This is a genomic window from Kitasatospora viridis (genome assembly GCF_007829815.1).
Lineage (GTDB): Bacteria > Actinomycetota > Actinomycetes > Streptomycetales > Streptomycetaceae > Kitasatospora > Kitasatospora viridis.
The window spans coordinates 673500-731170 of the sequence record NZ_VIWT01000001.1 but is presented as its reverse complement, the minus strand read 5'-3'; the positions used below and the strand labels follow the sequence as shown (position 1 = coordinate 731170).

General features: G+C 73.8%; 44 protein-coding genes, 1 tRNA gene and 1 pseudogene (2 of these 46 cut by a window edge). 20 read left to right on the top strand and 26 right to left on the bottom strand.

The genetic code is table 11. The annotated features are described in order from the left end of the window. Together FHX73_RS03350 and FHX73_RS03345 are read left to right on the top strand one after the other, a co-directional pair. A protein-coding gene (locus FHX73_RS03350; protein ID WP_145903193.1) for a hypothetical protein crosses the window boundary here: on the top strand, positions 1–710 show its 3' portion. The gene continues 223 nt to the left of window position 1, outside the view; the window shows 710 of its 933 coding nt (coding positions 224–933); its start codon lies beyond the left edge, outside the window; the stop codon is at positions 708–710. 90 nt (positions 711–800) lie between these two features. Beyond that, the gene (locus tag FHX73_RS03345; protein WP_145903192.1) at positions 801–1304 is read left to right on the top strand and encodes a GNAT family N-acetyltransferase; all 504 of its coding nucleotides are present in this window, start codon (positions 801–803) and stop codon (positions 1302–1304) included. Between the two features lie 29 nt (positions 1305–1333). On the opposite strand, the gene FHX73_RS03340 is transcribed toward FHX73_RS03345, so the two are convergent. Genes FHX73_RS03340 through FHX73_RS03305 form a run of 8 tightly spaced genes read right to left on the bottom strand, consistent with a single transcriptional unit; the run spans position 1334 to position 16527 of the window. Then, complete coding sequence (locus FHX73_RS03340; protein ID WP_145903191.1) at positions 1334–2200, bottom strand: TIGR03621 family F420-dependent LLM class oxidoreductase; 867 nt, start codon at positions 2198–2200, stop codon at positions 1334–1336. Continuing rightward, complete coding sequence (locus FHX73_RS03335; protein ID WP_170304821.1) at positions 2200–5115, bottom strand: condensation domain-containing protein; 2916 nt, start codon at positions 5113–5115, stop codon at positions 2200–2202. The genes FHX73_RS03340 and FHX73_RS03335 overlap by 1 nt, the downstream gene beginning before the upstream one ends. 25 nt (positions 5116–5140) lie before the next feature. Further along, positions 5141–6934, bottom strand: coding sequence for an amino acid adenylation domain-containing protein (locus tag FHX73_RS03330; protein ID WP_145903189.1), 1794 nt, complete (start codon positions 6932–6934; stop codon positions 5141–5143). A gap of 36 nt (positions 6935–6970) precedes the next feature. Next, positions 6971–7762 (bottom strand): thioesterase II family protein, encoded by a 792-nt coding sequence (locus tag FHX73_RS03325; RefSeq protein WP_246213328.1) that lies wholly within the window; start codon positions 7760–7762, stop codon positions 6971–6973. Further along, positions 7759–10869 carry a non-ribosomal peptide synthetase gene (locus tag FHX73_RS03320; protein ID WP_145903188.1) on the bottom strand — a complete coding sequence of 1037 codons (3111 nt, stop codon included), beginning with the start codon at positions 10867–10869 and terminating at the stop codon, positions 7759–7761. Before FHX73_RS03320 ends, FHX73_RS03325 begins: the two co-directional genes overlap by 4 nt. Next, positions 10866–13010 (bottom strand): beta-ketoacyl synthase N-terminal-like domain-containing protein, encoded by a 2145-nt coding sequence (locus tag FHX73_RS03315; RefSeq protein ID WP_145903187.1) that lies wholly within the window; start codon positions 13008–13010, stop codon positions 10866–10868. Before FHX73_RS03315 ends, FHX73_RS03320 begins: the two co-directional genes overlap by 4 nt. Positions 13011–13013: 3 nt before the next feature. Further along, positions 13014–16253, bottom strand: coding sequence for a non-ribosomal peptide synthetase (locus tag FHX73_RS03310; protein WP_145903186.1), 3240 nt, complete (start codon positions 16251–16253; stop codon positions 13014–13016). Next, positions 16243–16527 carry a phosphopantetheine-binding protein gene (locus FHX73_RS03305; protein ID WP_246213327.1) on the bottom strand — a complete coding sequence of 95 codons (285 nt, stop codon included), beginning with the start codon at positions 16525–16527 and terminating at the stop codon, positions 16243–16245. Before FHX73_RS03305 ends, FHX73_RS03310 begins: the two co-directional genes overlap by 11 nt. Before the next feature lie 535 nt (positions 16528–17062). Between FHX73_RS03305 and FHX73_RS03300 the strand changes: the two genes are divergently transcribed. Together FHX73_RS03300 and FHX73_RS03295 are read left to right on the top strand one after the other, a co-directional pair. Continuing rightward, complete coding sequence (locus FHX73_RS03300; RefSeq protein ID WP_246213326.1) at positions 17063–17707, top strand: helix-turn-helix transcriptional regulator; 645 nt, start codon at positions 17063–17065, stop codon at positions 17705–17707. A 190-nt stretch (positions 17708–17897) separates the two neighbouring features. Next, positions 17898–19529: a hypothetical protein gene (locus FHX73_RS03295; protein WP_145903184.1), complete on the top strand. Its 1632-nt coding sequence runs from the start codon at positions 17898–17900 to the stop codon at positions 19527–19529. A gap of 60 nt (positions 19530–19589) precedes the next feature. Here the strand turns inward: FHX73_RS03295 and FHX73_RS03290 are convergent, their stop codons facing one another. From FHX73_RS03290 to FHX73_RS03255, 8 genes are all read right to left on the bottom strand, one after another. Continuing rightward, on the bottom strand, positions 19590–20603 hold the full coding sequence (locus tag FHX73_RS03290) for an SDR family oxidoreductase (RefSeq protein ID WP_145903183.1): 1014 nt from the start codon (positions 20601–20603) through the stop codon (positions 19590–19592). Continuing rightward, on the bottom strand, positions 20600–20872 hold the full coding sequence (locus FHX73_RS03285) for a hypothetical protein (RefSeq protein ID WP_145903182.1): 273 nt from the start codon (positions 20870–20872) through the stop codon (positions 20600–20602). Before FHX73_RS03285 ends, FHX73_RS03290 begins: the two co-directional genes overlap by 4 nt. After that, entirely contained in the window at positions 20856–22559 is a 1704-nt protein-coding gene (locus FHX73_RS03280; protein WP_145903181.1) for a polyketide synthase, read from the bottom strand. The genes FHX73_RS03285 and FHX73_RS03280 overlap by 17 nt, the downstream gene beginning before the upstream one ends. Beyond that, a complete protein-coding gene (locus FHX73_RS03275) occupies positions 22556–23377 on the bottom strand; it encodes an acyl-ACP desaturase (RefSeq protein WP_145903180.1) in 822 nt (273 codons plus the stop codon). The genes FHX73_RS03280 and FHX73_RS03275 overlap by 4 nt, the downstream gene beginning before the upstream one ends. Further along, the gene (locus FHX73_RS03270; protein ID WP_170304820.1) at positions 23374–23628 is read right to left on the bottom strand and encodes an acyl carrier protein; all 255 of its coding nucleotides are present in this window, start codon (positions 23626–23628) and stop codon (positions 23374–23376) included. Before FHX73_RS03270 ends, FHX73_RS03275 begins: the two co-directional genes overlap by 4 nt. 46 nt (positions 23629–23674) lie before the next feature. Then, positions 23675–24529, bottom strand: a complete 855-nt coding sequence (locus FHX73_RS03265; protein WP_145903178.1) for an SAM-dependent methyltransferase — start codon at positions 24527–24529, stop codon at positions 23675–23677. Further along, entirely contained in the window at positions 24519–26165 is a 1647-nt protein-coding gene (locus tag FHX73_RS03260) for an AMP-binding protein (protein WP_145903177.1), read from the bottom strand. The genes FHX73_RS03265 and FHX73_RS03260 overlap by 11 nt, the downstream gene beginning before the upstream one ends. Positions 26166–26509: 344 nt before the next feature. Further along, entirely contained in the window at positions 26510–27136 is a 627-nt protein-coding gene (locus FHX73_RS03255; RefSeq protein ID WP_145903176.1) for a TetR/AcrR family transcriptional regulator, read from the bottom strand. Between the two features lie 126 nt (positions 27137–27262). Here FHX73_RS03255 and FHX73_RS03250 point away from each other — a divergent pair, with 126 nt between their 5' ends. The 4 genes from FHX73_RS03250 to FHX73_RS03235 all read left to right on the top strand — a co-directional run bounded on the left by FHX73_RS03250 (position 27263) and on the right by FHX73_RS03235 (position 31276). Next, the gene (locus FHX73_RS03250; protein WP_145903175.1) at positions 27263–28237 is read left to right on the top strand and encodes a quinone oxidoreductase family protein; all 975 of its coding nucleotides are present in this window, start codon (positions 27263–27265) and stop codon (positions 28235–28237) included. Positions 28238–28585: 348 nt separating this feature from the next. Beyond that, on the top strand, positions 28586–28891 hold the full coding sequence (locus FHX73_RS46005; protein WP_246213325.1) for a hypothetical protein: 306 nt from the start codon (positions 28586–28588) through the stop codon (positions 28889–28891). Between the two features lie 30 nt (positions 28892–28921). Then, on the top strand, positions 28922–29596 hold the full coding sequence (locus FHX73_RS03240) for a cupin domain-containing protein (RefSeq protein WP_145903174.1): 675 nt from the start codon (positions 28922–28924) through the stop codon (positions 29594–29596). Between the two features lie 192 nt (positions 29597–29788). Then, positions 29789–31276 carry an MFS transporter gene (locus tag FHX73_RS03235; RefSeq protein ID WP_145903173.1) on the top strand — a complete coding sequence of 496 codons (1488 nt, stop codon included), beginning with the start codon at positions 29789–29791 and terminating at the stop codon, positions 31274–31276. A 46-nt stretch (positions 31277–31322) separates the two neighbouring features. On the opposite strand, the gene FHX73_RS03230 is transcribed toward FHX73_RS03235, so the two are convergent. Further along, entirely contained in the window at positions 31323–32429 is a 1107-nt protein-coding gene (locus tag FHX73_RS03230; RefSeq protein WP_145903172.1) for a family 2 encapsulin nanocompartment cargo protein terpene cyclase, read from the bottom strand. 397 nt (positions 32430–32826) lie between these two features. On the opposite strand from FHX73_RS03230, the gene FHX73_RS03225 reads away from it, so the two are divergent. From FHX73_RS03225 to FHX73_RS03205, 5 genes and pseudogenes are all read left to right on the top strand, one after another. After that, entirely contained in the window at positions 32827–33897 is a 1071-nt protein-coding gene (locus tag FHX73_RS03225) for an RNA ligase (ATP) (RefSeq protein WP_145903171.1), read from the top strand. Positions 33898–34255: 358 nt separating this feature from the next. Beyond that, complete coding sequence (locus FHX73_RS03220; RefSeq protein WP_145903170.1) at positions 34256–34969, top strand: hypothetical protein; 714 nt, start codon at positions 34256–34258, stop codon at positions 34967–34969. Between the two features lie 92 nt (positions 34970–35061). Continuing rightward, entirely contained in the window at positions 35062–35553 is a 492-nt protein-coding gene (locus FHX73_RS03215) for a hypothetical protein (RefSeq protein ID WP_145903169.1), read from the top strand. Next, on the top strand, positions 35544–36863 hold the full coding sequence (locus tag FHX73_RS03210; RefSeq protein WP_145903168.1) for a copper resistance CopC/CopD family protein: 1320 nt from the start codon (positions 35544–35546) through the stop codon (positions 36861–36863). Before FHX73_RS03215 ends, FHX73_RS03210 begins: the two co-directional genes overlap by 10 nt. Before the next feature lie 16 nt (positions 36864–36879). Then, positions 36880–37776, top strand: a pseudogene (locus tag FHX73_RS03205) (ADP-ribosylglycohydrolase family protein); the annotation flags it as partial. Positions 37777–38183: 407 nt separating this feature from the next. Here FHX73_RS03205 and FHX73_RS03200 read toward each other — a convergent pair. Next, positions 38184–38723, bottom strand: a complete 540-nt coding sequence (locus tag FHX73_RS03200; RefSeq protein WP_145903166.1) for an EVE domain-containing protein — start codon at positions 38721–38723, stop codon at positions 38184–38186. 606 nt (positions 38724–39329) lie between these two features. On the opposite strand from FHX73_RS03200, the gene FHX73_RS03195 reads away from it, so the two are divergent. Next, a complete protein-coding gene (locus FHX73_RS03195; RefSeq protein WP_145903165.1) occupies positions 39330–44192 on the top strand; it encodes a DUF3320 domain-containing protein in 4863 nt (1620 codons plus the stop codon). Positions 44193–44261: 69 nt separating this feature from the next. Here FHX73_RS03195 and FHX73_RS03190 read toward each other — a convergent pair whose 3' ends face one another. Beyond that, positions 44262–44870: a phosphoribosylanthranilate isomerase gene (locus tag FHX73_RS03190; protein ID WP_145903164.1), complete on the bottom strand. Its 609-nt coding sequence runs from the start codon at positions 44868–44870 to the stop codon at positions 44262–44264. Between the two features lie 314 nt (positions 44871–45184). Then, positions 45185–45394, bottom strand: a complete 210-nt coding sequence (locus tag FHX73_RS03185; RefSeq protein ID WP_145903163.1) for an MbtH family protein — start codon at positions 45392–45394, stop codon at positions 45185–45187. Between the two features lie 223 nt (positions 45395–45617). Here FHX73_RS03185 and FHX73_RS03180 point away from each other — a divergent pair, with 223 nt between their 5' ends. Next, positions 45618–46736: a glycosyltransferase family 4 protein gene (locus FHX73_RS03180; RefSeq protein WP_145903162.1), complete on the top strand. Its 1119-nt coding sequence runs from the start codon at positions 45618–45620 to the stop codon at positions 46734–46736. On the opposite strand, the gene FHX73_RS03175 is transcribed toward FHX73_RS03180, so the two are convergent. Together FHX73_RS03175 and FHX73_RS03170 are read right to left on the bottom strand one after the other, a co-directional pair. Then, positions 46714–47547, bottom strand: coding sequence for a metallophosphoesterase family protein (locus tag FHX73_RS03175; RefSeq protein ID WP_145903161.1), 834 nt, complete (start codon positions 47545–47547; stop codon positions 46714–46716). The genes FHX73_RS03180 and FHX73_RS03175 overlap by 23 nt on opposite strands. A 24-nt stretch (positions 47548–47571) precedes the next feature. Beyond that, positions 47572–47644 (bottom strand) — tRNA-Leu (locus FHX73_RS03170). 169 nt (positions 47645–47813) lie between these two features. On the opposite strand from FHX73_RS03170, the gene FHX73_RS03165 reads away from it, so the two are divergent. Further along, positions 47814–48560 carry a thioesterase II family protein gene (locus tag FHX73_RS03165; RefSeq protein WP_145903160.1) on the top strand — a complete coding sequence of 249 codons (747 nt, stop codon included), beginning with the start codon at positions 47814–47816 and terminating at the stop codon, positions 48558–48560. Positions 48561–48640: 80 nt separating this feature from the next. Here FHX73_RS03165 and FHX73_RS03160 read toward each other — a convergent pair whose 3' ends face one another. From FHX73_RS03160 to FHX73_RS45485, 3 genes are all read right to left on the bottom strand, one after another. Then, complete coding sequence (locus FHX73_RS03160) at positions 48641–49480, bottom strand: bifunctional 5,10-methylenetetrahydrofolate dehydrogenase/5,10-methenyltetrahydrofolate cyclohydrolase (RefSeq protein ID WP_145903159.1); 840 nt, start codon at positions 49478–49480, stop codon at positions 48641–48643. Then, on the bottom strand, positions 49477–50097 hold the full coding sequence (locus FHX73_RS03155; RefSeq protein WP_145903158.1) for a cyclodeaminase/cyclohydrolase family protein: 621 nt from the start codon (positions 50095–50097) through the stop codon (positions 49477–49479). The genes FHX73_RS03160 and FHX73_RS03155 overlap by 4 nt, the downstream gene beginning before the upstream one ends. A gap of 175 nt (positions 50098–50272) precedes the next feature. Continuing rightward, positions 50273–50899, bottom strand: coding sequence for a TetR/AcrR family transcriptional regulator (locus FHX73_RS45485; RefSeq protein WP_211786124.1), 627 nt, complete (start codon positions 50897–50899; stop codon positions 50273–50275). A gap of 139 nt (positions 50900–51038) precedes the next feature. Here FHX73_RS45485 and FHX73_RS03145 point away from each other — a divergent pair, with 139 nt between their 5' ends. The 4 genes from FHX73_RS03145 to FHX73_RS03130 all read left to right on the top strand — a co-directional run bounded on the left by FHX73_RS03145 (position 51039) and on the right by FHX73_RS03130 (position 57617). Continuing rightward, the gene (locus FHX73_RS03145) at positions 51039–53264 is read left to right on the top strand and encodes an MMPL family transporter (protein ID WP_145903156.1); all 2226 of its coding nucleotides are present in this window, start codon (positions 51039–51041) and stop codon (positions 53262–53264) included. A gap of 47 nt (positions 53265–53311) precedes the next feature. After that, positions 53312–54055, top strand: coding sequence for a PIG-L deacetylase family protein (locus FHX73_RS03140; protein ID WP_246213324.1), 744 nt, complete (start codon positions 53312–53314; stop codon positions 54053–54055). Positions 54056–54121: 66 nt separating this feature from the next. Continuing rightward, positions 54122–54811, top strand: a complete 690-nt coding sequence (locus FHX73_RS03135) for an NADPH-dependent F420 reductase (protein WP_281292710.1) — start codon at positions 54122–54124, stop codon at positions 54809–54811. Between the two features lie 91 nt (positions 54812–54902). After that, the gene (locus FHX73_RS03130) at positions 54903–57617 is read left to right on the top strand and encodes a SpoIIE family protein phosphatase (RefSeq protein ID WP_145903154.1); all 2715 of its coding nucleotides are present in this window, start codon (positions 54903–54905) and stop codon (positions 57615–57617) included. Positions 57618–57624: 7 nt separating this feature from the next. On the opposite strand, the gene FHX73_RS03125 is transcribed toward FHX73_RS03130, so the two are convergent. Further along, on the bottom strand, positions 57625–57671 hold the final stretch of the coding sequence (locus tag FHX73_RS03125) for a M1 family metallopeptidase (protein ID WP_145908025.1). 1393 nt of this gene lie beyond the right edge of the window; 47 of the gene's 1440 nt are visible here — the last part of the coding sequence; its start codon lies beyond the right edge, outside the window; its stop codon occupies positions 57625–57627.

Here is a 57671-nt window from a genome sequence, read left to right as displayed (position 1 = left end):
GCTGCATGGCGCGCTTCGGCTTCGACTACCACCCCAAGCCGGTGGATCCCAACAGCCCGGTCACCCAGCTGGCGCGCCGCTACGGCAGCACCGACGCCTCCGTGGTGGCCTCCCTCGGCTACCACTCCCCGCAGACCTTCAACGTGACCAAGTCGGCGGGGCCCACGCTGACCGACCAGGAGCGCCACGTGCTCCTCGGCGCCCCTCCCACGCCCGGACCCGGGCCCAGCGCCGCGCCCGCGCCCGCTCCGGCGCAGAGCGTGAACGGGCAGCCGGTTCCCCAGGGCGGATGCAACGGCGAGGCCACCGCCAAGGTGAACCCGGCACCGGACCGCGCGGCGGCGGAACTGGCCGACCAGATCAACCTGGGCGACTTCCAGCGCTCCCTGACCGACCCTCAGGTGACGGCCGTGTTCGCCGCCTGGTCGGCCTGCATGAAGAGCAAGGGCTACACCTACGCGACGCCGGTGAACGCGATCAACGACCCTGCCTGGGCGACCGACGCACCCACCAAGACGGAGATCGACACGGCGACCGCCGACCTCGACTGCAAGACCCGCAACAACGTGGTCGGTGTCTGGTACGCGGTGGAGTCCGCCATGGAGAACCACGACATCGCGGCCAAGACCGGCACGCTGCAGAAGCTCAAGGACGGCTACCAGGCCGCACTGAAGCGCGCGGCCCAGATCTCCACCGGTGGGGGAGCGTGACCCCGGCAGGCACCGCACCGTGACCCCGGCAGGCACCGCGCGGGGAAACCCAGGGGACCGGGCGCCCGCACGGTGCTACGGTCGGGCGCCATGAGCTGGCTACCCGACGACTTCGTCCACCCCGTCCTGGTACCGCTGCCGGGCGGGCGCCACCACCTGCGGCCGATCCGGGAGGCGGACACCCCGCTCGACTACCCGGCGGTGATGGGCTCGCGCGAGCGGCTGTGGAGCATCTTCGGCCCGGCCTGGGGCTGGCCCGCCGCCACCATGAGCTACCAGGCCGACCAGGCCGACCTGTTGCGGCACGAGCGGGAGATCGCCGCGCACCAGTCCTTCAACTACGCGCTGTTCGACGCGGCCGAGACGGCCCTGCTCGGCTGCGTCTACATCGACCCGCCGGAGAAGGCCGGCGCGGACGGCGAGGTCTCCTGGTGGGTGGTGGACGAGCTGGTCGGCGGCGAGGTCGAGCAGGCCCTGGACGCCCTGGTGCCGCAGTGGATCGCCGCCGACTGGCCGTTCGAGCGGCCGCGCCTCATCGGCCGGGAGATCTCCTGGGCGAGCTGGCTCGCCCTCCCGGACCACCCCGGCGCATGAGCCCGCCCTGAGCCCGCTCTGACGGCGCCTCAGCCGCGCGCCGACCCCAGCAGCCCGATCACCGGGGCGAACGCCGCCAGGTACCGCTCCTGCACGCACACGTACGAGAAGCCGAACCGCTCGCGCCGCTCCAGCAGCGTCTCGGCCATCTGCGCCGGCGTGCCGATCAGGAGCGTGGGCAGCTGAAGGATCTGTTCGGCCGTCAGGTAGGGCATGCGGCTGCGCATGGCCTTCGCGGTCGCCGCGCGGTCGTCGGTGGCGATGACGGACTGGACGAGGGTGTTGCGCTCGACCTGGCTGTCGCGTTCGCCGGCTCGCTCGGCGAAGAAGGCGACCCGCTCGTCCATCGCCTCCGCCGTGATCATGCGCAGCGTGCCGCGGGCGGAGCCGGGGGTCAGGGTGGCGCCGCTGAAGGAGACGGTGTCCGCGTGCTCGGCGGCGAGTCCGAGCACCCGGTCGCCGTTGCCGCCGACCATCAGCGGGGTGGGGACGGCGAGGGTGCGCAGCGCGGCGAGGGTGTCGGCGAGGCGGGTGACCCGGGTGCCGGCGGTGCCCCAGTCGAGGCCGGCGGTCTCGAACTCGGCGCGCACGTAGCCGGTGCCGAGGCCGGCCTCGACCCGGCCGCCGGTGAGCTCGTGGGCGGTGAGCAGGTCGCGGGCGAGCAGGACGGGGTTCCAGAAGGCGGAGTTGAGCACGAAGGTGGTCAGCTGGACGCGTTCGGTGACGGCGGCCGCGGCCATCATCGCGATGAACGGCGAGTGCACGCCCAGGTGGTCGGGCACGGCGATCACGTCGTAGCCCGACTGCTCGGCGGTGCGGCAGGTTTCGCGCCAGGACGAAACTCCGGGCGTCGGAACCAGGTTGACGCCGAAGCGGAACGGACGGAGCGTCGTCATCAGCTCTCCTCGGGCGCACGGTGGCCGAACACCGGCTCGTCGCCCAGGTCGTGGAAGTGGTTGAGCAGGCGGGCCAGGTCCTCGGCCAAGGCGGCGGCGCCGGGCTCCAGGTAGCCGCCCCGGTAGGCGAGGGTGCCGAGCAGGCGCTCGCCGTGGCTCCCGAAGGTCACGGTCAGGCCGAACTTGTTGGCGCCCTCGTCCCGCAGCTCGTGGTCGAGCGAGACGAGGTCCGCGTCGCCGAGCGCGGTCGACCAGCCCGTGGTGCCGACGCTGTTGAGCAGGCAGTCCAGGTAGGGCGTGCGGCCCGCGGTGCGGGCCGGGCGCAACCGGCGCACCAACTCGTCGAAGGGCGCGCTGCGGTGGTCGAAGGCGTCGAGCACCCGCTCCCGGGTCTCCCGCAGCAGCTCGCCGACGGTCGTGCCGGGGGCGCACTGCGAGCGGAGCACCACGGTGTTGAGGCAGGGCCCGAGCACCTCGGCGAAGTCGCCGCCCGCCCGGTCGGCGAGCGGGACGCCGAAGGTCAAGTCGCTCTGCCCTGACCAGCGGTGCAGGGTGGCGGCCAGCGCGGTCGCCAGGATGGTGAACTGCGAGACCTGGGCGTCGCGCAGGCGCTCGGCGAGGTCGGCGGCGAGCGGCAGCGCGACCGTGCCGGACGGCGCGCCAGGGGTGAGGCGCTCGGGCCCCACCGTGCTCGGCGCACCGGCCAGCGCGGCGGCCCGGTGCTCCACGTCGGCGGCGGCCAACTCCCGTCCGGCGCCAGACTGCTGGGACTGCACCAGCTCGCGGTACTGCGGGGCCGGCGGCAGCTGCTCGGCCCGGTAGCAGCGGTCCAGCTCGCGCAGCAGCAGCGGCACCGACTCGCCGTCGAGCACCAGGTGGTGGACGCAGAGCGCGAGGACCTGCTCGCCGTCCGCCCCGGTGCCGAGCGCCGCCGCGATCAGTCGGCCGTCGGCCGGGCGGAAGTCGGCCGCGGCCTGCTCGAACCACTGCGCGGGCCCGCCGTTGAACGTGGCCGGCTCCGGCTGCCAGGGCGCCCCGATCTCCTGGACCAGCCGGCCGTCCCGGTCGACGAACCGGGTGCGCAGGATCTCGTGCCGCTCGGTGAGGCGGGCCAGCGCGGCCCGCAGCCGGGCCGGGTCGACGGCGCCGCGCACCCGCCAGGAGAGCGGGATGTGGTAGCGCGCGTGCGCCGGGTCGAGGCGCTCGGCGAGCCAGATGGCCTCCTGGAACCGGCTGGCCGGGAAGGTGTCGCCCGCCGTGACTCCCGCGCCGTCGCCCTGCTCGGACCGCGGAACCGGGCTCGCCTGTGCCGCGCGGCGCCGCGCGTCGTCCACCATCGACGCCACCTCGCCGAGGCTCGGGCGCTCGAACAGGTTGCGCACCGTCAGCTTCACCCCCAGCCGCTCCTTGAGCCGGGCGAGCAGCGGGGGCGCGAGCAGCGAGTGCCCGCCGATCCCGAAGAACGTGTCCTCGGGCGCCAGGTCCGGCACGCGCAGCACCTCGGTCCAGACCGCGGCGACCGCCGCCAGCGTCTCCGGCGAGGCGGCGGGCAGGCCGGGGAGCGCGACCCTGGCCGCCGCCTTCTGCCGGACGGCCACCTTCGGCAGCAGTGCCACCGCTTCCGCGAGCGTGCGCTCGGGCGCGGCGACCATGTCGGCCAGCACGCTCAGGTAGTCCCGGGCCAGCGCGGCCGTCCGCGCCTCGCCGACCGTGCCGTCCGCGTCCTTCCAGAGCATCCGGTTGCCGTCACTGCGCTCGTTGAGCATCACGGTGAGGCGGTAGTCCGGCACGTCCATCGCGTCGTGCATCCGCATCGAGCAGGTGCCGTGCTCGCCGGTCATCTTGAAGTCGAAGACGTCCAGTCCGCCGTCGACCCGGGAGTCCCAGTACTCGAAGACGACCTGGTGGGTCTGCTGCCGCCCGTCCGGCCCGAGCAGGCCGGCGCTGCGCAGGATCGAGGGCAGCGGCAGCGCGCCCTGCCGCAGGCCGTCCCGCACCGTGGTCCGCAGCTCGCGCAGCAGGTCGGTGTAGCGGTCCGTCGGCCGGATCCGCTGACGGAACGGCAGCACGTTCACGAAGAAGCCGACCCGGTGCTTCAACTCGGGGGCGTCCCGGCCGTGGTAGGGCGCCGAGACGACCAGGTCGGCGCTGCCGGTGTGGTGGTGCAGCGCGACGAAGAGCGCGCCGAGCGTCACGATGAAGTAGGTGGCCCGGTTCGCCCGGGCCAGCTCGCGCAACCGGCCGGTCAGCTCGGCGTCCACGGCCAGGCCCAGCGGTGCGTCGGCCCGGTCGGTACCGGTCGGCAGCGGCCGGGCCGCCGGCAGCGCGCCCAATGCCTCCCGCCAGTAGGCCCGCAGCGGCTCGCCCGACGCGCCGTCGGCGGCGGCCCGGGAGCGGCGGGCGTGCTCGGCGAGCGGCACCAGCGTTTCGGCGGGCGGCAGTTGCTCGCCCGCGTAGGCCCGGCGCAGGTCGTCCAGCAGCACCGGCGTCGAGGCGCCGTCGATGGTGATGTGGTGCACGGTGATCAGCAGCAGCGTCCAGTCCGGGCCGCTGAGCACCTCGAACCGCGCGAGCGGGCCGGCCGCCAGGTCGAACGGCACCCGGGCGGCGGCCAGCGCCTCCTCCCGGGAGCAGCGCAGCGTGCGCTCGATGACCGGGACGGACTGCGGCGACGTGCCGGACCAGTCCAGGTACACGTCCTCGTCCCGCCGGACCACCCGGCCCAGCAGGGCCGGGTGGCGCTCCAACAGCTGCGCCACGGCGGCCCGCAGGCGCGGCAGTTCGAGCTCGCCCTCGACCTCCAGGGCGATCGGGACCACGTGCTCCCACTTGGCGGGGTCGAACTGCCAGGTCACCCACATCGCCTCCTGGGTGACCGAGAGGGGTAGTGCGGTGTTCAGGGCGATGGTGTCCATCAGAGATCGTTCTCCTGGCATCGGATCAGCGCTTGGCGGACAGCAGGTCGGTCAACGCCCGCTTGTCGGTCTTCCCGGACGGGCTCAGCGGCAGCTCCGGCACCTCGACGAACCGGCCGGGCACCATGAAGCCGGGCAGCGCCGCTCGGGCGTGCGCGGCCAACTGCTGGGCGGCGCCCGGCTCCTGGGCGGTGAAGAAGGCCGCGAGCATCTTCTCGCCGACCTGGCTGGTGACCGGTACCACCACGAGGTCGCCGACCCCGGGCGCGGCCCGCAGCACCGTCTCGACCTCGCCGATCTCGATCCGGTAGCCGTTGATCTTCACCTGGTCGTCGGCGCGGCCCGCGTACTCCAGCACGCCGTCGGGGCGCACCAGCGCCAGGTCGCCGCTGCGGTAGTAGCGGCGCGGCGGGCGGCCGGGCAGGGTGAGCACGGGGTAGCGCTCGGCGGTGAGTTCGGGCCGGCCCAGGTAGCCGATCGCCAACTGCGGCCCGGCCAGGTGGATCTCGCCCAGCTCGCCGACGGCGGCCGGGCTGCCGTCGGCGGTCAGCACCGCGAGCTCGAAGCCGTCCAGCGCGGAGCCGATGTCGAGCCCCGGATCGGCGGCGCCCTCGGGCAGCGCGGTGCCCGGCGGCACGTCGATCTCGGCGGGCAGCAGGCGGCGGCCGGTGGCGAAGACGGTGGTCTCGGTGATGCCGTACATGTTGATGAACTCGGTTCCGGTGCCCAGCGCCTGGCGCCACTCGCGGACGGCGTCGACGTCCACCGCCTCGCCGCCGAAGATCACGTACCGCAGGTCGGGCAGCGGCGCGGTGCCGGGCAGGGTGGCGGTGCGGGAGAGGTGGCGGAAGACCGAGGGCACCTGGTTGAGCACGGTGACCCGCTCGGTGCGCAGCAGCGCGAGCAGCGCCTCCGGCGAGCGTGCCGCCTCGGCGGAGACCACCAGCAGGGTGCCGCCGTGGGCGAGGGCGCCCCAGATCTCCCAGACCGAGAAGTCGAAGCAGTAGGAGTGGAACAGCGTCCAGACGTCCTGCGGACCGGCCTGCACCAGCGGCTCGCAGGCCCGCAGCAGCGCCGTGACGTTGCGGTGCGAGACCTCGACGCCCTTGGGGGTGCCGCTGGAGCCGGAGGTGTAGATCACGTAGGCGGGGGCGTCCGGGTCGGTGGCGACCTCGGTGATCGCCGGGGCGTCGGCGGCCCACAGCTCGGGGTCGAGCACCAGGGTGCGCCGGCCCTCGGGCGCGGCCGCGGCGCTGTCTGCGTCGGTCAGCACCAGGTCCACGGCGGCGTCCTCGGCCATGTACCGCACCCGCTCGGCCGGGTAGGCCGGGTCCAGCGGCACGTAGGCGAGCCCGGCCTTCAGCACGGCCAGCACGGCCACCAGCACGGCGTTCCCGCGCCGCAGGTGCAGACCCACCCGGGAACCGACCCGGTCACCGACGCGGTCACCGACGCTGTCACCGCCCTGGGAGTCGGCCCCGCCGACTTCCCGGAGCAGCGCGGAGGCCAGCCGGTCGGAGCGCTCGTCGAGCTGGCGGTATGTCAGCTCCTCCTTGTCGTCCCGCACCGCCACCGCGTCCGGCCGCAGCGCGGCCTGCTCGCCGAAGAGCTGGTGCAGGCAGCGCGGGGCGCGGCGCAGCGAGAGCGGGCGCAGGTCGGTCCACACCTCCTTGACCTGGGCCAGGCAGGCGGCCTTGTCGCCGGTCACCCCGACGCCCTGCCAGCCCGCCGGGAGCTCGCGGCCCACCGGCCAGACGGAGTACTGCTCCTCGTGGTTGCGGACCACGAGGTACTGGCGGTCGTCGCCGTCCTCGAACATGTGCTGTCCTTCTGCTTCGTTGGGGGGCAGGGCCGGTCAGCCCAGCCGGGCGAGCTCCGCGCCGAGTTCGGCGAGGAGTTCGGCCCCGGCGGGCTCGGCGGGGAAGAAGTGGCCGCCGGGCAGCATCCGCAGCCGGAAGCCGGCGCCGGTGTGCTGGTGCCAGGCGGCGAGGCCGGCCTCGTCCACGGTGGGGTCGTCGAGGCCGCCGTAGACGGTGACGGGGATCGCCAGCGCCGGGCGCCGGCGGTGCCGGTAGCCGTAGTCGAGCGCGAAGTCGGCCCGGAGCGCGGGCAGTGCGAGGCGCAGCAGCTCGGGCTTGGCGAGCACGGCCTCGGGGGTGCCGCCGAGCGCCACCAGTACCTGGGCCAACTCCTCGTCCGGTAGCTGGTGGTAGGGCAGTCCGGCGCTGCCCCGCCAGGGCGCCTGGTGGCCGGCGGCGACCAGCGCGAGGGGCGCGTGCGGACCGGAGTCCCGCAGCCGGTCGGCCAGTTCGTAGCCGATCACCGAGCCGAGGCTGTGCCCGAAGAGCACGGTCGGCAGCGCCGGCTCGGCCAGCACCGCCGCGGCCAGCGCGTCGACCAGCGGCTCGAACTCGGTGTACGGCTGCTCGCGCAACCGGGCGCCGCGGCCGGGCAGTTGGACGGCGCAGACCTCGACCCGGGCGGGCAGCCGGGTGCCCCAGTCCCGGTACATCGCGGCCGCCGCCCCGGCGCCGGGCAGGCAGAGCAGCCGGACCCGGGCCGCGGGGCGCGGCTGGAAGCGCAGCAGCCAGCGGCCGTTCACCCGGTTCGCGCCCACCGGCCGGTCGGCCGTGCGGGCCTCGCTCACGCCGCCGTCTCCCGCCGCAGCCGCTCGGCCAGTTCGGCGATCGTGGGGTGGTGGAAGAGCAGGCTGACGGAGACGGTCAGCCCGGCCTCCCGGGCCCGGTGCACCACCTGGGTGCTCTTCAGCGAGTCGCCGCCGATCCCGAAGAAGTCGTCGTCCCGCCCGATCCCGGTCACGCCCAGCACCTCGCCCCAGATCCGGGCCAGGGTGCGCTCCAGCTCGTCCGCCGGCTCGGCGGCCTGCTCGACGGTGGCGTCGACCAGGGCGGCCGCGGTGGGCAGCGGCAGCGCGGCCCGGTCCACCTTGCCGCTCGCGGTGACCGGGAAGGCGGGCAGCACCATCAGGTGGGTCGGCACCATGTGCCGGGGCAACTGGTCGCGCAGCCGCTCGCGCAGCACCGCCGGGTCGGTGCCGGGCTCGCCGAGCAGCAGGTAGCCGGTGAGCGCGTCGCCGGTCAGCGCGACCACGGCGTCCCGCACCTCGGGCTGGGCCCGCAGCGCGTTCTCGATCTCGCCGGGCTCGATCCGGAAGCCGCGCAGCTTCAGCTGGTGGTCGTTGCGGCCGAGGAAGTCGATGGTGCCGTCGGCCTGCCAGCGGACCAGGTCGCCGGTGCGGTAGAGCCGGTCGCCCGGGCCGCCGAAGGGGTGCGGCACGAACCGGTCGGCGGTCAGGTCCGGGCGGCCCAGGTAGCCCCGGGCCAGCACCACGCCGCCGAGGTAGAGCTCCCCGGCCACGCCGACCGGCACCGGCCGCAGCTCGGCGTCCAGCACGTAGGTCTGCGCGCCGGGGATCGGGCGGCCGATCGGCGCCATCGCCTGCCGGCCGGGGCCCGGGCGGCAGTCCCACTCGGTGACCTCGATCGAGGCCTCGGTGGGCCCGTAGAAGTTGGTCAGCCGCACCGGCAGCCGGCTCAGGCAGCGCTCCACCAGCGGGGTGGGCAGCGCCTGCCCGCTGCACAGCACCCGCCGCAGCGTGCCGCACCGCTCCAGGTCGGGCTCGCCGAGGAAGGCCTCCAGCATCGGCGGCACGAAGTGCACGGTGGTGACCGCCTCGCGCTCGATCAGCTCGACCAGGTAGGCCGGGTCCCGGTGCCCGCCGGGGGCCGCCACCACCAGGGTGGCGCCCAGGGTGAGCGGCCAGAGCAGCTCCTGCACCGAGACGTCGAAGGTGTAGGGGGTCTTCTGCAGCACCCGGTCCTCGGGCGTCAGCTGCTGCGAGTCCTGCAGCGTGCGGACCCGGTTGGCCAGGCCGCGGTGCGGCACGCCGACCGCCTTGGGCTCACCGGTGGAGCCCGAGGTGTGGATCACGTAGGCCAGGTCGTCCGGGCTCACGGGGACCGGCTCGCCCGGGGTGAACGGGCCGGTCAGGGTGTCCACGGCGAGCACCGGCAGGCCCTGCGGGGCAACCGCACCGGCCAGTTCGGCGGTGGTGAGCAGCCCGGCGGCGCCGGAGCGCCCGAGCAGTCGGGCCAGCCGCTCCGGCGGGTCCTCCGGGGAGAGCGGCAGGTAGGCGCAGCCCGAGCGGAGCACGGCCAGGATCGCCGGCACCAGGTCGAGCCCGCGCGGCAGGCAGAGCGCCACCAGCGAGCCCGGCCGCACGCCCTGCTCGGCGAGCCGGGCGGCGATCCGCCCGGTCCGCTCGGCCAGTTCGAGGTAGCTCAGCCCGGTGCCCTCGAAGGCCACCGCGGTCCGCCCGGGCGTCAGCGCGATCTGACGGTCGATCAGCTCGTGCACCGGAACGTCCCACCGGTGCTCCGGCGCGCTGCGGCCCCACTCGCGCAGCACCTGTTCGGTCTGCCGGTCGTCCAGCAGCGGCAGGTCGGCCACCCGCTGCTGCGGGTCGGTCAGCGCGGCGTCCAGCAGGGTGCGGTACTGCTCGGCGAGCCGGGCCACCGTGGGCGCGTCGAAGAGCTCGGTGCGGTAGCGGAAGACGGCCAGCGCGCCGTCCCCGTGCGGGCGGATGTCCAGCCACAGGTCGGTGAAGACGGTCGGCGGCCGGACCGGCAGGAAGCCCACCGTGATGCCGGGCAACTCCGGTGCGGTCGCGTGCTGCTGGAGCGCGAACATCACCTGGAAGAGCGGGTCGTGACTGGGGGTGCGGTCCAGCTGGAGCTCCGTCACCACCTGCTCCAGCGGCACGCCCTGGTCGGCGAAGGCGGCCAGCGCGGTGCGGCGGGTGCGCAGCAGCAGCTCGGCGAAGGTGGGCTCGCCGGTCAGGTCCAGCCGCAGCGGCAGGGTGTTGACGAACATGCCGATCAGCGGCTCCACCGCCGAGGAGGTGCGGCCGGCCGCCGGGCTGCCGATCACCAGGTCCCGGGCGCCGGAGAGCCGGGAGAGCTGCACGGCGAACGCGGTGAGCAGGGTCATGAACGGGGTGGCCCGGTTGGCCCGCGCCGTGCTCAGTACCCGCTGCCACAACTCGGCGTCCAGCCGCAGCTCGTGGACGGCGCCGGCGAAGCCCTGCACGGCCGGGCGCGGGTGGGTGGTCGGCAGCTCCAGCACGGCGGGCGCGCCGGTCAGCCGCTCGCGCACCCGGGCCAGGGCCGCGCGTCCCTGCGGCCCCTCCAGTGCGGCCCGCTCGCGCTCGGCGTACTCGGCGAACTGCATCGGCAGCGGGTCGAGCCGGGTGCCGGCGTCCGGGTAGAGCGCGGACAGCTCCAGGTGGAAGCGGCCCATCGACCAGCCGTCGTTGATTGCGTGGTGGCAGACCACCGAGAACACGTGCTCCTGCTCGCCGAGGCGGTAGAGCGCGGTGCGCAGCAGCGGGCCGGTGGCCAGGTCGAACTCGTCCATGGTGTCCGCCTCGACCAGGGCGGCGGCCCGGGCGGCGCGCTGCTCGGCGGGCAGGCCGCGCAGGTCGGTCAGCGGCAGCTCGACCCGCAGCTCGGCGGCGATCCGCTGGCGGGGTTCGCCGTCCACCGCCGTGAAGGTGGTGCGCAGGACGTCGTGCCGGTCCACCACGGCCTGCAGCGCGCGGTGCAGGGCTGGCACGTCCAGCGGGCCGGTCAGGCGCAGCGCGGAGACCAGGTTGTAGGCGGTGTTGCCGCCGGTGAACTGGTCCAGGAACCAGAGCCGGCGCTGCGCGAAGGAGGCGGGTGCGGTGTCGCTCACTTGGTGGCCGCCGGATCGTCGCCGGTGTGCAGCAGGTCGAGCAACTCGTTGATCACGCCGGAGAGTTCACCGACCGTCGGAAAGTCGAAGACGGCCTCCAGCTCCGGGGCCACGCCGAACTCGTCCTCGATCAGCGAGATCAGCTGAACGGCCGTCAGCGAGTCGCCGCCCAGCTCGAAGAAGTCGCGCTCGGTCAGGCCCTCGGCCTCGCCGAGCACCTTGCCGAAGAGCAGGGCGAGCCGCTCCTCGACGCCGCCGATCGGCTCGTCGCCCTCGGACGCGACCGCCTGGACCTCGGGCGCGGCGGCCGCGAACGGCTCGGGCCGGACCAGCAGGTCGCGGCGCTCGAACGGGTAGGTCGGCAGCGGCACCCGGCGCCGGGGCGCGTCGCCGAGCAGCCGGTCCCAGTCGACCTCGGCGCCGCGCACCCAGTGCCGTCCCAACTCGTCCAGCAGCGCCGCGTGTTCGACGCCAGTGGTGGTCTCCAGGCGGGCGAGGACGTCGGCGAGCCCGGACGTCGGCTCGGCCGACTCCTGGGGCGCGTCCAGCGCATCGAGCGCGTCCAGCGCGTCCAGCGCCGCGACCGCCTCGGCCGTGGAGGTGCAGACCAGGTGACGGCGGTGCGCGAAGGCGTGCCGGCCGGTCTGCAGCGTCCAGGCCACCTCCGCGAGCGGCAGCCCGGGCTCGCGGCGCAGGTGCTCGGCCAGCCGGCGCGCGGCGGCGGCCAGCGCGGCCGGGGTGCGGGCCGAGAGCACCAGCAGCCGGCTGGCGTCGTCCGTGGCGGACTCCGGTGCGGCCGGCGCCTCTTCGAGCACCACGTGGGCGTTGGTGCCGCCGATGCCGAAGGAGCTGACCCCGGCCCGGCGCGGGCCCGCGGCCGCCGTCCACTCCCGGGCCTCGGTGTTCACCGTGAACGGGGTGGCGGCGAAGTCGATCGCCGGGTTGGGCGCGGTGAAGTTCAGCGTCGGCGGCACGGTGCGGTGCTCCAGCGCCAGCACGGCCTTGATCAGCCCGGCCACGCCGGCGGCGGTGTCGGTGTGGCCGATGTTGGTCTTCACCGAGCCGAGCAGCACCGAGCCGGCCGGCAGCGGCTCGCCGGAGCCGTCGTCGCCGCGGAAGGCCTGGGCCAGCGCGCCGACCTCGATCGGGTCGCCGACCGGGGTGCCGGTGCCGTGCGCCTCGACGTAGGAGATCGAGGCCGGCTCGGCCTCGGCCGCCAGGTGGGCCAGCCGGATCACCTCGGTCTGGCCGCCGACGCCCGGCGCGGTGAAGCCCGCGCGCTCGTGCCCGTCGTTGTTCACGGCCGAGCCGCGGATCACGGCGTGCACGTGGTCGCCGTCCTCCAGCGCGTCGGCCAGCCGCTTGAGCACCACCACGCCCGCGCCGTCGCCGCCCACGATGCCCTTGGCGTCCGCGGAGAAGGTGCGGCAGCGGCCGTCCGGGGACATCGTGCCGCCGGCCAGGTGCCGGTAGCCCGAGCGGGGCAGCCGCAGCGTCACGCCGCCGGCCAGCGCCACGTCGCAGTCGCCCGCCAGCAGCGCCCGGCCGGCCTCGTGCACGGCCACCAGCGAGGAGGAGCAGGCGGTCATCACGGCGATGCTGGGGCCGGTCAGGCCGAGCTTGTAGGAGACCCGGGTGGGCAGGTGCTCGGGGTCGTTGGAGATGGCCAGCGCCAGGTCGTCCAGCCCGGGGAAGCGGTCGGCCTGCTCGCGCACCAGCATCGGGTAGCCGTTGCGGCCGGCCCCCGCGTAGACGCCCACCGCTCCGGGCACGGCGCGCGGGTCGTAGCCGGCCCGTTCCAGCGCCTCCCAGGCGCACTCCAGGAAGATCCGGTGCTGCGGGTTGAGCAGGGTGGCGTCGCGGGTGGTGAACTGGAAGAACTCGGCGTCGAACTCGCCGACGCCGTCCAGCACCCCGTGCATCGGCACGTAGCGCGGGTCGTCGAGCGCGGCCGGGTCGTGGCCCCACTCGCGCAACTCCTCGGCGGTGAACGGGCGGATGCCGTCCCGGCCGGCCAGCAGGTTCGCCCAGTACTCCTCCGGCGTCGTCGCGCCGGGGAACCGGCAGGCGAGTCCGACGACGGCGAGGTGGGTGTCCGACGCGTCGCCGGCGTACTCGGTGGTGGCAGTGGTGCTGGTCAACTCTCAGTCCTTCCGGGTGTGCTGGGCGCGCAGCGCCTTGAGCCGTGCGGTGCCACGGCGCAGCCGGGCGGCGGCGGGGTCGGCCGCTGCCGCGGGGGCGGTGGGCGCCGGAACCTGGGACCGCGTCAGGTGGCGGGCCAGGGCGGCGATGGTGGGGTGCTCGAAGAGGGTCAGGACGCCCAGCTCGCGGTCGAGTTCGCGGGCCAGCCGCTCCCGCACCCCGGCCAGCATCAGCGAGTGGCCGCCGAGGTCGAAGAAGTTGTCCCGGGTGCCGAACCCGCGGTGGCCCAGCGCCTCGGCCCAGACCTCGGCGATCCGCTGCTCCAGCGGCGTGGCCTGATCGGACTCGCGCCGGCGGGCCGCCAGTTGGACGCCCAGGCCGGGCAGCGCGGCCCGGTCCACCTTGCCGTTGACGGTGAGCGGGAGGGCGTCCAGCAGCCGGTACTCGTGCGGGCGCATGTAGCCGGGCAGCCGGCCGGTCAGCTGCTCGTGCAGCTCGGCGCGGTCCGGCGGGGCGGCCGGGTCGGCGGGCACCAGGTAGGCGGTGAGCGCCTCGTCGGCCAGGGCGACCACGGCGTCCGACACGCCGGGGTGGGCGCGCAGGGCGTTCTCGATCTCGCCGGCCTCGATCCGGAAGCCGCGCAGCTTGAGCTGCTGGTCGTTGCGGCCGAGGAAGTCGAGGGTGCGGTCGGCCCGCCAGCGGACCAGGTCGCCGGTGCGGTAGAGCCGGGCGCCCGGGGCGTCGGGGGAGAACGGGTGCGGCACGAAGCGGTCGGCGGTCAGCTCGGGCCGGTGCAGGTAGCCGCGGGCCAGCGCGGTGCCGCCGAGGTAGAGCTCGCCCGCGGTGCCGGTCGGCACCGGCCGCAGCTCCTCGTCCAGCACGTAGGCCTGCACGCCCGGGACCGGTCGGCCGATGTCCGGCAGCGCGCCGTGCCGCTCCGGGCCGACCGGGCCGGAGCTGGCCACCACGGTGCTCTCGGTCGGGCCGTAGTTGTTCACCAGGCGGAACGGCAGCTCGCCCGGGCCCAGGCCGTGCAGCCGGTCGCCGCCGGTCAGCACGGTGCGCGGGGCACCGGCCGGCCAGGGGGCGGCGGCCAGCCGCTCGACCAGCGGGGTGGGCACGAAGCAGCTGGTCACGGCCCGCTCGGCCAGCCAGGCGGCCAGCTCGGCGGGCGCCAGCACGGTGGCCGGGTCGGGCACCTCCAGGGTGGCGCCGGCGGCCAGCGCGGGCCAGATCTCCCAGACCGAGGCGTCGAAGCCCGGGGCGGCGATCAGCGTGCAGCGGTCGCCCGGGGCGAGGGCGAACTCCTCGCAGTGCCAGGCGACCAGGTTGGCCAACGACCGGTGCTCGATCATCACGCCCTTGGGCGTGCCGGTGGAGCCGGAGGTGTAGATCACGTAGGCGAGGTCGGCGGGTCGCGGATCGGCGGCGAGCGGTCTGCCGCAGTCGGGCTGATCGACCGTCAGAACGAGTTCGCCTGGTGGTAGTTCGGGATGCTCGGGGCCCGTCACCACGGCCAGCGGCCGGGCTTCTGCCAGCACGGCCGCCAACCGGCCGGGCGGGTTCGCCGGATCCAGCGGCAGGTAGGCGGCGCCGCTCTTCAACACGGCCAGCTCGGCGACCACCAGCTCGGCGCCGCGCGGCAGGCAGACCGCCACCAGCTCGCCCGGGCGGGCGCCCTGGGCCACCAGGTGGGCGGCCAACCGGTCGGCCCGCAGGTCGAGTTCGCCGTAGCTCAACTCCTGCCCGGCGGTGCGCACGGCGATCGCCGCGGGCTGCTCGGCCGCCCGGCGCTCGACCAGCCGGTGCACGCACTCCTCGGTGGGCGCCGGCGGCCGGCCCGCACCGGACAGCAGCGTGCGCTCCTCGCGCTCGCCCAGCACGGGCAGTTGGGCGATCGGGGTGTCCGGCGCGGCCAGCGCGGCGGTGAGCAGCCGCAGGTAGCGCTCGCCGAACAGCTCGGCGGTGCGCGGCGCGAAGAGGTCGGCGCGGTAGCCCGTCCAGCCCTGGGCCGCCTCGGCGCCGAACGCCACGTGCAGGGTCAGCTCGAACTTCGCGGTGTCGATCCGCACCGGGACGGGGGAGGCGGCCAGGCCCTGCAGGCCGAGCTGCGGGCCGCTCTGGTCCTCGTAGGTGAAGACGCTCTGGAAGACCGGGTGGCGCGAGGTCAGCCGCTCCGGCACCAGCTCCTCGACCAACTGCTGGAACGGCAGGTCCTGGTACTCGTGCGCGGCCAGGAAGGTGTCGCGCACCTGCACCAGCAGTTCGGCGAAGGTCGCCTGCGGCCGCAGCCGGACCCGCACCGGCAGCATGTTGACGAAGAGTCCGACCAGACCCTCGTCCGCCAGCCGGGTGCGCCCGCTCACGGGCACCCCGATCACCACTTCCGCGTCGCCGGACAGCCGGCCGAGCAGCACGGCGTGCGCGGCGAGCAGCACCACGAACCGGGTGACGCGCTGGCGCATCGCCAGCTCGCGGGCCCGCAGCGCGAGTTGCGGTGCGATGGGGAAAGGGGCGGCCGCGCCGTCACTGCTGGCCACCTTGGGGTGCGGCCAGTCGGTGGGCAGGTCCAGGCGGTCCGGCGCACCGGCCAACTCGCCACGCCAGTAGGCGAGCGCCTCGGTCCGCCGCACGGAGGCGGCGGGGGAGCGCTCGGCCTCGGTGTAGTCCCGGTAGTCGTGGGCGGGTTCGGGCAGCGGTTCGGCGAGGAGCGGGCCGGCGCCGTCGCGGGCGGCGTCCAGCGCGGCGGCGTAGTCCTCGGCCAGGTCGCGCTGCACGATGCCCAGCGACCAGCCGTCCACCACGATGTGGTGGAAGGAGAGCACCAGCACGTGCTCCTGCGGCCCGAGCCGGACCAGTCCGGCCCGCAGCAGCGGGCCCTCGCACAGGTCGAACGGCGCCAGGGCGAGCCGGTCCACGGCCTCGGCGAGCGCGCGCTCGCGGGCCGGCTCCGGCAGGTCGGTCAGGTCGGTGACCGGCAGCGGCACGGCCAGCGCGGCCGGCACCCGCAGCACCGGCGCGCCGTCGCGCAGCGGGAAGGAGGCGCGCAGCATGCTGTGCCGCTCCGCCAGGCGGGCCACCGCCCGCTCCAGCGCGGCCGGTTCGAGCGGGCCGCGGAGCCGGGTGGCCAGCGGCACGTGGTAGTCGCTGCTCTCCGGGCGCAGTTGCCAGAAGAACCAGAGCCGCTGCTGGGCGGCGGAGAGCGGGGAGAACTCGGGTCGCCGGGGTGCGTTACCGGGCATCGGTGCGCTCCAGGGCCGCCAGGTGGTCGGCCTGTTCGGCGATGGTCGGGTGGTCGAAGAAGGCCGCCAACGGCAGCTCCGCACCCAGGGCGTGGCGCAGCCGGGAGATCACCTGCGAGGCGGTCAGCGAGTGCCCGCCCAGCTCGAAGAAGTTGGCGTCGGGGGCGAGACCGTCCAGGCGCAGCACGTCCTGCCAGACGCCGGTGACCACCTCCCGCAGTTCGGAAGGTGATTTCCGGTCATTCTCGGTGTGCCCGGGGGTGTCCTTCGACACGTGCCGCGCGGTATTCCCCGCAGATTGTCCGGGGGCAGTCATGATGCGGCCTTCCTCTCGCTTCGGGAATGGTGGAAGGGCGTCAATTCGGCTCCACCGCATCGGCCTTCGGGCATTCGCGGCTCTTCGCACCGGTCCCAAGATGCGGGACTCCGCAAGCCGGACGCAAGCCGTCCCACCCCTTTGTGCGGCGAGGGTTGCACCTTTGGGCAGCGAGCCGCTCGCGCTCCCGCGCGCGGGGGAGGAGTCGCTGGTCAGGGCCTGGTCAACGGCGCCGCGCACCTTGGGGAAGCAACCGCCGCCCGGTTGAACTCCGGGCGGCCCGAGCCCCGTAGGACCCAGTGGCGGGTGGCGCGGAAGGTGGGGCCGGGGCGTGCCGAACGGTCCGGGCAGCCGCGCACAAAGGGGAGGCGGCGCAATGAACGGCAGGGGCGGACGTCCCTTCTCCAAGGTGTGGGAACGTCGCTCCGCCGCATCGATTGCGGGCGAACTTCCGGCCGGAATTCGACTGTTCAATGGGGCGGGGGAAAGGTTGATGACCGACAAGAGCGTGAAATCCGTCACCGTGGCCGTTCTGGCGAACGACCCGGTGACCGGCGAAGGAGCCGTCTGGTGGCTCTCCTCCTGCAAGGAGGTCACCGCGAGCTTCTGGCGCTGGGGCCAACCGGCCGACGTGCTGCTGGTGCTGGCCGCCGAGGTGACGGCTGACACCCTGTTACGCGTGGAACGGGTCCAGCACGAGACGCCCGACGGCGTGCTCCCGATGGTGCTGGTCGCCCACGACTTCCCGGACCAGCACATCCTGCGCGCGATCGACCTCGGCCTGGTGAGCTACCTCAACCGCCAGGAGGCCGGCTTCGACGACATCCGCCGCGCCGTCCAGGAGGCCGCCGCCAGCCCGGAGCCCCCGGGCGGGGTGCAGCAGGCGCTGATCGGCCACATCCGCGCGATCCGCGACACCGCCCTCGCCCCCGCCGGCCTGAACCTGGCCGGCCTCTCCGAGCGCGAGGTGGAGGTGCTCCGCTTCCTCTCCGAGGGCCTGAGCACCAAACAGATCTCGGCCAAGCTGAGTTACTCCGAGCGCACCGTGAAGAGCGTGGTCCACGACGTGGTCACCCGCCTCAACCTGCGCAACCGCACCCACGCGGTGGTCCACGCGCTGCGTGCCGGGGTGATCTGACGGTGCGTCGCCTCCGGGTCGTTGCCGTGTGATCCCTTGCGCCACTCCTGACACTTCGCCAACTGATCTGTCCAGTAGGCGGGTTGGCGGGACTTGTGAAGATTCCCCGGTGGACCGGGAGGGTACGGATGGCGCGGTGTGCGCGACCCCGCGCCACCCACCGCCCTTCTTCACGACCGAGGAGCACCTCGTGCGCCCACTGCGTCTGTTCGCCACCGCCCTGGTGGCGTTAGGCACCTTGCTGGCCGGGACCACGACCGCCACCGCGGCCGCCCCCACCACGGCGGCCGTCACCGCTACAACGGCCGCGCCCACCACCGTGCGCCCGCACGGCATCACCGGCAGCGCCGGAGCCGGTTACGCGCTCACCGGCTCCGGCATCACCCAGGCCGGCGCCTCCTGGGTCCAGCCGTTCGTCGACTGCACCTCCGGCGGCGCGGTCCAGCTCTGGGTCGGGCTCGACGGCCTCACCGCGAGCGACCCGGGCGTCGAGCAGATCGGCACCCAGGTCGACTGCAACGGCGGCAACGGGCACTACTACGGCTTCTACTCGGCCGGCGGCACCAAGCAGGCCTACGGCGGCAACGTGCTCCCCGAGGACAACATGGCGGCGGCCGTCGTGCAGGTCCCCCACACCGCCACCTACCAGATCGCCATCATCGACTACACGCAGAACTGGAGCGCGACCGAGGTCGTCACGGCCGCCAACGCGCAGAACGCCAGCGCCGAGGTCATGGTGAGCGCGGGCGGGACCTCACTGGCCCAGTTCGGCTACAACGGCTTCACCGCCGTCTCGCTCGACAACACCGCGCTGACCTCCACCGCCACCGCCGTCACGCTCGACAACCCGGCCGGCGGCACCGCCACGCCGACGGCGCTCAGCGCCAACCACAACTTCGGCGTGGCCTACGGCGCCAGCACCGCGCCAGAGACCGGCCAGGACATCACCGCCGTCCAGGCCGGCATCCCGCGCAACCAGGTGGTCTACAACTGGACCCCCGCCGGCTCGGGGTACACCGGGCAGTCGATCCTGCGCAACACCAGCCCCAGCGTGGTGATCCTGCCGGACGGCGGCTGGGAGGAGGCGATCATGACGGCGTACAAGACGCTGGTGATCATCGGCTCCGACTACACCTGGAACACCGGCCTCGCGCTCGCGGGCGGCAGCAGCCCGAGCCTGGCCGTCTCCTCGAACGGGACGCTCGAAGTCGCCTACGAGGCCTCCAGTGGCCACCTGTGCACCTTCACGCCCAACAGCAACCCCGTCGACACCCAGCTGCAGATGACCGGCAGCTCCACCCCGAGCATCGCTGCCCTGGCGGGTGGCGGCTTCGAGATCGCCTACGTCGCCAACACCGGCGTGCTGGCCTTCACCGGCCCCGAGGGCACCGGCCTGAGCACCAACTACGTGCGCGGCGGCACCAACCCGTCGATCGTCGCCGAGTCGGGCAACGGCTACCTCTACGCCTTCCAGGCGACGGACAGCACCCTGTGGATCGGCAGCTACGGCATCCCGGCCATCCGGGAGAACGGCATCACGCTCGCCGCAGGCACCAGCCCGAGCGCCGCCTGGCTGAGCGGCGGCAGCGAGGTGGCCTACGAGTCCAGCAACGGCCAGATCAACTGGACGGGCCTCTACACCAGCACCAACGGCCCCGCCTCGGTCGGCAGCAGCAGCCCCAGCATCACCGCCTACGCCGGCGAGTTCCAGGTCACCTACCAGTCGACCGCCTTCCAACTCGCCCTCACCAGCCCGATGGGCACCATGAGCACCGGACTCGGCATGGCGGGCACCGGAACCAGCCCCTCCACCGGAACCTGACGGCAGATCAGATCGGCTGACGTGCCGTGGTCGCCCCGGACGCTCCGGGGCGACCACGACTCAGCCGACCGCCGCCAACTGCCCCGCCAGGTAACGGGTCAGCGCCGCCAGCGCGCCCAGCACGTCGGCCGTGCCCGGCGCGACCGTCCCCGGGATGCTGCCCAGGTCGGTCGGGAACGCGTGCCGGGGGCGGTAGACCTCGCACATCGCGGCGAGGTCGGCGACCCGGCGCCAGGCGGGGGTGTTGGGCGCGGTGCCGGCCTCCGACAGCCGGCGGGCCAGGGTGGCGGCGTCCAGCAGGGCCGGGGGAGCGGCGCCGGCCGTCTCCGTGATGGCGGCCGCGACCCGGGCCATCGTCGGGGCGGCCGGGCCCGCGGTGATGCGGACCAGCTCGGGGTAGGCCGGGGCGGCCACCAGGGCGGCGAGGGCGTGGCCGATCACGTCGGTGGGGAGCAGGTCGAGCACCGCGTCCGGCGCCAGCGGGACGGCCGGGATCCGGCCCTGCACGGCCGCCGCGACGAAGCGGTGGAAGCCCTGGAGGGCGCCGCCGGTGTCGCCGGTGCGCGAGTCGCCGAGCACGCCGGGGATCCGGGCGATCACGTGCTCCGCCGGGCCGTGGGTGCGGACCACCTCCTCGGCCGCGCGCTTGGAATCCAGGTACGCGCCCGGGTGGTTGCGGCTGCCGGGGATCGGGGCGGGGGTGTCGGCCGTCAGGTCCAGCTCCACGAAGGCGGTGCTGACGTGCACCAGGCGGGCACCGGCCAGCGCCGCGAACTCGCAGACCCGCTGGGTCCCTTCGATGTTGGTGGCGCTCATGGCCGGGCTCGCCTTCAGCCAGGCCACCTGGGCCGCGCAGTGCACCACGTCGGTGATCTCGCCCAACAGCTCGTCCGGCAGGCCGAGTCGGGGCGCGGTGATGTCCCCGGCGACGGTGCGCACCCCGGGCGCGCAGGACAGCCTGGCCCGGTGCCGCAGCGCGATAACCGTCGTTCCGGGCTGGTGCCACAGCGCCTCGACGGTCGCGGCGCCGACCAACCCCGAGGCCCCCGTTACCAGGACGGTCCGCCGGCTCACGCCGCGCCCTCCGCCAGGTTCTCCCGCACCCACCCGATCACGTCGCCGATCGTGGTGCCCGCCCGGATCTCGGCCTTGTCGATCAGCGGCAGGCCCGGCCAGGTCAGCACCAGCCGGTCGGCCAGCTCCGCGAACATCAGCGAGTCGAAGTCCAGGTCGTTCGCCAGGGATTGATCGTGCGTCAGGACCTCGGTCGGGAAGTCGCTGGCCGCGCTCACCGCGGCGAAGACCCCGGCGGCGACGGTGTCCGTGTCAGTTCCGTGAATCATCGAGCTGTACTCCCCAGTGCGTGGTTCGGACGACGGGGCTGACCGGCAGGGTCAGCAGGTTTCCGGTGGTCGGCGGGGCGGGCGGGTCGCCGTGGTCGAGGGCCGGTCCGCGTTCGCGGAGCAGCGCGACCAACTCGGCGTGGTCCGAGGCGTGCACCGTGCGCCGGTGCGCCAGCACGGCCCGGGTGCCGAGGGTGTAGGCGAGGTCGGCCAGGTCGGGCCGCTGCTCCTCGACCAGGTCGGCCAGCTGCCCGGCGTACTGCGCGAGCAGCTCCGGCGAGCCCGCCGAGAGGGTGAACGGCCCGATCGTGCCCACCCGTTGAGCGGTCGGTGGCGCCTGCTCCAGCACCAGGTGCACGTTGGTGCCGCCGAAGCCGAAGGAGCTGACCGCCGCCCGGCGCGGCTCGCCGGCCGCCGTCGCCCACTCCTCGGCCGAGCGCGCGAGCCGGAACGGCCCGCCGGTCACCGCCTCGCCGGGCTGCCGGACGCCCGGCTGCGGCGGCACCACGCCGTGCCGCACCACCAGCGCCGCCTTGATCAGGCCGGCGATCCCGGCGGCCGACATGGTGTGGCCGATGTTGGCCTTCACCGACGAGACCCACACCGGCCGCTCGTCCTCGCGCAGTTGGGCCAGGGCCGCCAGCTCGACCGCGTCTCCCACCTTGGTCGCGCTGCCGTGGCACTCCACGAAGCCGACCTGCTCCGGCGCCACCCCGGCGTCCCGGTAGGCCCGGCGCATGCAGTCCAACTGGCCCTGCTGACTGGGCGTCATCGGCCCGGCCGCGCGACCGTCGTTGACGCAGGCGGTGCCGCGGATCACGGCGTGGACCCGGTCGCCGTCGGCCACCGCGTCGGCCAGCCGCTTCAGCACCACGATGCCCGCGCCCTCGCCCATCACGAAGCCGTCCGCCCGCTCGTCGAACGGGCGGCAGACGCCCTCCCGGGAGACCGCGCCGACCCGGGAGAAGGCCACCAGGTTGTCCGGCCCCAGGTTGAGGTAGACCCCGCCGGCCAGGGCCAGGTCGCACTGGCCGGCCCGCAGGTGGACCACCGCCTCGTGCACCGCGACCAGCGCCGAGGAGCAGGCCGCGTCCACCACGAAGCTCGGCCCGCGCAGGTCGAAGACCGAACTCACTGTGGCCGCTGCCATGTTGAGCAGCGAGCCGGCGGCCGTGTAGGGCTGGGCGGGGACCACGCCGGCGGCCGAGGCGAGCAGCGGCCCGCGCAGCTCCGGTTCCGCCGGACCGTAGGCACCGCCCGCCAGTTGGAGGGCCCGGGTGCGGGTGGCCATCAGGTTGCGGTACTCGGAGACCGAGGCGCCGACGTACACGCCGGTCTCGGCACGCGGGAACCCGCACCGCTCCAGGCCCGCGTCCTGCAGCGCCTCGCGGGTCAGCTCCACCAGCAGCCGGTGCTGCGGGTCCATCACCTGCACCCGGCGGGGCGCGATGCCGAAGTGCAGGGCGGGGAAGGAGGCGACGTCGGCCAGGTGGGCGACCCGGTCGGTGTACGCGCCGTCCGGGTCGCGCGGGTCGTCCGGCCGGTGGAACGGCCCGTGGTCCCAGCGCCCGCCCACCGGGTGGTTGACCACGCCGCCGGAGCTGAGCAGCCGCCAGTACCCGGTGAGCCCGTCCGCTCCGGGCAGCCGGCAGGCCATGCCGATCACGGCCACCTCCTGGCCGGTCATGCGGTGGCGCTGCGCTGGCGCAGCACGGTGTCCACGGCGGCCCGCTCCGGCGGGCCGGGCAGGTCGTGCCGGCTCAGGCCGAGGGCGCCGAGCATCGGCAGCACGACCTCGCGCAGGAACACCCCGGCGTCGACGCCGGCGGTGCGCATCACGGCGATCCGCGCGTCGTAGTCCGGCAGCACGTCCTCGGCCGGCATCCGGAAGGTGCGCAGCACGTGGGCCAGGTCGCGCAGGGTGCCGTCCCGGTCGGCGTCCAGGTGCAGGGAGAGCAGGCGCTGGTAGAACCGGCTGTGCGCCATCTCGTCGCGGCCGATCAGCCGGTAGACCTCGCCGAGCACCCGGGCGCCGCGCTCGGTGGCCAGCCGGCGCTGCTTGCGGTAGATGACGAAGGTGGTGAGCTCCTGGATCGCGCCGTAGACCACCATCTGCCGGCCGTCCTCGTACGGCCGCGTCCAGCTGCGGGAGAGCACCGTCTCCTCGTAGTCGAAGAGCTGCTGCTCGGTGCGCTGGCCGCTGCGGTGCAGGTACTCGCGCAGCACCAGCGAGTGCTTCGACTCCTCGTAGCCCCAGTTGGCCGCGAACCAGGCCTGGCCGTAGTTGCGGTCCACGGTGTCCAGGTGGGCCTTCAGGTAGTCCGGCAGGAACATCTCCACGCCGCAGAAGGTCTCGGCGCACTGGGCGAGCTGCTCGTCCGGGGCGCTGTCGGCCAGCTCGTCCCAGGGGACGTCGGTGAACGGGTTCCACCGGCGGGTGCGTTCGGCCTGCTCGAAGAAGGTCAGGTACTCCCGGTGGAAGGACTCGCGCAGGGCGCGGTTCACGGGCGGACCGCATGCTCGGGCACGGTGCCCAGCGCCGCGCACAGGTCGCCGACGGTCTCCACGCCGAGCAGGGTCGCGTCCGGCACCCGGCGGCCGGTCTGCTCCTCGGCCCAGGAGACCAGCTCCAGCAGCTCCAGCGAGTCCACGCCCAGGGCCAGCACGCTGTCGTCCTTGGCCAGCGGCGGGAAGGTCCGCGGGGTCACCTTGTGCAGGCCCTGGTGCAGCAGGTCGAGCAGTTCCTGATCAGTCATCGGATCATCCTTGGTGGGGAGGGGGCGGGCGGGCATGAAGGGGGCGTCAGTCGATCCGGCGCAGCGACCACTGCGCCAGCGAGATCTCCCGGCGGCCGAAGCCGTTGACGCACGCGGTCAGGTAGCGGTCGTAGTCCTCGAAGAGCTGGTCGCTCCAGCGCTCGCGGATCAGCGCCTCGTGCCGGCGCAGCCGGGTGCGCCACTCGGCGCAGGTGCGCTGGTAGTCCAGCCGGCGGGTGCGCAGCTGGATCAGCTCCCAGTAGGGCGCCGAGGCGACCACGATCTCCTCGATCCGGGGCGCGAGGCCGCCGGGGAAGATGTGGTTGCTGGCCCAGGCGAGCTCCTGGATCGCCTCGCTGCTGCGGGGGATCCGGTCGCGCAGGATGGTCTGCAGGCCGAACCGCGCGCCCGGGCGGGTCCACTCGTGGGCCCGGCGGAAGTAGTCCTGGTACTTGGCGCCCGCCCGCCCGCTGCGCACGTCGTCCACCGAGCAGACGTGCTCGATCATGCAGATCGAGGTGACCGCGTCGAACGGTGAATCCGGTTGGTAGTCACGGTAGTCGACGCAGTCGGCGGTCACCCCGGGCAGCTCGCGGCGGAGCACCTCGGCGTACTGGGCCTCGGAGAGCGTGATGCCGTGCGCCTGGGCAACGCCCCGGTCGCGGACCATCGACTCCAGGTTGCCGCCCCAGCCGCAGCCGATGTCCAGCACCCGGCTGCTCGGGGTGATCCCGGCGAACTCGTGGATCACGGCGAGCTTCGCGGCCTGCGCCTCGTCCAGGTCGTCGGTGTGGTCCCAGACCCCGCAGGAGTAGCTCATGCCCTCGTCGAGCCAGAGCCGGAAGAACTCGTTGTCGACGTCGTAGGCGACCGCGACGTCGGCCTTGCTGTCAGCAGACACGTGCCAACTCACCTTCCAGGTAGCGCCGGCGGGTCTCCTGCCGGCGCGGCTTGCCCGAGGTCGTCCTCGGGATGCTGCCGGGGCGGACCGGCACCACGTCGTGCACCGCCATGGCCAGCCGCTCACCGACCACCGCCCGGACCAGGTCCGGCAGTTCGGCGGCGGCGCTGGTGCGGCACTCGACCACCACGACCAGCTCCTCGGTCTCCTCGGCCGGCCGGGTGCAGGCCACCACCCCGCCCAGGCGCGCCCCCGGCAGTGCCTCGACGAGCCACTCCACCCGCTGCGGGTCGGTGTTGTGGCCCCGGACGATCAGCAGGTCCTTCTGCCGCCCGGTGACGAAGAGTTCGCCGCCGGACAGGTAGCCGCGGTCACCGGTGCGCACCCAGCCGTCGGGGCGGAAGGTGCGGGCCGTGGCCTCGGGGTCGCCCACGTACTCGCGGGCGGCCGAGGGGCCGCGCACCCAGAGCTCGCCGACGGCGTGGTCCGGCAGCTCGCGCCCGTCCTCGTCCCGCACCGTCAGCTCGTGGTCGCGGAACACCCGCCCGCAGCCGATCACTTCGGTGCTCGGGGCGCCGTCCGCGGCCGGCTCGGCCGTGCCCCGGTCCAGGGCCGCGGTGGAGACCTGACGAACCGTCAGGGGGGTTCCGCGCGGGTGGAAGGTGACGGCGAGGGTGGACTCGGCCAGCCCGTAGCAGGGGAGCACGGCCTCGGGGCGCAGGCCGGCCGGCGCGTGCGCCTCGGTGAAGCGGCGCAGCGCCTCGCGGTTGACCGGCTCGCCGCCGCAGCCGACGGCCCGCACCCGGCTCAGGTCGAGGGCCGCGACCCGCTCGGGGGTGGCGCGCCGGGCGGCCAGCGCGAAGGCGAAGTTCGGCGCGAAGGTGATGGTCGCGCTCCGCTCGGACATCGCCCGCAGCCAGCTGCCCGGGTCGCGCACGAAGGCGTTGGTGGGCAGGTAGCTCACCGGGAGGCCGACGGTCAGCGGGGCGAACAGGAAGCCGACCAGGCCCATGTCGTGGTGCAGCGGCAGCCAGGAGAGCGCCCGGTCGGCGGCCGGATCGACGGCCAGGCCCTGGTGGACGATCGCGGTGGCGTTGGCCAGCACCGCCCCGGCCCGCGCGGCCACCGCCCGGGGCCGGGCCGTGCTGCCGCTGCTGAACTGGAGGTAGGCGATCCGCTCGGGGTCGGCGGGGAGCGGGTCGCGGCCGTCGGGCAGCGCGTCGGCCAGCTCCTGGTAGGCGGTGACCGGGATCGGGGCCCGGACCTGGTCGCGCTGGGCCGCGTCGAGGCAGAGCAGCCTCGGCTCGGCGGCCGTGACGACGGTGTCCAGCAGCTCGGCCCAGGCGTCGCCCCGGCCGAGCAGCGGCGGCGGCGCGATCGGCACCGGCACCAGGCCGGCCCAGAGCGCGCCCAGGAAGGCGGGGACGAACGGCCGGGGGTCACCGGCCACCAGGGCGACCCGGTCGCCGGGGCGCAGGCCCGCCCCGGTGAGGGCGGCGGCGGCCGTGCGGGTCTCGGTGAGGAGTTGGCGGCGGGTCAGGGTGGTCCAACTGCCGTCCGGGGCGAGGTACTCGTGGGCGGGTGCGTCGTCCTCCTCGTACTTCTGCAGGATGTCGGTGAACCACAGGAAGCTCATGGCAGGCCAAATCCTCGCCGCGCGGCGATGCGGTGGGGTCGGGTGGCTGGGGCGGTGGAGCGCAGCGGCGCTCGGTGGTGCTCAGCGGTGCACGGTGGTGCGTGGTGCTGCTCGGTGCTGCTCGGTGCGAAGTGAAGGTAGCAATTCCGGGCTACTGGCTGGTGTACTTCGCGGCCCCGCGACAACCGTCCGTCGGCGACCGACCCTTGGGCTGCAAGGGGCTCGTGCGTTCGGGGGATTGGTGGTACCGGAACGACGAATCACCCGTTGGGGTGATCATCGGAGCGGTGAGGTTTTCCGGCGTCCTGACGGGTAATCAGGTGTCTTCCTGATGCTGCGTCAGTTCAACCGTCCAGCAGCCTAGTCGCCAGCTCGCGCAGCGCCCCGGCCAGCCGGTCCGACTCGCCCCGCTCCAGCAGGAGCAGGATCGGATCGCTGTTCAGGCCGGCGAGCAGCACGTGGGCCACCGCCGCGCCGTCCAGCTCCGGGCGGGCCTCGCCGATCAGTGTGCTCAGGTGGGAGTGCCAGGCCAGGTAGGTCGGGTGGGCGCCGCGCGGGTGCTCGTCGTGCGGGTGCGGGGTGCTGGAGGCGGCGTGGCCGAGTGCGGCGAGCAGGCTCTTGTTCCGTGCGACGACGTCCACCAGGGCGTCCAGGAAGGCGAGTGCGCGCTCGCGCGGCGGTGCGCCGGGGCCGAGCGGCGGCGGTCCGTCGAGCACCTGCTCGCCGAGGTCGGCGGCCCGCTCCTGCATCAGCGCGATCATCAGGCCCATCCGGTTGCCGAAGCGGTGGAAGACGGTGCCCTTGCCCACGCCCGCCGCCGCCGCGACCTGCTCCATGGAGATCTGCTCGGGGCGGTGGACGGCCAGCAGTTCCTCGGTCGCCCGCAGGATCGCGCGCCGGTTGCGGGCGGCGTCGGCCCGTTCGCGCTTGAGCGGGGTGGGGCTGCCGTCGGTGGGGCTGCTTCCGGTCATCGGGTTCCTCGCGGCTCGTGGCGTGGACAACTGGACCAGCGGTCCAGTACGGTCCGAGTGAAAGCTGACCGCCGGTCCAGTTTATCCGTCGGCAGCACCACCAGCAGCACCACCATGGAGGACACCATGCGACGTGTTCGGTACCACGAGTACGGCGGACCCGAGGTCCTGACCCTGGAGGAGACCGGGATCCCCTCCCCGGCGGCGGGCCAGGTGCTGATCCGCACCGAGGCGATCGGGGCCAACTTCGTCGACACCAAGCTCCGGCGCGGCCCCGAGAGCGGCCCGCTCTTCCACCGCGACCTGCCCGCCGTGCTCACCGGCGACGTGGTCGGCACCGTCGAGTCGGTCGGCGAGGGCGGGGACGGGTCGCTGGTCGGCCGCCGGGTCGCCGCCCTGGTCGAGGACGCCTTCGCCGACTACGTGATCGCCGACGCCGCCTGGCTGGCCGAGGTGCCGGACGGGCTCGACCTCGGCGCGGCCAGCATGCTCCCGCTCGGCGGGCCGGTGGCGCTCGGCGCGCTGCGGCTCGGGCGGGTCGAGACCGGCGACACCGTGCTGGTGCACGCCGCCGCGGGCGGCATCGGCCACCTGGCCGTGCAGTTGGCCAAGTTGCTCGGCGCGGGCACCGTGATCGCGACCGCGGGCTCGGCGGCCAAGCTCGACTTCGCCCGCTCGCTCGGCGCCGACCACGCGGTCGACTACACCGAGGAGGACTGGCCCGAGCAGGTGCGCGAGGCCGCTCCCGGCGGGGTGGACCTGGTGCTCGACTCGGTCGGCGGCGAGGTGCTGCTGCGCAGCCTCGACCTGCTCGCCCCGCTCGGGCGGCTGGTGGTCTACGGCGCCGCGAGCAGCGAGTTGGCGGCGATCCCGGTGACCCGGCTGTTCGGGCTCAAGCAGGTCACCGGCTACTCGCTGCTCGCCTGGCGCGCGGCCCGCCCCGACCTGGCCCGCCGGGACGTCGAGGAGACCACCGCGCACTTCGCCGCCGGCCGGCTGCGCGCCGCCGTGCACGCCGAACTCCCGCTCACCGAAGCCGTCGAGGCCCACCGGCAGTTGGAGGAGCGCGCCAACCTGGGCCGGATCCTGCTGCTGCCCTGAGGGCTGCTGTCTTGAGGGCTGCTGACCTGAGCGGTCGGCGTGGCCTCCCTCGCGCGGGGGAGGGTGATCGTCCGCCCAGCCGACGCACCGTCAGGGCCCGCCGGGCCACCGTTGACCCATGCCGACAACCACCACCGAACACCCCGTCCCGCGCTGGGCCGGCGGCCTCGCGAAAGCCCTCCCCTTCGTCGTCCTGCCGCACTGCCTCTGGCGCCTCCCGTTCGCCCTCGGCTTCACCATGGGCACCGTCCAGTCCACCCCGCTCCCCGCCTGGGGGCCGGCCTACGTGCTCGGACTCAGCGTGCTCACCGAGGCGTTGGCGCTGCTCTGCACGGGCCTGGTCAGCGGGTGGGGCGAGGTGGTGCCGGGCTGGGTGCCGGTGATCGGCGGGTACCGCCGCTCGCCGCGATCGTCCCGGCCACCCTGGGCGGGCTGGGCCTGCTGGCGCTCTGGGACCCGATGCCGCTCGCCTGGTTCGGCGTCGCGGGCTTCCACGAGGCGCCGTTCAGCAGCGGCGGTTGGCGGCTGCTGGCGCACCTCTGCATCGGCCCGGTGATGCTCTGGGGGCCGATCGAACTGGCGCTGACCTACGCCTACTTCCGCCGGCGGCTGCACCCGGCAGGTGTCAAGCACGCTGCTCAGGGCACCCATTGAGGGAGAGTGCCGCCGATCCCGAGGAGCAGCATGCCCAATCACCGCGCGACCTTCGGCCCCGCCCACTGGTCCCCGACCCACGGCGCGGACGGGACGCCGGTCCCCGGGGTGTGGCGCAAGGAACTGCTGTCCCAACAGCCGCAGCAGGGCGACTCGTTCACCCTGCTGCGGTTCGCGCCGCGGGTCGGGATCAGTCCGACGGCCGACGGTGAGCGCCGGGTGCTGGTGCTGGACGGCGAGTTGGAGCTCGGCGACCGCCGGCCCCGCAAGGGAACGTACGCCGCCCTCACTCCGGACCACACCGCGCTGCGCGCCGGCGCGGCGGGCGCGCTCGCCCTGGTGCTCGCGGGGCGGCGGCTGGGCGGGCCCGCCGAGGACGTGCTGGCCCCCGACCACTGGCAGCCGAACGGCCCCGGCCAGTGGTACCGCCCGCTGCACCACGCGGACTCCGACGCCCGGGTGGTCGGCCTCAGCTGGTTCGAGCCCGGCTCCAGCACGCCGCGCCACCCGCACCACTGCGCGCACCGCACCCTGGTGCTCGACGGCGAGGCCGAGGACGAGCTGTTCCTGCCCGACGGCACCCGGCAGCTCGCGCGGCACGGCCGCGGCGACTTCATCGACTACCCGTACCCGATCGAGCACCGCACCGTCAGCCGGACGGGCTGCACGGTGCTCTTCGTGCACCAGCCGGTCGGCGCTGCCTGACCCGGCGGTCGGCACCGGCAGCCTGACCGGCGGTCTGACCGGCGGTCGGTACCGGGGGTGTCCGGTCGCGTGGTCCCGGAAGTTCATCCGTTCGCCTGACGATCAGTCAACCGACATGTTGAGCGAACAAGTTCCCAACGCGCCAAGGTGGGTCCACCGACTTCCCGTGCTCGCCCGGAGGACCACAGCAGCATGAGCGACACCCAGGCGTCATCACCCGCGCCACCCGCACCCGCCGGCCCGGCCGCCGGGCCGCCGACCCGCCGCGGGGCCGTGCTGGCCGTGCTGCTGGTGGCGATGTTCATGGCGCAGTTCGACTTCTTCGTGGTCAACGTGGCCACCCCGTCGATCGCCCGGGAACTGCACGCCGGGCCGGTGATGCTGGAGCTGGTCGTCGCGGGCTACGCCTTCGCCTACGCCAGTGGGCTGATCACCGGCGGCCGACTGGGTGATCTGTACGGCCACCGCCGGCTCTACCTGATCGGCATGGTGGCCTTCGCGCTCGCCTCGCTGCTCTGCGGAGTCGCCCGCAGCCCGGGCGAACTGGTCGCGGCCAGGATGCTGCAAGGCCTGACCGGGGCGCTGATGGTCCCCCAGGTGCTGGCCACCATCACCGCCGTCTTCCCGCCCGACCGGCGGCCCGGGGCGCTGGCCTGGTTCGGCGTGGCCGGCGGGCTCGGTTCGGTCTCGGCCAACGTGCTCGGCGCGCTGATGCTCGACGTCAACCTGTTCGGGCTCGGCTGGCGGGTGATCTTCCTGGTCAACCTGGTGGTGGCGGCCCTCGCACTGGCGTTCGCCGTGCGGCTGCTGCCGGCCGACCGGCCGTCCCGGCGCCGGCGGCTCGACCCGCTCGGGGCGCTCGGCATCGCCGGCACGGTCGCGCTGGTGCTGCTGCCGCTCTCGGTGGGCAACGGCGAGGGGTGGCCGCTCTGGGGGTGGCTCTGCCTGGCCGCGGCCCTGCCGGTGGGTGTGGCCACGCTCCACTGGCAGCGGGTGCAGCGCGACCGGGGCGGCAGCCCGGTGCTGGACCTGACGCTCTTCACCGTGCCCAGCTACCGCTACGGGGTGGCCGCCGGGGCCGCCTTCCTGGCCTACTTCGCGGGCTTCATGTTCGCCTTCTCCCAGTTCCTCCAGCTCGGCCGGGGCCACTCGCCGCTGGCCGCCGGACTGATCGTCACCTGCAGCGCCGTGATGTTCTCCGGCAGCGCGCTGCTCGCCGCCCGGCTGGTGCGCCGGCACGGGCTGCGGGTGGTGGTGGCCGGCGGGGTGGTCACCGTCCTCGGGCTGCTCCTGCTGGTGGTCCAGCTGCTGGCCTTCGGGACCGGGACGCCGACGCCGGGCCTGGTGCTCGCCGTGATGCTGGCCGGCGCGGGCAACGGCGCGGTGCTGCCGCAGTTGATCGGGGCGGCGATGATCGGGGTCCGGCCGGAGCAGGCCGGCACGGCCGCCGGGGTGCTGAACACCGCCCAGCAGTTCGGCAGTTCGGCCGGCGTCTCGCTGGTCGGCGCGCTCTTCTTCGCGATCGCCGGCGCCGCCCCGGCGGCCGGGGCGCCGGCCGCCGAGGCGGACTTCGCGGACGCGATGGCGACCTGTGCGGCGATCGACATCGCCCTGGTGCTGCTGGTCACCGGCCTGCTGGCCGCCAACGCCCGGGCGGCGCAGCGGATCCGGCACGGCTGAGGCTCCCGCAACGGGAGCCTCAGTCACACGGGTCACTCGGCGTGGGCTACTCGGCGGGGACGAAGCCCGGCAGGGTGTACCGCCGGGTGTTGGTCGCGTGCCACCAGTGGTTGCCGTCCACCCAGGCCGCCACGTCGCGCAGGAAGCGGACGGTCAGCGGATTCGGCAACTCGGCGGCGCAGGAGGCGGATTCGGACTCGAACCGGTGCATCACGTCGTTGTGGATCTCGATCGCCTTGAAGTAGGCCGCCTCCTCCGACAGCCCCTCGTGGTGCCGCAGCACGGTCGGCAGGTTGACGTGCGGGCGCGGGGTGCGCAGCTCCTTGGTGTAGGAGTAGATGTCGTTGACCAGGGTGCTGGCCAGCGCCGCCAGCGCGAACACCTGCTGCATCTTCGGGTGGTCGTGCAGGTCGGCCGGCAGCACGTAGCCGCCGATCGCGTCGACGATGGTCAGGCAGGGCCGGAAGCTGTTGTACTGACGGGTCATCAGGTACTCGGGGACGGTCGGCACCACCTCGTCGATCGACCAGGCGGCCTCGGCCAGGTAGCCCAGGTGCAGCCGGGCCAGGTCGTGGATCTCCCGGTTGCGGATCTGGTCGGCGGTCAGTGCGTCGAACGCCTGCATCGCCGACTGGTAGGCGCGGCACGGCGGTTCGCTCTGCAGCTGGTCCTGCCACTGCTGCTCGTAGGGCACCACGGCGTACGGGCGCTCCAGCGCGGAGTGGGCCATCAGCAGCCGGGAGCCCAGGCCGTGCGGCGAGCCGCCGTGGTCCTCGCAGTAGCAGTCGTCCACCGCGTTCTCCGCGACCAGCAGCTTGGCCGCCGCCTCCAGGTGGTCCAGGCCGCCCGCCTCCGGATAGGCCAGGCAGACCGAGCGGCCGGTGCCGAAGGCCTCGAAGTCGTCCTCCCACTCCGGCGGGTAGAGGTCCACCTCGTGCACCGCCCACTCCTTGGTCCGGCGGTCCACCTCGGCCACCAGCGCGGGCTCCGGCTCGGGCACGGGGTGGTGGTAGAGGCTGGGGATCGGGCGGACGGGCTGCTCCTGGTTGCCGGTACTGGCAGCGCCGGTGCTGGTGGTGCCGGAGGCGCTGCGGGGCCGAATGGAGCTGGTGCCCAGTCCGGTCGGGCCGGTCGGGATGGTCGTCACGGTCATGCGGTCCGTCCAAGGTCGGCTAGTGGCGGCGGTGGCGGCGGAATGCGTCGATCAGCCAGGCACCACTCGGTCTAGCAGCGCGGCGAAGCCGCCGTCCAGCGGCTTGGGGAACGCGTCCCGGCCGATCCGGGGGCCCCCGTGGCAGGCGGCAGCTCCGCCCTGATCACCATGGGATCACGTGACTGCGCCGCACTCCCGGCAGCCGTTGCGCACCACCGGCGCGCGCCCGCCACACGCGCCCCCTGGAGCGGCTCGCGCCCCGTCCGGATCGGCACGGGAGTCCGAAAACCCTTGGCGCCGCGCGGCGCCCGCCGGACAGAGTGGAGCTCGTCCGAGCCGCGGCCGTGCCGGGAATCCGAGCCGCGGACGGGCCGAGAAACGGGAGGACGATACCGCCATGTCCACACTGCGGGTGACCGCCGAACGCCTGACCATCCTGGAGCACCCGAACGCGGACGCGCTGGAGCTGGCCCAGGTCGGCCTCTACCGGGCCGTCGTCGCCAAGGGGGCGTACCGGACCGGGGAGTTCGCGTGCTACATCCCCGAGCAGGCGGTGCTGCCGGCCGAGCTGATCGAGGAGCTCGGGCTGACCGGCCGGCTCGCCGGCGGCAAGGCCGACCGGGTCAAGGCGGTGCGGCTGCGCGGCGAGCTCTCGCAGGGCATCGTCTGCCGCCCCCGCGCCCTGGCCGGCGTCGACCTGGCCCGGGCGGCCGAGCAGGGCACGGACTTCGCGCAGACCCTCGGCATCACCAAGTGGGCGCCGCCGGTGCCGACCATGATGAGCGGCGACGTCGAGTCGGCGCCCGACCTGCTGCCCTGGGTGGACATCGAGAACCTCAAGCGCTTCCCCGACGTCTTCGAGCCGGGCGAGCCGGTGGTGGTCACCGAGAAGCTGCACGGCAGCTGCTGCCTGCTCACCTTCCACGCCGACACCGGCGCGGTCCAGGTCTCCTCCAAGGGGATCGGGGCGCAGGGCCTCGCGCTCCAGGAGGACGAGCGCAACCTCTACTGGCGCGCGGTCCGCGCCCACGGCATACCGCAGTTGGCCGCCCGGCTGGCCGAGCGGCTGGGGGCGAGCCGGATCGGGATCTTCGGCGAGGTGTTCGGGGAGGGCGTGCAGGACCTCGGGTACGGGGCGAGCGGCCGCACCGGCCTGCCGCCCGGGTACGCCGCCTTCGACGTCTCGGCGGTGATCGACGGACAGTTGCGCTGGCTGGACGCGCCCCAACTGCTGGCTGGTGAACTGCCGCTGGTGCCCGAGCTGTGGCGCGGGCCGTTCGACGCGGCCCGCGTGCTGGAGCTGGCCGAGGGCCGCGAGACCGTCTCCGGGCGTCAACTGCACGTCAGGGAGGGCGTGGTGGTCCGGCCGGTGACCGAGCGGTACAGCTGGGCGCTGGGCGGCCGGGCGATCGTCAAGGCGGTCGGCGGCGGCTACCTGACGCGCAAGGGCGGCACCGAGTACGAGTAGCCGGGTTCGGTTAACCGGGCTTCAAGCCAACTTATGGAACCGCTAAGGAAGTTGCTCAAAGCCGCAGTTCCCCTGGTGAGCCGCCCGTCCCACTGGAGAGGTCTAGACCCAATGGACTAGACCTGAATGGTTCAGACCCTTGACGCGTGCAGCGGGTGGGTGCCACCGTACTGGCGAGCCCTCTGCGGGGTGTCCCCAGTCGCGCCGTCTCCGCGTTCCCCCACTGCTCCGAGCCGGTGCGCAGCAAGGTAGTTCCGGGCCGTGGCCGTACCTGCCGCGGTCCCGGTGCGCCCTTCGGTACGTGGCACCACGCCGTGGGTCGTTCGCTCTCGTTCGCGACCGAAGGGATCGATCCACCATGCACAAGCAGTCCGCGAAGAAGGGGTTAGGCGCCGCGCTCGGCACCGTGCTCCTGCTCACCGGCATCGCCGCGTTCGCCGGCGGCAGCCCCGCCAGCGCCGACGCCAACAGCACCAGCCCGGTGAGCGCGGGCCCGGCCACCTTCACCCAGGCCGTCCCCACCGGCCAGCCCTCGCAGTACAGCGCCCCGCTGGAGCGCTGCGCCAACGGCGTCAACTACCCGCTGAGCGGCGCCAACCCGGTGCTCAGCGAGCCGGTGACCACCCAGTTCAGCAGCAACGTGGGCCTCTCGGAGTCCGTCAACTTCAGCGGCAACGAGTACTACGGCAACTGGAACTTCGTCTTCACCAACACCAGCAACGAGGTGCTGTCCACCGACTGCGCCGTGCTGATCTTCCGTGCGCCGTCCGGCTCGGACAACCACGGCTACACCGCCACCCAGCAGTACGGCCACCCCCAGCAGGACTACCTGGAGGTGCCGCGCGGCGACGGGACGTCCTTCTACATCGCCCGGATCGACTTCCACGACGTGCCGCTGGCGCAGCGTCAGGTCTCACCGGGCCAGTCCTTCACCTACAGCCTCGGCGGGATCCCCAACTCGGTGATCTCCCTGGAGCAGATCCGGGACTCGCTGAAGTTCACCGCCGACCTCGACCTCAGTGCCAACCAGGCGCTGATCCAGCACTACGGCACCAACCGGCTGACCAACTGACGTCGGTCCACCTGGTGCCGGAGCGGGGTGGCGCCACGCGCCGCCCCGCTCCGGGCCCGGTTCCGACGTGCGATCGTGAAGGAAGACAGCCGATGGTGACACGTCGTTGGGGAACGACACCGCTCGCACTGGGACTGGCCGCACTCGCCGCCGCGGGCTGCTCCGCGGCGGCCGTCAGCCCCGGCCCGCCCGGTTCGCCCGCTCCGCCGCCGCAGCCGCAGATCTTCCAGGCGGAGTCGGTGGCCCGGCAGGAGTTCGGGCTGCTCGCCGGGGGCGGCTGGGCCCAGGCCTGGGCGCTCTGGGACGACAGCGGCCAACAGGCGATCAGCCAGGCCGACTTCGTGAAGCTGAACACCGAGTGCCGGCCGGCCCTCGGCGTGCCGTACGTGATCGGGAAGAGCACCGAGCTGGGCCGGGGCACCGTCCGGGTGGACTGGCAGCACGGCGCCGAGAACGGCAGCAACACCCTGGAGTTCACCCGGGGGTCCTGGCACTTCGCACCTGACGCGGCGTCACTCGCGGACTACCGGAAGGGCGTCGACCAGGTTGTCGCACAGAGGCGGGCCGCCGCAGCATGCCACTGACCACCTTGCGCCGCCTGCTGCTGGCCGCCCTGCTCGCCGTCGTCGCGCTGCTCGGCACCGCCGGCCCGGCCGCCGCGCACGCCGGGCTGGTCACCGCCACGCCCTCGGACGGCGCCGTGCTCGCCGACGAACCCCGCCAGGTGCGGATGGAGTTCAGCGAGCCGGTCACGCTCCGCCTGAGCTCGATCCGGGTGATCGCCCCGGACGGCCGCCGGGTGGACGCCGGCCCGCCGCTGGCCGCCGGGACCACGCTCACCGTGCCGCTCGCCCCGGGCGGACCGCAGGGCACCTACGTGATCGACTGGCGGGTCAGCGCGGTGGACGACGGGCACACCACCGCCGGCGCGGTGGTCTTCTCGGTCGGCGCGCCCAGCCGCAACGCCGCCCTCGGCGGGGCCGGCGAGGACCGGCTCACCGACGCGGTGCAGGACCTGGCGGTCTGGCTCGGCCTGGCCGGCCTGGCGAGCCTGGTCGGCTGCGCGGCGATCCGGCTGTGCTGCCTGCCGGTTGACGCCCCGCCGGGGGCGGCGGACCTGCGCTGGCCGCTCTCCGCGGGCTGGTCGGCGCTGCTCGCCGGCACGGTGCTCCAGCTCTTCGCGTACGGCCCCGCCACCCAGGGGGAGTCGCTCGCCCACCTCGCGGACCGGTCGCTGCTCTCCGCGACGCTCGCCAGCCACCAAGGGCAGATGCTGGTGGCCCGGATCCTGCTGCTCGCGCTGATCGCGGCCGTCGGCGCGGTGGTGCTGCGCCGCGGTCCGGTCGGCACGGTGAGCGCCGCACTGCTCACCCTGCTGCTCGCGCTCACCTGGGCGCAGACCAGCCACGCCGCCGACGGTTCGCTGGTGCCGCTGGCCCTGGCGGTCACCACCGTGCACGTGGCGGCGATGGCGGTCTGGGCGGGCGGACTCCTCACCCTCGTCGCACTGGCCGCGCGCGGCGTGGAACTCCCGGCGATCGCCGGGCGGTTCTCCCGGCTGGCGCTCGGCGCGGTGGCCCTGCTCGCCGTCACCGGCGGCTACCAGGCCGTCCGCGAGGTCAGCGGCCCCGCTGCCCTGACCGGCACCGCCTACGGCCGACTGCTGCTCGCCAAGGCGTGCGTGCTGGCCGTCGTCCTCGCGGCCGCCGCCCTGACCCGCCGCCGGCTCGCCGCCCGCGCGAGCACGCCAGGGCGCGCCCTGCTCGTCGAACTCGGCGGCGTCACCCTGATCCTGGTCCTCACCGTGCTGCTGCTCGCCACCGCCCCCGCCCGCCCGTCCGGCGGCACCGTCGGCGGCCCCGAGGCCACCCCTGCCGCAACGGTGGGTCGTTGACCTACGATGGGGGCCGATGATCGACCATCCCACCCCCACCGACTTCCCGGACCCCTCCTTCGGCCACCGCCGCGCCGCCCGCGACTCGCTGCTCGGGCTCGCCGTCGGCGACGCCTTCGGCGCCCAGTTCTTCGTCCCCGAGAACCTCCCCACGCTCCGTGACAACCGGCTGCCGGCCGGGCCGTTGCCGTGGACCGACGACACCGAGATGGCCTGCTCCGTGCTCTCCGTGCTGCGCGAGCACGGCACGGTGCGCCAGGACGCGCTCGCCCGCTCGTTCGCCCTGCGGCACGACTTCGACCGGGGCTACGGCGGGGCGATGAACGGGCTGCTGCGCCGGGTCCGCGAGGGCGGCTCCTGGCGCGACCTGGCCGCCGGGCTCTTCGACGGTCAGGGCTCCTGGGGCAACGGCGCGGCGATGCGGGTCGCACCGCTGGGCGCCTGGTTCGCGGTCGACCCGGCCGAGGCGGCCTGGCAGGCGACCCGCTCGGCGGAGGTGACGCACACCCACCCCGAGGCGGTGGCCGGCGCGGTGGCGGTCGCCCTGGCCGCCGGGGCGACAGGCCTGACTTACCATCAGTTCCTGCGGCGGGTCATCGACTTCACCCCGCAGAGCAAGGTGCGCGACGGGGTGCGCGAGGCACTGGACCTGCTCGACCAGCCGCACGTCGAACTCGCCGCCCACCGCCTGGGCAACGGCCGGCTGGTGAGCGCGGTGGACACGGTGCCGTTCGCCCTCTGGTGCGCCGCGCGGCACCCGGACGACTTCGCGGGCGCGCTGTGGGCGACCGCCTCGGCCGGCGGCGACGTGGACACCACCTGCGCCATCGTCGGCGGCATCCTCGGCGCGCGGACGGCGATCCCGGCCGACTGGGCGGCTGCGGTCGAGCCGCTGCCGGCCTGGCTGGCGCCGCAGACCGCCAGCCCGACCGGGGCCCGCCCCTTCGTGCGCGCCCGCGACCTCCCGGTGCCGCCGGTGCGCTGGACACCGGGCCAGTGGCAGCGCGTCCAGCACGGCGCCCGGGACGCGAAGTGGTGCCTGGCCCTGGACGGCGACCAGCTGACCGTCGCCCGGGCCGACGGCGCCCGGATCTTCGAGGCCCTGGTCACCCCGACCGGCCCGCGGACCGCCCTGGTGGAGTCCGACCGCGGCGCCTACCGCCGCGGCACCGACGAGGCCGAGACCGCGACCCTGGAACTCCTCCTCGACCGCTACTTCGGCCACGACCCCCGCCCCGACCTGGCGGAGCGCCAACTGCGCCTGCGCTACGGCGGCTGACGGCAACCGGCGATCGATCGGGTCATGCCTAGCCCCCGGTGTCAGACCACCGGCAGTTCGAGGGCTTCCTGCCCGGCCCGGTACTGATCGATCACCGATTCAGGCGACTCCAACAGGGGCTGGAGGTCACGGCGGATCAGGTCAGCGTCACGTCGGGGGAGCGCGACGGTGGCACTGCGAAGAGCAGGTCCCCAGTTGACCTTGTTGGAGATGATCTCCAGATGGTCCTTCAAGCCTGCCATGATCACGCCCTTGGCACGCGGAGCCACTCCGTGGATGCGCAGATCGAGACCCTGGCTGTAGGCCGTTCCGTCGAACTGGACCGGGTCGGCGAGGTTGATCACGTCACCGACGGCGGTTGCGTTACCGATCAGCCTCCCGGCCTCCTTTCGTGAACCGAGTGCGGTCCCCGTGGCGTAGAGGAACAACTCGTCTCCACGCTTGGGCAACGGGTGCGGTCGGTGGGGGTTCTCCGTGAAGGCAGTGCGCTGCTCCTGCAGGATCCAGAGCAGTGGCTCGCGGGCGTTGACGACGAGGATGTGGCTGGTCGGATCGTAGGAGGTGTTGGCGGTGATGGTCATGCGGATCCTTCATCAGGTGGTGCGGTTGGTGCGGAGGACGCCCGTCGGCTCTGCCGGGACCAGCCGGGTCCTTGCAGTGCGGGGGCTGAGGAGATCGCTGGTCTCAAGCCCATCGGGCTGGCGCGGCGAGGGCAGCAGTCCGTCGTACCTCCCCATGTGACCCCTCCTCGCCCTGACAGGTGCATGCCCTCTCCAGTGATGAGCCCAGTCGGTGCCCGCGGCCGCATCGGCCCGGATCGTTGATGCGCCTGGATGCTTCAGGTGCGGATGGTGCGAGGAGGATTCTGCATACGAATCGCGCAGATGTCTACCGTCCGTGTTCGATCATGAGGCGAGAGTGGTCTGTGTCCTGTAGGTCGGGTTGCAGACCGTCCGTCGCAGCGGTTCGGAGTCCGGCGCAGTCCGAGGGGCGAGCCGAGCCTCCTGTGGGCGAGCGCTGACCAAAACCGGTCTCGAAAGCCCGACAGCTTGGCCGTTCGGGCAAAGCGGCGTGGTCAGACCTGATAAGACATGTGGAGATCTTGGGAAGCAGGACCGCCGTGCGGGGTCGCACCGGTGGGATGCGTACCGCACGTGGAGGTAGTTGCGCACATGCGTGAGTGGCCGATGTCCAGCCCCGCCCGTTCCGGAGCCGATGATCCTGGTCTTGACCGCTTGAAGGTGGTGCTCAGCGGGTGGCGCAACTCTTTGCTCGACATGGGCGGGCGCAATCGACTGCTGAACTTCCGGCACACCAAGACGGCCAGCCTGGAGTTGACCTCACCCGTCGCGGCCACGGTCCTGCGCGGGCTCGCCAAGGGGTTCGAGTTCGCGGCTGTTACGGCGCAGGACCAGCCGGCCTTGCTCGGGGCGCTGCCGTCAGAGGCGCGTGAACTCGTCACCCAGAAACCCACTCAGGCGGCGCTGGACTCCGCGCTGGTCGCACTGAGTGGCAAGTCGCGGCAGATGTTCAACGACTACGGCCTCTGGGTGCTGTGGCTGGGCGTGGGAATACTGGACTGGCGCGAGGACGGAGCGCAGCAGAGCAGTTCGGCGCCACTGCTTCTGGTTCCGGTCGAACTGCGGCGCGATGCCGGGGGGCGCACCCGGCTGCACCTGAAAACGGATCAGGAGTGGATCCACAACCCCGCGCTGGCGGTGAAGCTCGAAAGGCTCGGCGTCGACTGGACCCGGGTGACCGGCGCAGAAGCCTCGGACCTAGGGACTGTTCTGGCCGCAGCGCGGGCGGTGGCCGCGAGCCGCGACGGGTGGTCGGTCGCGGAGCGGGTCGTGCTCGGCTTGTTCGCCTCGTACAAGGAGTCCATGTACCAGGACCTGCTCCAGAACGAGCGGCGGATCCTGGCGCACCCGCTGGTGCGGGCGGTGGGCCTCGGGCCCGAGTCCGGGCTGCCGGCCGATCTGATCGACTTCGAGCCGCCGGACACGGAACGCATCGACGAGCTCCAACTACCCGAGCGCACTCCGCTGGTGCTTGACGCCGATGCCTCGCAGCGCCAGTGCGTGGCGGCGGCGCTGGACCGCCGCTCGTTCGTGATGAGCGGGCCGCCCGGCACCGGAAAGAGCCAGACCATTGCCAACATGATCGCCGCGCTCATCCAGGACGGGCGCAGCGTGTTGTTCGTCAGTGAGAAGGCCGCAGCGTTGGACGTCGTCCGCAACCGGTTGCGAGATGTCGGGCTGAACGACTTCGTGCTCGCCCTGCACAGTGGTGACACCACCAAGCGGGCGGTCGCGACGGAACTGGCGAGGGTGCTCACCACGGAGGCGAGGGTGACGGGTGCGGCCGAGCACGAGCTCGACCGGGCGCGCCGACTGCGTGAGGAGCTCTCCGCCTACGCCGCAGCGATGAACCAGGTGCGTGAACCGCTCGGCCGCAGTCTTCACGACGTCCTCGGTCGGCTGGCCCTGCTCGACCAGGCCGAGACCCCCGCCGTGCTGCTCGACAGCCGTCGGAACACTCCGGCGATCCGGGCGCTCGCAGCGGGGCAGCTACGGGAACTTGTCGACGCTGGCAGGAACATCAGCCGTGCGTGGCGCCCCGTGTGTGAAGGAGAGGCGTTCGTCTGGCGCGGACTCTCGGGCGACAGTGGGCTGACAGTCGCGGAGCAGGCAGTCGACGCGCTTGCCGGGCTGCGCACTGCAGTCGAACGGCGTCCGTTCGCCGGCTTCCGGGTCGAGCCTGCCACGACGGACGCGGTGCTGCAGTACGTACGGACAGTTCGCGCGGGTCTGCCCGGTCGGCCGACGTCGGCCGACACCGTTCTCGCTGATGACTGCACCGTACTTCTCGGTCAGCTGGCCGGTCTTTTCGGCATCTCTGATCCGACGACTCCGGACTCGGCGTTCGAGCTGCTGGAGCTCGCCGATCTGACGGCCGCGCCGCACCGGCCGCCGGCCGCCTGGCTGACCCCGGCGCGGTGCCGGGAGGTGGCCCGGGCTACGACGGAACTTCGGCAGGCGCTGGTGGCCGAGTCGGCTGCGCGGGAGGCTGCGGCCCTGACCTTCGGTGACCAGGTGCTACGAGCCGCCGAACTGCCTGAGCTGGTTCGGCGTTTCACCGAGGAGTACCAGGGCTGGCAGTGGCCGCTCAAGAAGCAGCTCAAATCCGACCGGAAGGCCGCCGCGGCCCTGACCCACCGCGGTACCTGGGAGAAGCAGCTGGGCGGGCGTCTCACGGACGCTCTCTCGTGGCAGGTTGCTGCCGCCGAGGTCGTCCGACTGGCCGATCAGCATGCAGAGTTGCTCGGGAGCTACACTCCGCGCAACGAAGCCGGTCTGGCGAGCCTTGAGGAGGCGCTCGAGACCACCCTCCGGATCGTCGAGTTGACCGACGAGAACACCGATCGCCGGGCGCTAGCGGCGCTCCTGGCGGATGGCGCCGAGCCGGGTGAGGCGGTGGCACTGCTGGCCGACGGAGCACGGACGGCGCTGGCGCACTGGTGCGATGCGACGGAGCACCGGGCCAGGCTCTGGACCGAATCGGCCGAGGTGCTACGCAGGCTCTTCGAGGCACCGCGCGACGCGCAACTGAGGATCGAGCTCTCGACCTCGCTGGACCGGGCGCGGACGCTGCTTGGTGAGCTGACGGCCGATCCCCAAGGCCCGCAGGAGTGGAGGGCATACCAGGACGCGATGGCGGTGCTCGTCCAGCACGGCGCGGAGCAGCTGGTGATCCGTGCCGCCGAGCGCGGAGTTGCCGCCGGGCAGTTGCCCGAGGTGCTGGAGCAAGCGGTGCTGAAGGCGTGGGCCGACGACGTCCTGGCGACCGACGCCCGGTTGCGCACCACCCGATCCGCCGATCTGGATTCCCGGGTCAGTGACTTCCAGGAGGCGGACCGGCGTTTGGTGGCGGCCGCGGCGGGTGCGGTCGTGGAGGCGTGCAACCGGCGACGGCCACGGAGCCTGGTGGGCGGGGCGGCTGCCGTCATCGTTCGACAAGCCGAGCTGAAGACCCGGCACATGCCGGTCCGTGACCTGCTCGGCCGGACTCGGGACGTGGTGCGGTCGATCAAACCCTGCTTCATGATGAGCCCATTGACGGTCAGTCAGTTTCTCCCGGCGGACTACGAGTTCGATGTGGTGATCTTCGACGAGGCATCGCAGGTGCGCCCGGGTGACGCGATCAACTGCATCTACCGTGGCAGGGCGGTGGTGGTCGCAGGTGATGCGAAGCAGCTTCCGCCGACCTCGTTCTTCGACTCCTCGGTCGAGGACGAGGGGGAGGAGTACAGCGAGGAGCTACCCGATTCGTTCGAGTCCCTGTTGGACGCTTGCAAGGCCGGGACGATGCGGGAGCTCCCGCTGCGATGGCACTATCGCAGCAGGCACGAGAACTTGATCGCGTTCAGCAACCACTCGTTCTACCGGAACTCGATGGTGACCTTCCCCGGTGCCCTGGACGAGGGCAATGACGTAGGGGTCGCATTTCTGCGGGCCGACGGTGTCTACGACCGCGGTGGACGTCGGGACAACCGCATCGAGGCGCGGTTCGTGGCGGACCGGGTGATCCACCACTTCGACACCCGGCCCAGGCGCTCGCTGGGCGTGGTCGCGCTCTCCCAGGCTCAGGCCACTGCGATCGAGGAAGAGGTTCAACAGGCCAGGCTCCGCCGCCCGGACCTGGACCGCTGCTTCAGCGAGGACCGGCTCGACGGCTTCTTCGTCAAGAACCTTGAGTCGGTCCAGGGCGACGAACGCGATGTGATGATCATGTCCGTTGGGTACGGTCCAGACCAGCAGGGCAAGGTGGGACTCAACTTCGGGCCGATCAATCGCGATGGCGGCTGGCGGCGACTGAACGTGGCGGTGACCCGCGCCCGCTATCGAATGGAGGTGATTGCCTCATTCCACGGCGGCAGCCTTGCGGACAGTGCCAACAAGAGCCTCCAGCACCTGAAGCGCTATCTGGAGTACGCGCAGGACGGTCCTGCTGTCCTCGCACGCGACCTCGTTCAGGAAGACGCGGAACCGGACAGCCCGTTCGAGGAGTCGGTGCTCAACGTGCTGCGGGACTGGGGGTATCAGGTCCAGCCGCAGGTCGGTGTCGCGGGCTACCGCATCGATCTGGGGGTGCGGTATCCGGAGCTGCCCGGTGCGTATGCGCTCGGCATCGAGTGTGACGGTGCCATGTACCACTCGTCCAAGGCAGCCCGCGACCGGGACCGGCTGCGGGAACAGGTGCTGACCGGGCTCGGTTGGCGGCTCCATCGGATCTGGGGTACGGACTGGTACCGAGGCCGGACCGAGGCCGAGGCTCGTCTGCGCGAGGCGGTCCAGCAGGCCACGGAGCGCGGACCGCTGGGAACGACGTTCTCAGCTCGACCGGTTGAAGACGAGCCCAATGGTGATCGCCCGACGGGATCGGCGGTGGAGCTGGCGGACGTTCCGGCGGAGCCGGGGCGCGTCCCGGTCGCAGCTCCGGAGCGGCTGTGGAGCGCGACGTACCAGGTGTATCGGGGCTCGGTGTCCGTCCCGTACGAGCTGCACACACCGGAGGCTCGACCCGCCCTTGAGGGGCTGCTGCGGGCGATCGTCGAACTGGAGGGGCCGATCCACGATGAGCTGCTGGTCCAGCGGGTCCGGGAGGTCTGGGGCGTCGGGCGGGCCGGGACGCGGATCCGCGACAACATCGACGTCGTTCTCGGTCGCCTGAGCCGGTCCGGATGGATCCTGCGCGAGGAGCATTTCTCCACGGTGCGAGGAAGCGGTGAGTCGAAGGCCCGTCACCCTGACGGGGATGCAGCTCGCAAGTGCGACCAGATCGCTCCCGAGGAGCGGCGGCTCGCCCTGCGTGAGCTGGTGGTCGAGTGCCCGGGCATGTCCGAGGACGAGGTGATCCGGCAGGCCTGCGAGTTCTTCGGGTGGCGACGGGTCACCAGGGACACTCGTGCAAGCCTGGAGTCCGACCTTGCGGCGCTCTACCAGGCAGGCGTCCTCGACCACACCGGCGGTGTGGTCAGAGCGTTGTGACAGGGGTGACGAAGCGGGTGACAGCGGGCGACGCGGGCGCGATCACCGCGAAGGCCCGCAACTGCCCGGTCAGGCGAGCGCCGCGCCCCGGGCGTTGGCGACGAACTCGCGGATCAGCCCGTGGTCCTTCACCCCGCGGCTCGACTCGACCCCGCTCGACACGTCCACGCCCCACGGCCGGGCGGCCCGGATCGCGTCGGCGACGTTGGCGGGGGTGAGGCCGCCGGCCAGCAGCCAGTGGCCGCGGGGGCGGGCGGCGTCCAGCAGGGAGAGGTCCCAGCGGGCGCCGGAGCCGGCCACGGGGGCGTCGAGCAGCAGGAACTCCTCGCCGAAGGCGCCGGTGGCGAGGTCGGTGCCGGGGCGCAGCGCGGTCGCCCGGAGCAGGCGCAGGGGGAGGGCGGCGACCTCGGCGAAGTCCTCGTGCAGGTAGTCGCCGTGCAGTTGCAGCGCCTGCACGCCGGCGGCCAGCGCGCGGCGCCCGGCCTCGGCGGCGGGCACGCCGGCGGTGACGGCGACGGTGAGCACGTGCGGGGGCACCAGGGCGGCCAGCTCGCGCGCCTCGGCCGGATCGAGCCGGCGCACGCTCTCGGTCAGCACGAACCCGATCGCGTCGGCCCCGGCCTCGACGGCGGCGGCCACGTCCCCGGGGGTCCGGACCCCGCATACCTTGACGAACATGGGGTCAGCTTAGGGCGTGTCTTTCGGGTCACGTCGGATAGCGGGCGTCTCCCCCAGCCTTCGGCCGGGAGGTGCCCCCACGGGTGCGTGCATCGGCGGCGCCGAGGATGGGGGCCCCTCCCAGCCGAAGGCTGGGGGAGAGTCCATGCGGAGCATCGGCGACTGACGAGAAGCCGGCGTGGGGGTACCTCCCGGCCGAAGGCTGGGGGCGTGCGTGCCCCGGCGGCGACCGCCCGGCGTGATCCGAAAGACACGCCCTAATGCGTGGTCCCCGGCGCCCCGCGGGTCCGTGGACCCGCGGGGCCGGAGCGGACTCAGGCCGACATCGCCTTGATCAGGCTGGCCGGGCGCATGTCGGTCCAGTTGGTCTCGACGTAGTCCAGGCAGTCCTGCCGCGCGGCCGGGCCGTGCGCGACGGTCCAGCCGGCCGGGACCTCGGCGAACTCGGGCCAGAGCGAGTGCTGGTTCTCCTCGTTCACCAGTACCAGGAAGGTGCCCTCGGGGTCCTCGAACGGGTTGGTCATCGGCGTTCCTCTCAACGGCGCGGTCGGCCCGGCTGACGGGTGCTCAGCCGGCGGGCCCCATTCTGCGCGATCCGGCCCGCTCCCAACAGGCCCGAAGTGGTCGCCGTCGCCGGCGCGGGAGGCCGCCCCCGGGCCGCCGGGCGCTTCGTGGACGGGTGTTAGTCTCGCCGTTCCGCCTCCGTCCGAGCGAAGCGCCGCGCAGCCGAAGGAAACCGACGTCACCATGGCCTCCACCCTCGTCATCACCAACGACTTCCCGCCCCGCCAGGGCGGGATCGAGACCTTCGTCCACGCGATGGTGACCCGGATGCCGGCCGAGGACGTGGTGGTCTACACCTCGCGCGAGCCGGGCGACCGCGCCTACGACGCGACCCTGCCGTTCCCGGTGGTCCGGGACAGCAGCCGGATGCTGCTGCCCAGCGGCCGGGTCACCAAGCGGGCCGCCGAGATAGCCCGGGCGCACGGCTGCGACCGGGTCTGGTTCGGCGCGGCGGCCCCGCTGGCCCTGATGGCGCCGGCGCTGCGCCGCCAGGGCATCCGCAAGATGGTGGCCACCACCCACGGCCACGAGATCTGGTGGGCCAGGATCCCCGGCGCCCGGCAGGCGCTCGGCCGGATCGGGCGCAACGTGGACGCCGTCACCTACCTCGGCCAGTACACCCGGGCCCGGATAGCGCCCGCGCTCGGCCCGCGCGCCGAGCTGACCCGGCTGGTCCCCGGGGTGGACGCCGAGGTGTTCCGCCCCGACCCGTCGGCCCGCGAGCGGCTGCGCGCCGAACTGGGCCTGGACGGCAAGCAGGTGATCGCCTGCGTCGCCCGCACCGTGCCGCGCAAGGGCCAGGACATGCTGATCCGGGCGCTGCCGCTGATCCGCCGCCAGGTGCCCGAGGCGGTGCTGCTGATCGTCGGCACCGGCCCGTACGAGGCCGAGCTGCGCAAGCTGGCCGAGCGCACCGCCCCGGGCGCCGTGCACTTCCTCGGCGGCCGCAAGCACGCCGAGACCCCGCCCTACTACGCCGCCGCCGACGTCTTCGCGATGCCCTGCCGCACCCGCAAGGCCGGCCTGGAGGCGGAGGGCCTGGGCATCGTCTTCCTGGAGGCGGCCGCGGCCGGCCTCCCGGTGGTGGTCGGCCGCTCCGGCGGCGCCCCGGACACCGTGCGGGACGGCGAGACCGGCCACGTGGTGGACGGCGCCTCCCCGGCCTCGATCGCCCGGGCGCTGACCCGGATACTGCTCGACCCGGAGCGCTCCGAGATGGGCGCGGCCGGCCGCCGCTGGGTGCAGGACGAGTGGTCCTGGGACGCCTCGGCCCGCCGGCTCACCGAGCTGCTGGCCCCTTGATCGGCCGCAGCCAGGTGCGGTGCCCGCGCGGCTTCCACTCGCGCGGGTAGCCGACCGAGACCTCCTCGAACCGGACGCCGTCGTACCAGGTGACCCGGGGGATGTGCAGGTGGCCGTAGACCATGGCGGCCGCGCGGTACTTCAGGTGCCAGTCGGCGGTCAGCTCGGTGCCGCACCACTGGGCGAACTGCGGGTAGCGCAGGATCCTGGTGGGCTCGCGGACCAGCGGGTAGTGGTTGATCAGCACGGTGCGCAGCGAGGGGTCGATCTCGCCGAGCCGGCGCTCGGTCAGCTCGATCCGGGCCCGGCACCAGTCGCCGCGGGTCGGGTACGGGTCCGGGTGCAGCAGGAACTCGTCGGAGCAGACGATCCCCGAGTCGTGCGCGATCTGCAGCGACTCCTCGACGGTGGTCGCGCCGGGCGCCATGAACGAGTAGTCGTAGAGCGTGAAGAGCGGGGCCACCACGAGCTGCTCGTCCTCGCCCTGCCAGACCGGGTAGGGGTCCTCGGGGGAGTGCACGCCGAGCCGGCGGCAGAGCTCGACCAGCTTCTGGTAGCGCTCGACGCCGCGCAGCTGCACCGGGTCGTTGGGGTGCGTCCACAGCTCGTGGTTGCCGGGGGCCCAGATCAGCTCGGCGAACCGGTCGCGGAGCACGGCGAGCACCCAGGCGATGTCCTCGAAGCGTTCGCAGACGTCCCCGGCGATGATCAGCCAGTCCGACGGGTCGTCAGGACGCAGCGACTCCACGATCGACCGGTTCTCCGGGTGGCCGATGTGCAGGTCGCTGATCGCGAGCAGGTTGCCGGACACGGCTCACTCCTCCGTCGTTGACAGTGCCCCGAGTGGGATTCGAACCCACGCTGTCGGTGGTTTGAGCACCGTGTCTCTCCCGCTGGACTACCGAGGCCGGTCATGGGTGAGGGGCAGTCAGCTCCCCCGTCCCGTCCAGCAACATACCTTGTCCGGCGCCGTAGCGACAGAGTGATCAACTGCGCCCCCGGCGGGGCTGCCGCCGGCCGGGTCCGGCCTGCGACGATGGGGCCGACCAGCAGGGGACCACGACGGCAGGAGCGCCGATGCAGTCAGCGGACCGGATCGACCAGGTCTTCTGCCTGCCCTACGCGGGCGGCAGCAGCATGATCTTCACCAAGTGGCCGGTGCCGCCGGGCGCCCCGCGCTGGCAGGGACTGGACTACCCGGCCCACCTGCTGACGCTGCGTCAGCCGCCGGCCGCGAGCATCGAGGAGCTGGCCGCCGCGATGGCGGCCAAGGTGTTGGAGCGGGCCGCCGGGCCGTACGCGCTGTTCGGGGTGAGCATGGGCGCGCTGGTGGCCTACGAGGCCGCGCTGCTGGCCGAGGCCGCCGGTCGCGGCCCGGAGCTGCTGGTGCTGGCCGCCTGCCTGCCGCCGGACCGGCTGCTGCCCCACCCCGGCTACCGGCTCTCCGGGATCGAGCCGGACGACGCCATGCTGGCGGCCTTCGCCGCGCGCTACCAGGGCATGGACGAGCAGGCGCTGGGCGATCCGCGGATCCGCGAGCTGGTGCTGCCGGTGCTCCGCGCGGACGTGCGGCTCTACGAGGAGTACGGCGAGCGGCACGCGGGCGCCCCGGCCCGGCCGGTCGCCGCCGACCTGCTGCTGATCGGCGGCACCGGGGACACCGCGGTGCCCCTGGCGGAGCTGGCGTGCTGGCGAGAGCACGGCACCGGCGCGGCGGAGCTGCTGGAGTTCGAGGGCGACCACTTCTTCGTGGACAAGCGGGCGCCCGAGCTGGTGGCCGAGCTGACGGCGCGTCTGCGACGGCGCTCGGTGCCGGTGCGCTGAGGCCCGGACCGAACGGGGCCGAACGCACGGGTGCCCGGGGCGAACGCCCCGGGCACCAGCACGGCTCAGCGCAGCACGGCTCAGCGCTCCGCGGCCTCCACGGTGTGCCGCAGCAGCAGCGCGGTGGTGACCGGGCCGACGCCGCCCGGCACCGGGGTGAGCGCCCCGGCGACCTCGGCGACCGCCGGGTCCACGTCGCCGGCCAGCCCGCCGTCCTCGGTCGGGTTGGTGCCCACGTCGATCACGGTGGCACCCGGGCGCACGTGCCCGGGGGTGATCAGGCCGGCCCGGCCGACCGCCGCCACCAGCACCTCGGCGGAGCCGGTCAGGGCGGCCAGGTCGGTGGTGCGCGAGTGGCAGACCGTCACGGTGGCGTTGCGGTCCAGCAGCAGGTGCGCGGCGGGCTTGCCGACCACGGTGGAGCGGCCGACCACCACCACGTGCTTGCCCTGGAGCTCGACCTCGTAGTGTTCCAGGATGCTGAGCACGGCCTCGGCGGTGGCCGGGGCGAAGGCCGGCAGCCCGGCGGCCAGGCGGCCGAGCGAGAGCGGGCTGGCGCCGTCCACGTCCTTGGCGAAGTCGATCGCGCCGGCCAGCTCCTCCAGCCGGGCACCGGCCGGCAGCGGGGTCTGCAGCATCAGGCCGTGCACCGAGTCGTCGGCGCTCAGCCGCTCCAGGGTGGCGGTGATCTCCGCGGTGGTGGCGGCCGGGCCGAGGTCCACGATGTCGCAGGTGATGCCGACCTTGCCGGCGGCCTTGGCGATCGAGCGGACGTACCAGGCGCTGGCCTCGTCGTCGGTCGCGGTGACCACGGCGAGGCGGGGGGTGCGGCCCTGCTCGGTCAGCTTGGCGGCGCGCTCGGCGACGTCGGTGCGGATCCGGGTGGCCAGCGGGCCGCCCTTGAACTCGGTGGCGGTCACTTGGTGATCTCCTTCCGCACCGCGTCGGTGACGGCCTCGGCCGCGGCGGCGATCTGGTCCACGTCGGCGATGGCGGCGAGCAGTTCGGCCTTGGCCGCCTCGTCCTTGATCCCGCCGAGGTTGATCTCGACGTTGACCCGGGCGGTGGTGGCGGCGGCCCGGGCGGCCTCGGTGGCGGCGGCCACGTCGGTCAGCACGTTGCGGTTGCCGATCGGGGCCAGCTCCGCGCCGAGGGCGACCAGCTTGCGGGCGGCGGCGATGGTGTCGGCCGGCGGCTGGGCGGCGCCGACCAGGGCGCCGGCGATCGCGGCCGAGCGGGCGGCCTTCTCCTCGGGGGTGGCCTTGGGCAGTCCGTAGGCGTCGGTGACGGCGGTGAACGCGGCGGCGTCCTCCTCGGCCAGCCGCAGCGCGGTGTCGCCCAGCTCCTCGGCCTCGGCCAGGATCCGCGCGATCGCGTCCTGCACCTCGGCGTAGCGCTCGCCGGTGGTGTAGCGGGCCACCATGCACAGCAGCGCCGCGCTCTGAGCCGCGTGCAGCGCGGCGCTCGCCCCGCCGCCCGGGGCGGGCACCCGGGCCCCCAGTTGCCGCAGGAACTCGCCGATGGTCAGGTCGCGCATCTGTCTCCCTCAGGGAGTCGGGGGATGGCCGGGGGGCCGTGGTGTCGGGGCACAGGCGTCGCTGACGGCGCCCGGTCCGGGATTCTACCTATCCGGCCCTGTCCGGCTTCCTCCGGTGACGGTGCATCCGCCGTGTTTCGGACGGTGCGTCGGCCGTGCCCGAGCTGACGCTCCGTCAGTGTCCCAGTGCCTGGAAGGCGCTGCGCACCATCGCGAGCACGTCGGTGGTGGCCTGCTCGGTCGGGGACAGGTGGGTGTACGTCAGGCGGACGGCGCGCAGCGCGCCGACCCCGGCGCGGCCGAGCACGGAGGCCCGCAGGGCCTGCTCCCGGGTCGGGTCGGCGGGGGCGATCCGGAACTGCAGCGCGTCCACCACCTCCTGCTCCAGGTCGAAGAGCAGGAACCGGCCGCCCCGGCTGGTCAGGTCGGGCGGCAGCGGCTGCGGCCCGACCAGCAGCATGGCCGGAGCCGTGTGGTGCCAGGTGGCCAGTTCCAGCACCGCCTCGCGCAGCGCCGCCAGCGGCGGTTCGGCGGCCGGGCGGTTACGGATCGCGCTGCCGAGCAGCGGGATCAGGTCGCGGACCTGTTGCACCAACAGGCTCTCCTTCGACCGGAAGTAGCGGAAGAAGGTGCGCTCGCCGACGCCGGCCGCGAGCGCGATGTCCCGCACGGTGGTGGCGTCGTAGCCCTGCTCCTGGAAGAGCCGGTTGGCGGCCTGCACCAGGGCGAGGTGGGTGCGCTGCCGGTTCCGTTCGCGGCGGCCCGGCTCCTCGCCGCCGTCCAAGGTCTCGTCGGTTTCCACGCCACCGATCATCGCAGGCCCGGGCGGAGCCGTGGGGCGACAACTTGGCAGTCCTGCCAACTTTGCTAACGTGGCAGCCCTGCCACTTTCTCGACCCGGCGTCACCGCCGGTCGGACACCCAGATCGGGAGCCCCAGCCATGCCGACCCTGCTCCACCGCCTCGGACGGCTCGCCTACCGCCACCGCCGCCGCGTGCTCACCCTCTGGCTCGCGGTGATCGCCGCCGTCGTCGGCTGCATGCTGGCCTTCGGCGGCCCGGGCAAGCTCGACGACACCTTCACCATCCCGGGATCCGAGTCCCAGGTGGCGCTGGACCGGATGAAGACCGACTTCCCGGCGTCCTCGGGCACCAGCGCGCAGGTGGTCTTCACCGCCCCGGCGGGCCACAAGGTCACCGATCCGCCCGACCTGGCGGCGATCCGCACCGCGCTGACCGCCGCCGCGTCGGCGCCGCAGGTGGTCAAGGTGGTCGACCCGGTCGCCGCGCACACCGTCTCCGCCGACGGCAGCACGGCGATAGCCCAGGTCCAGTACGAGGTCACCGCGAGCGGCCTGCACAGTGACTCGCTCGACCAGCTGAGGAGCGCCGTCTCCGGCGCCCAGCGCAGCGGCCTCGACGTCCAGGTCGGCGGCAACGCGGCCAGCCTGGTCAAGGACAAGTCCCACACCGCCGACCTGATCGGCGTCGGCGTCGCCCTGCTGATCCTGGCGCTCACCTTCGGCTCGCTGCTCACCGCCGGAATGCCGCTGGCCAGCGCGCTGGTCGGGGTCGCCACCGCGATCGCCGGGGTGCTCTCGCTCACCGGGGTGACGGCGATCTCCTCCACCGCGCAGAGCCTGGCCCTGATGATCGGCCTGGCGGTGGGCATCGACTACGCGCTCTTCATCGTCAGCCGCCACCGCGCCCAACTCGCCCACGGCACGGACCCCGAGGAGTCGGCGGCGCTGGCCGTCGGCACGGCCGGCAGCGCCGTGGTCTTCGCCGGCCTCACCGTGGTGATCGCGATGGCCGGGCTCACCGTGATCGGCATCCCCTACCTGACCGCGATGGGCCTCGCCGCGGCCGCCGCGGTGCTGATCGCCGTGCTGGTCGCGACCACCCTGCTGCCCGCCCTGCTCGGCTTCGCCGGCAAGCGGCTGACGCCCCGGCCCGGCTCCCGCGCGATGCGCCGCGAACAGGCACTGGCCCGCGCCGACGGCCGCCCGGCCAACGCGGGGGAGCGCTGGTTCCGGCTGGTCACCCGCCGCCCGCTGCTCACCGTCGCCGCGGTGCTCGCCTGCGCCGGCGCGCTCGCCTGGCCGGCGCACAGCCTGCGGCTCGCCCTGCCCGACAACGGCACCGCGCCCGCCCACTCCTCCCAGCGCCTCGCCTACGACCAGGTCAGCAAGGAGTTCGGCCCCGGCTTCAACGGCCCGCTGCTGGTGCTGGCCGACACCACCCACAGCGCCGACCCCACCGCCGCGGCCCGCACCATCGCCGAGTCGATCAAGGCGCTGCCCGGCGTCGCCACCGTCGGCGCCCCGGCGGTGAACCCGGCCGCCCGCACCGCGCTGATCCAGGTGATCCCGACCGGCGGCCCCAGCGACCAGACGACCAAGACCCTGGTCTCCACCATCCGCGGCGACGCCGCCGCGCTCCAGCAGCGCACCGGCGCCGGGATCGGCGTCACCGGCACCACCGCCGTCAGCATCGACGTCTCCGCCAAGCTCAACGCCGCGCTGCTGCCGTTCGCGGCCGTGGTGGTCGGCCTCTCGCTGCTCCTCCTGCTGCTGGTCTTCCGCTCCCTGGTGGTCCCGCTCAAGGCCGCGGCCGGCTTCGTGCTCTCGATCGCCGCGACCCTAGGCGCGGTGGTCGGCGTCTTCCAGTGGGGCCACTTCGCCCAGTGGATCGGGGTGGACAAGGCCGGGCCGATCAGCAGCTTCCTGCCGATCATCCTGCTGGCGGTGCTCTTCGGACTGGCGATGGACTACGAGGTCTTCCTGGTCTCCCGGATGCGCGAGGCCTACGTCCACCACCGGCAGCCGCTGAGCGCCGTGCACAGCGGGGCCCGGCACAGCGCCCGGGTGGTCACGGCCGCCGCGCTGATCATGATCTCGGTCTTCGCGGCCTTCGTCGGCTCGAACAGCCCGATGCTGAAGCAGATCGCGCTGGCCCTGGCGATCGGCGTCCTGGTCGACGCCTTCCTGATTCGGATGACCTTCGTCCCGGCGGTGCTCGCACTCACCCGGCACGCCGCCTGGTGGTTGCCGCGCTGGCTGGACCGCCTGCTGCCGGACCTCGACGTGGAGGGCGAGAAGCTCCGGCACGCGCGCGAGCCCGAGGCCGAGGTGATCCCGCTCCGCGCGCCGACGGAGCACGTCTGATGGTATGACGGATCTGAGCCACCATCAGATCACCGAGGAGCCGAGCCGTGCCCGACCCCGCCCCGAAGCCCCTGCAGCCGCTCGACGAGGACTGGGGGACCGCGCTCGCCGTGGTCGCCCACCCCGACGACATGGAGTACGGCGCGGCGGCGGCCGTGGCCCGCTGGACCAGCCAGGGCAAGCGGGTCGTCTACGCCATGCTGACCAGCGGCGAGGCCGGCATCGACGGGCTCGACCCCGCCGAGTGCGGCCCGCTGCGGGAGGTCGAGCAGATCGCCTCGGCGGCCCTGGTCGGGGTGGACACCGTGGAGTTCCTGCGCCACCCCGACGGGGTGCTGGAGTACGGCCTGGCGCTGCGCCGCGACGTCGCCCGGCTGGTCCGCCGGCACCGCCCGGAGATCGTCATCACCGGCAACTTCCGGGAGACCTACGGCGGCGTCGTGCCCAACCAGGCCGACCACATCGCGGCCGGCCGGGCCACCCTGGACGGGGTGCGGGACGCGGGCAACCGGTGGGTCTTCCGGGAGCTGCTGGCCGAGGGCCTGGAGCCGTGGGGCGGGGTGCGCCAGCTCTGGGCGGGCGGTTCGCCGCTGGCCGAGCACGGGGTGGACACCACCGACCACTTCGAGGCCGGCGTCGCCTCGCTGGAGGCGCACGCCGCCTACCTGGCCGGCCTCGGCGGTCAGATGGCGGACGCCCGGGGCTTCCTGGAGGGCTTCGGCCGGGAGGCAGGCACCCGGCTCGGCACCCGGTTCGGCGCGGCGTTCGAGGTGCTCCGGCTGACGTTCTGACACCTGCTGCGGGCAGTCGGAAATATGACGCCCGGTCAGACGGTTCGGTAGGACCAGCACAGCAAGATCAGCCCAGCAGCACCAGCCCAGCAGGACCAGCACAACGAGGAGTGCGGCATGAAGATCGGCATCATCGGCGCGGGGAACATCGGCGGCAACCTCACCCGGCGGCTCACCGCGCTGGGCCACCAGGTCGCGGTGGCCAACTCGCGCGGCCCGCAGAGCCTGGCCGAGCTGGCCGCCGAGACCGGCGCCACCGCGGTGGCGGCGACCGAGGCGGCCCGCGACGCGGAGCTGGTCGTGGTCACCGTGCCGCTGAAGGCGGTGCCGCAGCTGCCGGCCGACCTGTTCGCCGGGGCCGCCCCCGGGTTCGCCGTGGTGGACACCGGCAACTACTACCCGGACCGGGACGGCCGGATCGCCGAGCTGGAGGCCGGGGTGCCGTCCAGCCGGTGGACCGAGCAGCACATCGGGCACCCGGTGGTGAAGGCCTTCAACGGCACCTACGCCCAGGACCTGATCGACCGGCCGCGCCCGGCCGGCGCCGCCGACCGGCTCGCCCTCCCGGTCGCGGGCGACGACGCGGCGGCCAAGCAGAGGGTCCGCGCGCTGATCGAGGAGCTCGGCTTCGACACCGTCGACTCGGGCGGCATCGCCGACTCGTGGCGCCAGCAGCCCGGCACCCCCGTCTACGGTCTGCGGGCCGGCACCCCCGAGGTCACCGAGGCGCTCGCCGAGGCCGTGCCGACCTCCTGACCGCCCGGGGTCGGCCGCCGTCCGGGTGCGCGGGGCGACATACCGGCAGGTGCGCTGGCCGCAGGGGCCGAAGAGGCGTAGACATGGCCCCATGGCCCGGAAGAACCGGACCCGGCGGGTCCGGGGTGTGCGCAGCCTGGCCGGGCAGGTCTTCGCGTTGCAGGTCCTGGTGGTCGTGCTGCTGGTGCTGGCGGCTGTCCTGGCACTGGTGCTGGAGTCGCAGCGGGCCAGCAACACCGAGGTCCGCAACCGCTCGATCGCCGTGGCCGAGAGCTTCGCCAACGGGCCCGGCACCGCCGCCGCGCTGCGCGCCCCCGACCCGACGGCGGTGCTGGAGCCGCGCGCGGAGGCGGCCCGGATCGGCGCCGGGGTGGACTTCATCGTGGTGATCAACCCGCAGGGCATCCGCCTCACCCACCCCGAACCGGCCCTGATCGGCAAGCCCTTCCAAGGGGACTACCAACCCGCGTTGCAGGGCCGCACGGTGGTGCAGCGGATCGGCAGCCCGATCGGCGAGCTGGTGCAGGCCGTGGTCCCGCTCCGGGACACCGACGGCACCATCGTGGGTGCGGTCTCGGCCGGCGTCACGGTCAGCCGGGCCACCTCTGTGGTGGACCGCCAGCTGCCCCTGGTGCTCGGCACCGCGGCCGGCGCCCTGGTGCTGGCCACCGTCGGCACCGCGCTCGCCGTGCGCCGGCTGCGCCGGCAGACCCACGGCCTGGCCCCGGCCGAGATGACCAGGATGTACGAGCACCACGACGCCGTGCTGCACGCGGTCCGCGAGGGCGTGCTCATCATCGGACCCGAGAAGCGCGGCATCGGGCCCGAGCGGCGCGGCAGCGGCGGCGAGCGGCACCGCGCCGACACCCTGCTGCTGGCCAACGACGAGGCCCGCCGCCTGCTCGGGCTGTCCGCGGAGGCGGAGGGCCGCCCGGTCGGCGAGCTCGACCTGGACCCCTCGGTCGCCGAACTCCTCGGCTCCGGCCGCCCGGTCAGCGACGAGGTGGCGGTCAGCAAGGGCCGGCCGCTGCTGGTCAACGTCCGCGCCACCGACCTGGCCGGCGGCCCGCCCGGCAGCGTGGTGACCCTGCGCGACTCCACCGAGCTGCAGGCCGCCGTCGCCCGGGCCGACGCGGCCGGGCGCCGGCTCACCCTGCTCTACGACGCCTCGGTGGCGATCGGCACCACGCTGGACGTCGCCCGCACCGCCGAGGAGTTGGCCGAGGTGGCGGTGCCCCGGTTCGCCGACCAGGTCAGCGTCGACCTGGCCGAGACGGTGCTGGCCGGCGCCGAACCGGTGCCCCAGGACAGCCTGCGGATGCGCCGGGTGGCGCGGGTCGGCAGCCCGACCGACGGCTTCTACCCGGTCGGCGAGGCGATCACGGTGCGCCCGGGCTCGCCGCAGGGCCGCAGTCTGAGCAGCGGCGAGGCCGTGCTCGACGCCGACCTGGCGAGCTCCCCGGACTGGCAGGCCCAGGACTCGGCCCGGTCCGCCGCGATGCTGGCCGCCGGGGTGCACTCGGTGATCCGGGTGCCGCTGCGCGGCCGCGGGGTGCAGCTGGGCATCGCCAAGTTCTGGCGGGCCGGCGGCTCGCCCCGGTTCGAGCCGGAGGACCTCTCGCTGGCCGAGGAGCTGGCCGCCCGGGCCGCCGTCTGCATCGACAACGCCCGCCGCTACACCCGCGAGCACGCCATGGCGGTCACCCTGCAGCGCAGCCTGCTGCCGCAGGGCCTGCCGGAGCAGACCGCGCTGCTGGTGGCCTCCCGCTACCTGCCGGCCCAGGCCGGCGTCGGCGGCGACTGGTTCGACCTGATCCCGCTGCCCGGCTCCCGGGTGGCCCTGGTGGTCGGCGACGTGGTCGGCCACGGCCTGCACGCCGCCGCGACCATGGGCCGGCTGCGCACCGCCGTGCACAACTTCGCGATGCTCGACCTGGCCCCCGACGAACTGCTCGGCCACCTCGACGAGCTGGTGGCCCGGCTGGACCAGGAGCAGCGCCAGGAGCCCGGCGGCAGCCAGGCGGTCACCGGCGCCGGCTGCCTGATCGCGGTCTACGACCCGGTCTCCCGGGAGTGCGTGCTGGCCCGGGCCGGCCACCCGCCGCCCGCCCTGGTCGGCCCGGACGGCTCGGTGGAGTTCCCAGAGGTGCCGGCCGGCCCGCCGCTGGGCGTCGGCGGGCTGCCGTTCGTCTCGGCCCGGCTGCGCCCGGCCGAGGGCACCCTGCTGGTGCTCTACACCGACGGGCTGCTGGAGGACCGCGACCGCGACCTGGACAGCGGGCTGGACAGCGGCCTCGACCTGCTGCGCCGCTCGCTCCAGCAGGAGCGCGGCCACGACCCGGAGCGCACCTGCGACGGGGTGCTGGCCGACCTGCTGCCCGCGCGCCCGGTGGACGACGTGGCGCTGCTGGTGGCCCGCACCCGGGTGCTGCCGCCGGACCGGGTGGCGCGCTGGTCGGTGGAGAAGGACCCGGCGGCGGTCGGCGAGGTGCGCGCGGCGGTCAGCCGCCAGCTGGACCGCTGGGGCCTGACCGAGCAGGCCTTCGTCACCGAGCTGGTGCTCAGCGAGCTGCTCACCAACGCGATCCGCTACGCGGCCGAGCCGATCACCGTGCGGCTGCTCTTCGACCGGGTGCTGACCTGCGAGGTCTCCGACGCCAGCAGCACCGCCCCGCACCTGCGCTACGCGGCCGAGACCGACGAGGGCGGGCGCGGGCTGTTCCTGGTGGCGCAGCTGGCCGAGCGCTGGGGCACCCGGTACACCCGGACCGGCAAGGTGATCTGGGCCGAGCAGGAGCTCGACTGACGGGCCGTCAGGAGCCGGCCGGCCGCACGGTCCAGTCCGGGTGGCCGGGCATCG

Coding starts and splice junctions, on each gene's coding strand:
- FHX73_RS03345 (WP_145903192.1), top strand. CDS start 801: ATGAGCTGGCTACCCGACGACTTCGTCCACCCCGTCCTGGTACCGCTG.
- FHX73_RS03340 (WP_145903191.1), bottom strand. CDS start 2,200: ATGACGACGCTCCGTCCGTTCCGCTTCGGCGTCAACCTGGTTCCGACG.
- FHX73_RS03335 (WP_170304821.1), bottom strand. CDS start 5,115: ATGGACACCATCGCCCTGAACACCGCACTACCCCTCTCGGTCACCCAG.
- FHX73_RS03330 (WP_145903189.1), bottom strand. CDS start 6,934: ATGTTCGAGGACGGCGACGACCGCCAGTACCTCGTGGTCCGCAACCAC.
- FHX73_RS03310 (WP_145903186.1), bottom strand. CDS start 16,253: ATGCCCGGTAACGCACCCCGGCGACCCGAGTTCTCCCCGCTCTCCGCC.
- FHX73_RS03300 (WP_246213326.1), top strand. CDS start 17,063: ATGACCGACAAGAGCGTGAAATCCGTCACCGTGGCCGTTCTGGCGAAC.
- FHX73_RS03285 (WP_145903182.1), bottom strand. CDS start 20,872: ATGATTCACGGAACTGACACGGACACCGTCGCCGCCGGGGTCTTCGCC.
- FHX73_RS03280 (WP_145903181.1), bottom strand. CDS start 22,559: ATGACCGGCCAGGAGGTGGCCGTGATCGGCATGGCCTGCCGGCTGCCC.
- FHX73_RS03270 (WP_170304820.1), bottom strand. CDS start 23,628: ATGACTGATCAGGAACTGCTCGACCTGCTGCACCAGGGCCTGCACAAG.
- FHX73_RS03260 (WP_145903177.1), bottom strand. CDS start 26,165: ATGAGCTTCCTGTGGTTCACCGACATCCTGCAGAAGTACGAGGAGGAC.
- FHX73_RS03255 (WP_145903176.1), bottom strand. CDS start 27,136: ATGACCGGAAGCAGCCCCACCGACGGCAGCCCCACCCCGCTCAAGCGC.
- FHX73_RS03250 (WP_145903175.1), top strand. CDS start 27,263: ATGCGACGTGTTCGGTACCACGAGTACGGCGGACCCGAGGTCCTGACC.
- FHX73_RS03240 (WP_145903174.1), top strand. CDS start 28,922: ATGCCCAATCACCGCGCGACCTTCGGCCCCGCCCACTGGTCCCCGACC.
- FHX73_RS03235 (WP_145903173.1), top strand. CDS start 29,789: ATGAGCGACACCCAGGCGTCATCACCCGCGCCACCCGCACCCGCCGGC.
- FHX73_RS03230 (WP_145903172.1), bottom strand. CDS start 32,429: ATGACCGTGACGACCATCCCGACCGGCCCGACCGGACTGGGCACCAGC.
- FHX73_RS03225 (WP_145903171.1), top strand. CDS start 32,827: ATGTCCACACTGCGGGTGACCGCCGAACGCCTGACCATCCTGGAGCAC.
- FHX73_RS03220 (WP_145903170.1), top strand. CDS start 34,256: ATGCACAAGCAGTCCGCGAAGAAGGGGTTAGGCGCCGCGCTCGGCACC.
- FHX73_RS03215 (WP_145903169.1), top strand. CDS start 35,062: ATGGTGACACGTCGTTGGGGAACGACACCGCTCGCACTGGGACTGGCC.
- FHX73_RS03210 (WP_145903168.1), top strand. CDS start 35,544: ATGCCACTGACCACCTTGCGCCGCCTGCTGCTGGCCGCCCTGCTCGCC.
- FHX73_RS03200 (WP_145903166.1), bottom strand. CDS start 38,723: ATGACCATCACCGCCAACACCTCCTACGATCCGACCAGCCACATCCTC.
- FHX73_RS03195 (WP_145903165.1), top strand. CDS start 39,330: ATGTCCAGCCCCGCCCGTTCCGGAGCCGATGATCCTGGTCTTGACCGC.
- FHX73_RS03190 (WP_145903164.1), bottom strand. CDS start 44,870: ATGTTCGTCAAGGTATGCGGGGTCCGGACCCCCGGGGACGTGGCCGCC.
- FHX73_RS03185 (WP_145903163.1), bottom strand. CDS start 45,394: ATGACCAACCCGTTCGAGGACCCCGAGGGCACCTTCCTGGTACTGGTG.
- FHX73_RS03180 (WP_145903162.1), top strand. CDS start 45,618: ATGGCCTCCACCCTCGTCATCACCAACGACTTCCCGCCCCGCCAGGGC.
- FHX73_RS03165 (WP_145903160.1), top strand. CDS start 47,814: ATGCAGTCAGCGGACCGGATCGACCAGGTCTTCTGCCTGCCCTACGCG.
- FHX73_RS03155 (WP_145903158.1), bottom strand. CDS start 50,097: ATGCGCGACCTGACCATCGGCGAGTTCCTGCGGCAACTGGGGGCCCGG.
- FHX73_RS03145 (WP_145903156.1), top strand. CDS start 51,039: ATGCCGACCCTGCTCCACCGCCTCGGACGGCTCGCCTACCGCCACCGC.
- FHX73_RS03130 (WP_145903154.1), top strand. CDS start 54,903: ATGGCCCGGAAGAACCGGACCCGGCGGGTCCGGGGTGTGCGCAGCCTG.